General features: G+C 65.8%; 53 protein-coding genes, 1 tRNA gene, 1 other RNA gene, 1 pseudogene and 1 riboswitch (1 of these 57 running past the window's edge). Of the genes and pseudogenes, 21 read left to right on the forward strand and 35 right to left on the reverse strand.

What is annotated here, in order from left to right; translation table 11 throughout:
* Positions 1–239 carry the 5' end (the start) of a DeoR/GlpR family DNA-binding transcription regulator gene (locus L1965_RS07355; protein ID WP_235755781.1) on the reverse strand. 541 nt of this gene lie to the left of the window's left edge, so 239 of the gene's 780 nt are visible here — the first part of the coding sequence; its start codon is at positions 237–239; its stop codon lies beyond the left edge, outside the window.
* Between the two features lie 122 nt (positions 240–361).
* Between L1965_RS07355 and L1965_RS16235 the strand changes: the two are divergent.
* Positions 362–792 (forward strand): annotated as a pseudogene (locus tag L1965_RS16235) (thiamine pyrophosphate-binding protein); the annotation flags it as partial.
* Positions 793–1,246: 454 nt separating this feature from the next.
* On the opposite strand, the gene L1965_RS07370 reads toward L1965_RS16235, so the two are convergent.
* The 5 genes from L1965_RS07370 to L1965_RS07390 are packed head-to-tail and all read right to left on the reverse strand — an operon-like array spanning position 1,247 to position 7,401.
* Positions 1,247–2,197 carry a sugar-binding transcriptional regulator gene (locus L1965_RS07370; RefSeq protein WP_235755784.1) on the reverse strand — a complete coding sequence of 317 codons (951 nt, stop codon included), beginning with the start codon at positions 2,195–2,197 and terminating at the stop codon, positions 1,247–1,249.
* Entirely contained in the window at positions 2,197–3,339 is a 1,143-nt protein-coding gene (locus L1965_RS07375; protein ID WP_235755785.1) for an iron-containing alcohol dehydrogenase, read from the reverse strand. The genes L1965_RS07370 and L1965_RS07375 overlap by 1 nt, the downstream gene beginning before the upstream one ends.
* Positions 3,340–3,366: 27 nt before the next feature.
* The gene (locus L1965_RS07380; RefSeq protein WP_235755786.1) at positions 3,367–4,299 is read right to left on the reverse strand and encodes a sugar phosphate isomerase/epimerase family protein; all 933 of its coding nucleotides are present in this window, start codon (positions 4,297–4,299) and stop codon (positions 3,367–3,369) included.
* A 10-nt stretch (positions 4,300–4,309) separates the two neighbouring features.
* The gene (locus tag L1965_RS07385; protein WP_235755787.1) at positions 4,310–5,827 is read right to left on the reverse strand and encodes a glycerol-3-phosphate dehydrogenase; all 1,518 of its coding nucleotides are present in this window, start codon (positions 5,825–5,827) and stop codon (positions 4,310–4,312) included.
* Positions 5,828–5,829: 2 nt separating this feature from the next.
* A complete protein-coding gene (locus L1965_RS07390; protein WP_235755788.1) occupies positions 5,830–7,401 on the reverse strand; it encodes an FGGY-family carbohydrate kinase in 1,572 nt (523 codons plus the stop codon).
* Between the two features lie 649 nt (positions 7,402–8,050).
* On the opposite strand from L1965_RS07390, the gene L1965_RS07395 reads away from it, so the two are divergent.
* The 5 genes from L1965_RS07395 to L1965_RS07415 all read left to right on the forward strand — a co-directional run bounded on the left by L1965_RS07395 (position 8,051) and on the right by L1965_RS07415 (position 13,362).
* On the forward strand, positions 8,051–8,716 hold the full coding sequence (locus tag L1965_RS07395; protein ID WP_235755789.1) for a DUF2291 family protein: 666 nt from the start codon (positions 8,051–8,053) through the stop codon (positions 8,714–8,716).
* The gene (locus L1965_RS07400; RefSeq protein WP_235755790.1) at positions 8,713–10,269 is read left to right on the forward strand and encodes a sugar ABC transporter ATP-binding protein; all 1,557 of its coding nucleotides are present in this window, start codon (positions 8,713–8,715) and stop codon (positions 10,267–10,269) included. Before L1965_RS07395 ends, L1965_RS07400 begins: the two co-directional genes overlap by 4 nt.
* A 27-nt stretch (positions 10,270–10,296) precedes the next feature.
* Positions 10,297–11,337: an ABC transporter permease gene (locus tag L1965_RS07405; protein ID WP_235755791.1), complete on the forward strand. Its 1,041-nt coding sequence runs from the start codon at positions 10,297–10,299 to the stop codon at positions 11,335–11,337.
* A 99-nt stretch (positions 11,338–11,436) separates the two neighbouring features.
* A complete protein-coding gene (locus tag L1965_RS07410; RefSeq protein WP_235755792.1) occupies positions 11,437–12,384 on the forward strand; it encodes a D-ribose ABC transporter substrate-binding protein in 948 nt (315 codons plus the stop codon).
* A 102-nt stretch (positions 12,385–12,486) separates the two neighbouring features.
* The gene (locus L1965_RS07415; protein WP_235755793.1) at positions 12,487–13,362 is read left to right on the forward strand and encodes a DeoR/GlpR family DNA-binding transcription regulator; all 876 of its coding nucleotides are present in this window, start codon (positions 12,487–12,489) and stop codon (positions 13,360–13,362) included.
* 109 nt (positions 13,363–13,471) lie between these two features.
* On the opposite strand, the gene L1965_RS07420 is transcribed toward L1965_RS07415, so the two are convergent.
* The 11 genes from L1965_RS07420 to ehuR form a co-directional block, all read right to left on the reverse strand.
* Positions 13,472–13,945, reverse strand: a complete 474-nt coding sequence (locus L1965_RS07420; protein WP_235755794.1) for a 6,7-dimethyl-8-ribityllumazine synthase — start codon at positions 13,943–13,945, stop codon at positions 13,472–13,474.
* A 73-nt stretch (positions 13,946–14,018) separates the two neighbouring features.
* Positions 14,019–14,148: riboswitch (FMN riboswitch) on the reverse strand.
* A gap of 212 nt (positions 14,149–14,360) precedes the next feature.
* The gene (doeB, locus tag L1965_RS07425) at positions 14,361–15,350 is read right to left on the reverse strand and encodes a N(2)-acetyl-L-2,4-diaminobutanoate deacetylase DoeB (RefSeq protein ID WP_235755795.1); all 990 of its coding nucleotides are present in this window, start codon (positions 15,348–15,350) and stop codon (positions 14,361–14,363) included.
* Positions 15,347–16,546 (reverse strand): ectoine hydrolase DoeA, encoded by a 1,200-nt coding sequence (gene doeA, locus L1965_RS07430; RefSeq protein ID WP_235755796.1) that lies wholly within the window; start codon positions 16,544–16,546, stop codon positions 15,347–15,349. Before doeA ends, doeB begins: the two co-directional genes overlap by 4 nt.
* Complete coding sequence (gene eutC / locus L1965_RS07435; RefSeq protein WP_235755797.1) at positions 16,547–17,515, reverse strand: ectoine utilization protein EutC; 969 nt, start codon at positions 17,513–17,515, stop codon at positions 16,547–16,549.
* The gene (gene eutB / locus L1965_RS07440; protein ID WP_241865476.1) at positions 17,512–18,420 is read right to left on the reverse strand and encodes a hydroxyectoine utilization dehydratase EutB; all 909 of its coding nucleotides are present in this window, start codon (positions 18,418–18,420) and stop codon (positions 17,512–17,514) included. The genes eutC and eutB overlap by 4 nt, the downstream gene beginning before the upstream one ends.
* 41 nt (positions 18,421–18,461) lie before the next feature.
* Positions 18,462–19,166 (reverse strand): maleate cis-trans isomerase family protein, encoded by a 705-nt coding sequence (locus tag L1965_RS07445; protein ID WP_235755799.1) that lies wholly within the window; start codon positions 19,164–19,166, stop codon positions 18,462–18,464.
* Between the two features lie 19 nt (positions 19,167–19,185).
* Positions 19,186–19,629 carry a universal stress protein gene (locus tag L1965_RS07450; protein WP_235755800.1) on the reverse strand — a complete coding sequence of 148 codons (444 nt, stop codon included), beginning with the start codon at positions 19,627–19,629 and terminating at the stop codon, positions 19,186–19,188.
* A 9-nt stretch (positions 19,630–19,638) separates the two neighbouring features.
* Entirely contained in the window at positions 19,639–20,925 is a 1,287-nt protein-coding gene (locus L1965_RS07455; protein ID WP_235756128.1) for a TRAP transporter large permease, read from the reverse strand.
* A gap of 6 nt (positions 20,926–20,931) precedes the next feature.
* Entirely contained in the window at positions 20,932–21,582 is a 651-nt protein-coding gene (locus tag L1965_RS07460; protein ID WP_235755801.1) for a TRAP transporter small permease, read from the reverse strand.
* A 141-nt stretch (positions 21,583–21,723) separates the two neighbouring features.
* Positions 21,724–22,800 carry a TRAP transporter substrate-binding protein gene (locus tag L1965_RS07465; protein WP_235755802.1) on the reverse strand — a complete coding sequence of 359 codons (1,077 nt, stop codon included), beginning with the start codon at positions 22,798–22,800 and terminating at the stop codon, positions 21,724–21,726.
* Positions 22,801–22,994: 194 nt separating this feature from the next.
* A complete protein-coding gene (gene ehuR / locus L1965_RS07470; protein WP_235755803.1) occupies positions 22,995–24,389 on the reverse strand; it encodes a MocR-like ectoine utilization transcription factor EhuR in 1,395 nt (464 codons plus the stop codon).
* A 45-nt stretch (positions 24,390–24,434) separates the two neighbouring features.
* Here ehuR and L1965_RS07475 point away from each other — a divergent pair, with 45 nt between their 5' ends.
* From L1965_RS07475 to L1965_RS07485, 3 genes are all read left to right on the forward strand, one after another.
* Complete coding sequence (locus L1965_RS07475) at positions 24,435–24,914, forward strand: Lrp/AsnC family transcriptional regulator (RefSeq protein WP_235755804.1); 480 nt, start codon at positions 24,435–24,437, stop codon at positions 24,912–24,914.
* Positions 24,915–25,055: 141 nt separating this feature from the next.
* A complete protein-coding gene (locus L1965_RS07480; RefSeq protein WP_235755805.1) occupies positions 25,056–26,516 on the forward strand; it encodes an NAD-dependent succinate-semialdehyde dehydrogenase in 1,461 nt (486 codons plus the stop codon).
* Between the two features lie 11 nt (positions 26,517–26,527).
* Positions 26,528–27,898 carry an aspartate aminotransferase family protein gene (locus L1965_RS07485; protein WP_235755806.1) on the forward strand — a complete coding sequence of 457 codons (1,371 nt, stop codon included), beginning with the start codon at positions 26,528–26,530 and terminating at the stop codon, positions 27,896–27,898.
* A gap of 63 nt (positions 27,899–27,961) precedes the next feature.
* Here L1965_RS07485 and L1965_RS07490 read toward each other — a convergent pair whose 3' ends face one another.
* The 10 genes from L1965_RS07490 to gatC all read right to left on the reverse strand — a co-directional run bounded on the left by L1965_RS07490 (position 27,962) and on the right by gatC (position 36,294).
* Entirely contained in the window at positions 27,962–28,543 is a 582-nt protein-coding gene (locus L1965_RS07490; RefSeq protein WP_235755807.1) for a nucleotidyltransferase family protein, read from the reverse strand.
* Positions 28,540–29,364 (reverse strand): XdhC family protein, encoded by an 825-nt coding sequence (locus tag L1965_RS07495; RefSeq protein ID WP_235755808.1) that lies wholly within the window; start codon positions 29,362–29,364, stop codon positions 28,540–28,542. The genes L1965_RS07490 and L1965_RS07495 overlap by 4 nt, the downstream gene beginning before the upstream one ends.
* 250 nt (positions 29,365–29,614) lie before the next feature.
* Entirely contained in the window at positions 29,615–31,876 is a 2,262-nt protein-coding gene (locus L1965_RS07500) for a xanthine dehydrogenase family protein molybdopterin-binding subunit (protein WP_235755809.1), read from the reverse strand.
* Positions 31,876–32,334 (reverse strand): (2Fe-2S)-binding protein, encoded by a 459-nt coding sequence (locus tag L1965_RS07505; RefSeq protein ID WP_235755810.1) that lies wholly within the window; start codon positions 32,332–32,334, stop codon positions 31,876–31,878. The genes L1965_RS07500 and L1965_RS07505 overlap by 1 nt, the downstream gene beginning before the upstream one ends.
* Before the next feature lie 123 nt (positions 32,335–32,457).
* Positions 32,458–32,625 carry a 50S ribosomal protein L33 gene (gene rpmG / locus L1965_RS07510; RefSeq protein WP_072297912.1) on the reverse strand — a complete coding sequence of 56 codons (168 nt, stop codon included), beginning with the start codon at positions 32,623–32,625 and terminating at the stop codon, positions 32,458–32,460.
* A 151-nt stretch (positions 32,626–32,776) separates the two neighbouring features.
* Positions 32,777–33,155: RNase P RNA component class A (gene rnpB / locus L1965_RS07515), an RNA gene on the reverse strand.
* 80 nt (positions 33,156–33,235) lie between these two features.
* Positions 33,236–33,898: an N-acetylmuramoyl-L-alanine amidase gene (locus L1965_RS07520; RefSeq protein WP_277882947.1), complete on the reverse strand. Its 663-nt coding sequence runs from the start codon at positions 33,896–33,898 to the stop codon at positions 33,236–33,238.
* On the reverse strand, positions 33,895–34,491 hold the full coding sequence (locus L1965_RS07525; protein WP_235755811.1) for a hypothetical protein: 597 nt from the start codon (positions 34,489–34,491) through the stop codon (positions 33,895–33,897). Before L1965_RS07525 ends, L1965_RS07520 begins: the two co-directional genes overlap by 4 nt.
* Before the next feature lie 34 nt (positions 34,492–34,525).
* Positions 34,526–36,010 (reverse strand): Asp-tRNA(Asn)/Glu-tRNA(Gln) amidotransferase subunit GatA, encoded by a 1,485-nt coding sequence (gatA, locus tag L1965_RS07530; RefSeq protein WP_235755812.1) that lies wholly within the window; start codon positions 36,008–36,010, stop codon positions 34,526–34,528.
* Complete coding sequence (gatC, locus tag L1965_RS07535; protein ID WP_235755813.1) at positions 36,007–36,294, reverse strand: Asp-tRNA(Asn)/Glu-tRNA(Gln) amidotransferase subunit GatC; 288 nt, start codon at positions 36,292–36,294, stop codon at positions 36,007–36,009. Before gatC ends, gatA begins: the two co-directional genes overlap by 4 nt.
* Before the next feature lie 486 nt (positions 36,295–36,780).
* Between gatC and L1965_RS07540 the strand changes: the two genes are divergently transcribed.
* Together L1965_RS07540 and L1965_RS07545 are read left to right on the forward strand one after the other, a co-directional pair.
* Positions 36,781–36,855: transfer RNA gene (locus tag L1965_RS07540), tRNA-Glu, on the forward strand.
* A 258-nt stretch (positions 36,856–37,113) separates the two neighbouring features.
* Positions 37,114–37,821, forward strand: a complete 708-nt coding sequence (locus L1965_RS07545) for a Crp/Fnr family transcriptional regulator (RefSeq protein ID WP_235755814.1) — start codon at positions 37,114–37,116, stop codon at positions 37,819–37,821.
* 169 nt (positions 37,822–37,990) lie between these two features.
* Here the strand turns inward: L1965_RS07545 and L1965_RS07550 are convergent, their stop codons facing one another.
* The 8 genes from L1965_RS07550 to L1965_RS07585 all read right to left on the reverse strand — a co-directional run bounded on the left by L1965_RS07550 (position 37,991) and on the right by L1965_RS07585 (position 47,032).
* Positions 37,991–38,260: a nitric oxide reductase F protein gene (locus L1965_RS07550; protein ID WP_235755815.1), complete on the reverse strand. Its 270-nt coding sequence runs from the start codon at positions 38,258–38,260 to the stop codon at positions 37,991–37,993.
* Between the two features lie 5 nt (positions 38,261–38,265).
* Positions 38,266–38,814, reverse strand: a complete 549-nt coding sequence (locus L1965_RS07555; protein ID WP_235755816.1) for a cytochrome c oxidase subunit 3 — start codon at positions 38,812–38,814, stop codon at positions 38,266–38,268.
* A complete protein-coding gene (locus tag L1965_RS07560) occupies positions 38,811–40,748 on the reverse strand; it encodes a nitric oxide reductase activation protein NorD (RefSeq protein WP_235755817.1) in 1,938 nt (645 codons plus the stop codon). Before L1965_RS07560 ends, L1965_RS07555 begins: the two co-directional genes overlap by 4 nt.
* Positions 40,749–40,757: 9 nt before the next feature.
* Complete coding sequence (locus tag L1965_RS07565) at positions 40,758–41,570, reverse strand: CbbQ/NirQ/NorQ/GpvN family protein (protein WP_439332064.1); 813 nt, start codon at positions 41,568–41,570, stop codon at positions 40,758–40,760.
* 5 nt (positions 41,571–41,575) lie between these two features.
* Complete coding sequence (locus L1965_RS07570) at positions 41,576–42,940, reverse strand: cbb3-type cytochrome c oxidase subunit I (RefSeq protein WP_235755819.1); 1,365 nt, start codon at positions 42,938–42,940, stop codon at positions 41,576–41,578.
* 16 nt (positions 42,941–42,956) lie between these two features.
* Complete coding sequence (locus tag L1965_RS07575; protein WP_235755820.1) at positions 42,957–43,409, reverse strand: c-type cytochrome; 453 nt, start codon at positions 43,407–43,409, stop codon at positions 42,957–42,959.
* Positions 43,410–43,742: 333 nt separating this feature from the next.
* On the reverse strand, positions 43,743–44,936 hold the full coding sequence (locus tag L1965_RS07580) for an NnrS family protein (RefSeq protein WP_241865460.1): 1,194 nt from the start codon (positions 44,934–44,936) through the stop codon (positions 43,743–43,745).
* Entirely contained in the window at positions 44,933–47,032 is a 2,100-nt protein-coding gene (locus L1965_RS07585) for a 4Fe-4S binding protein (RefSeq protein WP_338421476.1), read from the reverse strand. The genes L1965_RS07580 and L1965_RS07585 overlap by 4 nt, the downstream gene beginning before the upstream one ends.
* Before the next feature lie 64 nt (positions 47,033–47,096).
* Here L1965_RS07585 and L1965_RS07590 point away from each other — a divergent pair, with 64 nt between their 5' ends.
* The 10 genes from L1965_RS07590 (at position 47,097) to L1965_RS07635 (ending at position 56,179) form a co-directional block, all read left to right on the forward strand.
* Positions 47,097–48,854 carry a nitrite reductase gene (locus tag L1965_RS07590; RefSeq protein ID WP_235755821.1) on the forward strand — a complete coding sequence of 586 codons (1,758 nt, stop codon included), beginning with the start codon at positions 47,097–47,099 and terminating at the stop codon, positions 48,852–48,854.
* Positions 48,855–48,942: 88 nt separating this feature from the next.
* Positions 48,943–49,716, forward strand: a complete 774-nt coding sequence (cobA, locus tag L1965_RS07595; protein WP_235755822.1) for a uroporphyrinogen-III C-methyltransferase — start codon at positions 48,943–48,945, stop codon at positions 49,714–49,716.
* Positions 49,709–50,008 carry a c-type cytochrome gene (locus L1965_RS07600; RefSeq protein WP_235755823.1) on the forward strand — a complete coding sequence of 100 codons (300 nt, stop codon included), beginning with the start codon at positions 49,709–49,711 and terminating at the stop codon, positions 50,006–50,008. The genes cobA and L1965_RS07600 overlap by 8 nt, the downstream gene beginning before the upstream one ends.
* Before the next feature lie 125 nt (positions 50,009–50,133).
* Positions 50,134–51,273 (forward strand): cytochrome D1 domain-containing protein, encoded by a 1,140-nt coding sequence (locus L1965_RS07605; RefSeq protein ID WP_235756132.1) that lies wholly within the window; start codon positions 50,134–50,136, stop codon positions 51,271–51,273.
* A 3-nt stretch (positions 51,274–51,276) separates the two neighbouring features.
* Positions 51,277–52,266: a siroheme decarboxylase subunit beta gene (gene ahbB, locus L1965_RS07610; RefSeq protein WP_235755824.1), complete on the forward strand. Its 990-nt coding sequence runs from the start codon at positions 51,277–51,279 to the stop codon at positions 52,264–52,266.
* Complete coding sequence (locus L1965_RS07615; protein ID WP_235755825.1) at positions 52,263–52,712, forward strand: Lrp/AsnC family transcriptional regulator; 450 nt, start codon at positions 52,263–52,265, stop codon at positions 52,710–52,712. Before ahbB (L1965_RS07610) ends, L1965_RS07615 begins: the two co-directional genes overlap by 4 nt.
* Positions 52,709–53,197: a siroheme decarboxylase subunit beta gene (ahbB, locus tag L1965_RS07620; protein WP_235755826.1), complete on the forward strand. Its 489-nt coding sequence runs from the start codon at positions 52,709–52,711 to the stop codon at positions 53,195–53,197. Before L1965_RS07615 ends, ahbB (L1965_RS07620) begins: the two co-directional genes overlap by 4 nt.
* Before the next feature lies 1 nt (position 53,198).
* Positions 53,199–54,416, forward strand: a complete 1,218-nt coding sequence (gene nirJ / locus L1965_RS07625; RefSeq protein WP_235755827.1) for a heme d1 biosynthesis radical SAM protein NirJ — start codon at positions 53,199–53,201, stop codon at positions 54,414–54,416.
* Positions 54,391–55,938 carry a cytochrome D1 domain-containing protein gene (locus L1965_RS07630; protein ID WP_235755828.1) on the forward strand — a complete coding sequence of 516 codons (1,548 nt, stop codon included), beginning with the start codon at positions 54,391–54,393 and terminating at the stop codon, positions 55,936–55,938. Before nirJ ends, L1965_RS07630 begins: the two co-directional genes overlap by 26 nt.
* A 13-nt stretch (positions 55,939–55,951) precedes the next feature.
* Positions 55,952–56,179, forward strand: a complete 228-nt coding sequence (locus L1965_RS07635; RefSeq protein ID WP_235755829.1) for a hypothetical protein — start codon at positions 55,952–55,954, stop codon at positions 56,177–56,179.
* Positions 56,180–56,478: the final 299 nt, after the last annotated feature.

Here is a 56,478-nt window from a genome sequence, read left to right on the forward strand (position 1 = left end):
GATTTCGAGCTGCTGTCCTGCAATTCGCGGATGCGGAAATCGCTTTCGAACTGGGTACCGGCCTCGATGGTCGCACCGCCGCGCACCTTGCGCAGCAGCCCCGCCTGCTCAAGATCATCCAGATCGCGATGAATGGTCATCTTCGACACGGCGAAACGGTCTGCAAGATCGTCAAGATCGACGGCGCGCTGCTCGACCAGAATGTCCATGATGGCCTGCCTGCGTTCCTCTCGTTTCATGCAACATCCTTCCTGGCCACCGGCTCGGACGCATTCCTAACAGAAATATTGTCATAATCAACATAGATTTTGTTACTTTGTGATTTATTACTGTGACTTTCTGTGGCCGCGCGCAACAGGGACTCGAACATGGCCACGCCTCGATGCTGCACCTGACAGGCTACCGGGACATGACGCTGGTTCAGATCAGGACTGTCCGGCAGTGGGGCACGATCACCGCGGGACACCCCGAACACGGCCATCCCAAAAGGATCGCGATGACCACAGGCCCGCTGGGTCAGGGTCTGGCGATGCCCGTTGGCATGGCGCTGAGAAGACCGTGACCGGCTACGGCTCACCCGACAAGGCGGGCACCTATGCGGCACATGGCTCGCCGCCCGGCGACGAAGAGGCGGCGCTGACCAGGACCGCGCCTGGCCGACCGGCCGCCCCCTTCGAGATCCCCGACGACCTTGCCGCTCGATGGCGCCGCATCGGCGCGCGCGGCGCCAGGTCGCGCGCCGCTCGGCATGACAGGCGGGCCGCCAGGTCGCCAGAGACACGCAACGAAGTCACCCGTCGGCGGATCGGCAGTCCTCACCGCAAGGGGCGCCTATGCGATCCGGCAATTCGGTTAAGGCCGCAACGTGACCCTGGTCGCGACCGGGACCGAGGCCGTGCTGGCCATCGAGGCGCCGGGGCCCTGCATGCGGATGGCATGAATGTCGCCGTCGTGTCGATCCCAACAGGGCGGCTGTTCGCGGCAAAGCCCAGTGAATGCCGCAGCGGGACTCTCGCCTCGGCGCCGATCGAACGTCTCTCTTGCCCATTCGGCATCACCAGCGATACGGTCATCACGCGCGCAAGCGCATCTTGCGGCCGGTGGCCAGGACGCCTTGCCCGCGCGCGCGAAAGGCCCAGCGGCAGCGAACGGGCCGGGCTCTGCCCGGACCGACCGCTTCCCGAGCGCCACAGACGACCGATCCCGGGGCGATCAGGCGATCGAAGACAACCACATTCGACGGCTTTCACCCGACAAGGGCCCTGGCGGTCCGTTCGTCGGTGATCAGGCCGTTCACCCTGCCGCTGTTCAAGACCGCCCGGATCGCCCGGGTCTTTTCGGTGCCACCGGCGATCACGACGATCCGGCTGTCGCGCGCCGCATCCAGATCGACGGACAGGGTCCGCATGCTCAGCGCGGTCTCCAGCACCCGGCCATCCGCGTCGAAGAAATGCCCCAGCATCTCGCCGACACCGCCGGCGGCATTGATCTCGGCGATCTCGCGCGGCTCGATCATGCCCGAGGCGACCAGCTGCGCGCCGGCATCCGCGGTGCCCGTCCCGGCGAACTTGAGAGGGGCGCGGTTCGACAGATCAAAGATTTCCCGCACCCCTGGCTGCGCCAGCAGGATGGCCCGGTCCCTTTCGGAATTGGCAAAGAAGGGCACCGGCAGGACAAAGGCCTGCGCCCCGGTCTTTTCCGCAAGCCTGTGCATGACATCATGCGGATTGGCCGCATAGTTTCGGGTCAGGCCGCCCAGCAGCGACACGAAACGCGCGCCATGCGCGTCGAAGCGTGGCAACTGGTGGACCGCGGCGGCAAGTGTCCTGCCATGGCCCAGCCCGATCACGCTGTGCTCTGCCCGCTCGATCTCGCGACGCAGAAACCCCGCCCCCGCCAGTCCCAGCGCCCGCAGGGGCATTCCATCCTCGCCAAGGTCCGGCGCCACCTCGCAGGACTGAAGCCCGTAACGCGCGCAAAGCCGGTCCTCCAGCATCGCGCATTCGACGATCTCACCATCGATCGAGACCTTCACGACACCGTCCGCGACCGCACGCGCGATCAGCCGATGGGTCTTGACCGACGACAGTCCCAGCCGCTTGGCGACCGCCGCCTGCGTCAGCCCGCCGGCGTAATGCAGCCATGCTGCGCGGATCGCGAGGCTTTGCTCCGGGTCGATCCCGGCGTGATGCGCCATCAGCCTGAAGCCTCCATCACCGCCCGCAGATCGGCCGCCGCAAGCGGCGCCGGATTGGCCTTCATCGACGATGACATGGCGGCCGCCTCGGCGGCCGCCTGTTGCGCGCCCCGATCGATCCCCAGTTCCGCCAGCGACGACAGGCCGCATCCGCGCGACCACTCCGCAAGCAGGGCGGCGGCCTGATCGACCGTGGCCTCGGGCCGGCAGAACGCCGCGCCGATCCATCGGCCGACCTGGTCCAGCCGCCCGCCGTCATGGACCTTGCGCCGGTTCGCCACAAGCACATGCGGCAACAGGACACCGCAGATTGCGCCATGCGCCGCGCCCGAAAGCCCGCCCAGAGGACCCGCGAGACCGTGCACCGCGCCCAGACCGGCATTCGCCAGCGCCAGGCCGCCGCACAGGCTGACCCAGGCCATCTCGTCGCGCGCCGCCGGGTCCTCGGCCTTCATCAGTCGCCGGATCGCGGCCAGGCCGCGAGGGATCGCGTCTCGGCACAGCGCGTCGGTCATCGGGTTCGCGCGCGTGCCGACATAGGGCTCGATCACCTGCGTGATGGCGTCCAGCCCCGAGGCCAGCGTGACGCCGCGAGGACAGCCATCCGTCAGAGCCGGATCGACGATCGCCAGTCGCGGCAGCATCCGCACGTCGCGCAGGCTGACCTTGCGGCGCTGGTCCGGAACAGCGATCACCGCGTTACGGGTCACCTCGGCGCCTGTTCCGGCCGTCGTCGGCATCGCGACGAACGGCAAGGGCGGATGGTCCAGCGGCAAGCCCTGACCGACCACCTCGAGATGGTCCAGCATCGGACGACGCGCGGGGACCATTGCGGCGATGGCCTTGCCCGCGTCGATCACCGCGCCGCCGCCCATGGCGACCACGATCTTGACCCCGGCATCGCGCGCGGCGGTCACACCGGCCTCGATCAGCGCCATGTCGGGCTCCCGAGCCACGGCGAAGCCGGTGACCGCGCAGCCCTCTGCCTCCAGCCTCGCGCGCAGCCCGGCGCTGCGTGCGGGGTTGCTGCCGTGCACCAGCAGCACGGTCCGCGCCAACCCCGACACTGCGGCGGGCGCGGCATCCGCAGATCCTCGTCCGAACATGATTTCGGTGGCGGTTGCGAAGGCGAATGACTGCATGCCCGGCTCCTGAATCGTGGGGTCGGCTCAGATATTCAGCTTATCGGCGCCGGTGTCGATATGCGGTGCCCAGAAAGCCACGCTTTCGGCAATCTGGGGGATCACCTCGCGGTCATTCGGATCACGCTCCTTGAAGCTGAGCTCCAGGCAGATCTCGTTGTCCTGCGCTCCGCCTTCGGCGAAGGCCGCCAGCAACGGCCTGGGCTGGATGCGTCCCCTGGCATTGAATTCCGCGATGAACGGCCGATGGCCGCCCTTGTCCATCAGCGACTGCTTGACATGGATGATCGGCGACAGCCTCGGCACCGCGCGGGCCCAGGCATAGGGGTCGAAATCGTCGGGGTCCGGGCTGGTAACGTCACCATGGTCGATATCGGCCATCATCCACATCGGAATCGCCATGTCCGCTGCGGTCAGACGCGCCTGCAGGGCCCGGCATTCCGCAATGGTTTCGCCGAATTCCCGGCCCACGCTCATGGGCTCCCAGAAGATCCATTCCAGACCCGCCGCCTTGGCGTGCTCGGCCAGTTCCGCCCAGCAATCGATGGCGATGCCGATCAGTTCTTCGCGTCGGGCGCGATCATCGTAGTCGCGATAGGTGAAGATCGCGAATTGCGTGCCGATGCTGGTTCCGCCGAGATCCGCGATGATGCCGGCGAAGGTTCGGAACCAATCCACGTAATACCGGCGCACGTCCCGGTCGGGATGGCCGAAATGGTTCAGCCTTCCGTAGGGCCCGGTCATGCCGCTGGTCACCCGCACCCCCGTCCGGGCCAGCGCGGCGCCCATCTGGCGCGTCAGCCGCCGGATCACCGGGGCAGGCCAGGACGGGTTGATGAACTCATGCGTCAACTGCAGATCACGGATGCGCAGGTCACGCGCCACGGTGTCGATCAGGTTATCGGGCTCGGCAAAGCGATTCACCAGCGGGTTGGTGTTCAGAGACAGCGTCAGGGGCATTGCATTCTCCTCAAGCCGCGTGCGCCTTTGCGGACTCGTTGAACCAGTCCGCAAAGGCGCGACGCTCGGCCTCGGTCAGGTGCAGATAGTGCTTGGTGCGGCGGAAGAGGATATCATCGGGCCGCAGCGCCCACTCCTTCGCCACCAGGTAGCGCACCTCGGCTTCGTAAAGCTGGCCACCGAAATGCCGGCCCAGATCGGCCATGCCGGTCGCGCCCGCGACCAGGTCCCCGGTCCGCGCGCCGTAAAGCCTGCCGTAGTGATGGACCAGCGCGCGCGGCATCCAGGGATGCAGTTCGCGCAGCAGATTGACGTAGCTTTCATAGTCCGAGTTCGCGATCTCGCCGCCCGGCAGGGGCGCATTTTCGGTCCAGTCGCCACCCATGTCGGGAAAGATCGGCCGCAGCTTGTGCATGCCGCGTTCGGCCAGTTCACGGAACGTGGTGATCTTGCCGCCGAACACGTTAAGCAGTGGCGCACCGCCGGTCTGGTCCAGATCGAACACATAGTCGCGCGTCACGGCCGAGGGGTTGCCCTGCCCGTCGTCGAAAAGCGGGCGCACGCCCGAAAACGTGTGCAGCACGTCCGACCGGCGCAGCTGTTCCTTGAAATAGCGATTCACCGCCGCCAGCAGATAGTCGATCTCGGCCTCGTCCGCCGACACGTCTTCGGCGCGTCCTTCATAGGCGATGTCGGTGGTCCCGATCAGCGCCTTGTCGCCCTCGTACGGGTTGATGAAGATCACCCGCTTGTCGTGGTTCTGAACCAGATAGGCGTTGTTGCCCGCCCAGAACTTCGGGACGATGATGTGGCTGCCCTTGACCAACCGCACATTGCGGGCCGAGTTCGCGCCGGCGACGCGGGTGATGAAGTCGCTGACCCACGGGCCCGCGCAGTTCACGAGGCATCGCGCGCGAAAGATCCGGGTTTCGCCCGTAAGCTGGCTTCTCGTCTGCACCGTCCAGGCGCCATCCTCGCGACGGGCCGAGACGCAGGGGCTGCGGGTCAGCACTTCGGCGCCCTTCTCGGCCGCGTCGACCGCGTTCAGGATCACCAGCCGGGCGTCGTCGACCCAACAGTCGCTGTATTCGAAACCCTTGCTGTACTTGTCCAGCAGCGGTGCGCCCTCCGGGTCGCGGCGCAGATCCAGGGTGCGCGTGCCCGGCAGCTTTCTGCGCCCGCCCAGATTGTCGTAGAGGAACAGGCCAAGCCGCACCAGCCAGGCCGGCCGGTCCTGCGGACTGTGCGGCAGGACAAAGCGCATCGGCCAGATGATATGCGGGGCGGCGTTCATCAGCACCTCGCGTTCGATCAACGCTTCGCGGACCAGCCGAAACTCGTAGTATTCCAGATAGCGCAGACCGCCATGAACCAGCTTGCCCGACCGGGAAGAGGTGCCCTCGGCCAGATCGTCCTTTTCGCACAGCACGACACTCAATCCACGGCCGGCAGCATCGCGCGCGACTCCGGCGCCGTTGATACCCCCGCCAATCACGAACAGGTCGATCACCTGGCTGTCATTGCTCATCTTCAATATCCTTCCGGGAAAGTCCTGCGGGCGGCGGCAAGCGCGCCCCATGTCGCGGCCAGGTCGCCGCGCGACGCCGAGAAAACGTGAAACAGGCGGTCATAGGCGCCGACCAGCTGCGCGTCGGGACGCTCGGCCTCGGCCAGAAGCGGCGTCACCCATTCGGCGATGCAGGCCTCCATGTCGGGATAGGCGCCGATGGCGACCGCGGCCATCATCGCGGCTCCTGCCGCACCGGCCTCGTCCCGATCCGAAACGCGCACCGGCGCATTCAGGCTGGCGGACAGGATGCCGCGCAATGCCCCGGATCGCGCCGCCCCGCCGGTCAGGCGCAATTCGCCGGGCAACGGGCCCATCGCGGCATAGCAGTCACGCATCGCCATACCCAGCCCCTCGGCCACGGCGCGGACAAGATCGGGAAAGCGATGGCCGGTCGACAAGCCCACGAAGCCCGCGCGCGCGTCGGCGTTGACAAAGGGGCCGCGTTCCCCCGCATCCGAGATATAGGGGTGATAGAGGATCTGGCCGGGCCGCGACCGGGCCAGCCAGCCATCGATATGGCCGACGAGGTCGCGATGGGTGACGGCATGCCCCATGTCCGACATAATCCCGGCTGCGATGCACAGTAACCAGTCGAGGTTCAGCGTCGCGGCCATGTTGGTCTGGACCTGTGTCACGATACCCGGGATCGGAAGACAGATCACATAGCCCGTGCCCTCGGCATTCAGATGCACATCGTCCGACCGGACGGCCCGCAGATGCACCCCGGTCGAACCGACGGTGGAACAGGCCACATCGCCCGCAGCCCCACCATAGACGCCCGCGCCCAGGGCGGTCATCACCATGTCGACATAGCCCAGGCTGACCGGCGTGCCGGCGCGCAGACCGGTCTGGCGCGCGGCATCAGCGGTCAGCTTGTGGGTGATCTGCGTTCCGTCGATGATCTCTGGCAGCAGCCCCCGGCGATGAGCCAGCCCGAGCGCGTCAAGCACGCCGTCATCATAGCGCCGGTTGCGGAAATTCCCGAAGGTGAAGCTGGCCTCGGACGGGTCGGTCGCGCGGATCCCCGTCAGGTTGAGATAGAGCCAGTCCTTGCAGTGCAACGCCACTTCGGCCTGGTCCAGCAGGCCGGGCGCATGGGTATCCATATGGGCCATCTGACAGCCCTGCTGGCAGGTGTTCAGCCCGGTGCCCGTCGCCTCGAATCGGGCGCGGTTCGCCGGATCCGCCGACAGCTTCGCGACCGTCGGCGCGGCGCGGGCATCAAGCCACAACCACGCGTCGCCCACGGGACCGTCGCGTCCGACAAGCCAGGTGCCGTCGCCCTGAGCGGTGACCGACAGCGCCGCAGCACGATCGGCGAGGCCGTCGATCTTCTGTCCAAGGGCGCGCAACGCGGTCGCGCAATCGTCCCAGGTCTGGCTCAACGCTTGCGTGGCGCTGCCGTCCACGCCCGAGCGATAGCGATTGGGAACCGAGGACACGCCAAGTTGCCGGCCCGCCAGGTCGAATGCGACCGCCTTGATGACCGAGGTGCCCGCATCGATCCCGATCAGGATCTCAGAACCCGACATGGACCGCCTCGGGCGCCACAGCAGCACGACAAGCTGTTCTCATACTGACTTCCTCCCCGGCCGTCGCTCGACGCGCGACCTGCGGTCATGCCTTGCAGGCCGTCTCTTGAGGGCTCCGCTCCGCAAACATATACCATAGCGCTACCACATAAAACGTATTTTTTTACGGACAAAGGAATAAATTTCAGATACCCTGTTCCGTAAAGGGCCTGACCAGATCGGCGACAGGATGTGGACGCGGTCGCATTGCGGCACCGCCACAACATGGGATGGCCAGCCGGTGCACGCGACTGAGAACAGTCCAGGCAGCAAAGAAATGCCGCTTTTCCCCCGCGCGGCATCGGGGCTGAGCCCTTCCGCCAGCGATCAGGACAGCCGCCGCGGCCGTCCGCAAGCCGGTACGTTCGGTCGGCACCGACAGCTGATTTGCCAGGATTTCATGTTATGTTATTGACTAGTTTTTATCATTATCATATCACAAATGGGCTGATTCGGGCCGTCGACGCCGAGGAGGGCGTCAGGATCGGCCGATGGAGGAGGAATGGCTATCATGCACGACCCTGCACGACGACGCCTTCGCCTCGTCCGGAAACCGCAGCCGGCTGACTCGGCCGGGCGTTCCCCACATCACTCGGCCTGAGGCTGCATCATGACCCAGAGCACCGCGCCCACCTCACCTGCCCCGAAGGCGCCGGCACCGTCGCGACGCGGACTCTTCGTCAGTGCCGCCGTCGCGATCGCGGTTGTGGCCGGCATCGCGCTGGACACCGCGGTCGTCCATGTCGGCTCAGAGTCCGACATCCGCGTCCAGGCGTTTTCACCCGACAGCTATGGACAGTCGGAATTCCCCCGCATCCTGGAATTCGTCCAGCAGAAGGCTGTCGATGCCGCGACGCTGGTGCCGGCAGTCCTTGCCGACAAGAACGCAGCAATCGAGCAATACGGCATGGCCGCCTCGACCGGCGCGATCATGTTCGTGACTCTCACCGGCGTTGCGGGCGAGGCGAAGTCCGGCGTGCATGCGCTGGAGGCGGCCGGCGTGCCCGAGGGCGTCGCCATCCGCGTCCAGACCGGCCCGGCCATCAACGGAACCGATCTGCGCGATGCGCCTGGCGACATCGCATTCGGCCAGTTCAAGAACCAGATCGAATACCAGGACGCGGGCTCGGGCATCAATCGTGCCATGAAGGCCGCGGTGCTTGACGGCATCGACACGACGAACCTGACCGGCCGCACCGTTTCCGTGACCGGCGTCTTCCGGCTGATAAACCCGAAGAACTGGTTGATCACGCCTGTCGAGATGAGCGTCGAATGAGCCGCACCGTCAACATCGCGGGCGAGATGCCCGAGGGCGGCCCCGATGCGCGCCAGGTTGTCCTGGCCGCCCGCCATGTCTCCAAGTCCTATGGCAATGTCCACGCGCTGAAAGGCGTCGACTTCGACATCCATCGCGGCCAGGTCACGACTCTTTTCGGCGAGAATGGCGCAGGCAAGTCGACCCTGATGAAGATCCTGTCCGGCGTCATCCAGCCGACCGGCGGCGAGATCATCCTCGACGGCCGGCCGGTCAGCTTCGGCAGCGCCACCGAGGCGCGCGATCGCGGCATCTCGATCATCCACCAGGAGCTGAGCCTCGCCCCCAACCTGTCCGTGCGCGACAACATCTTCATGGGCCGCGAGATCAGCGGTGCGACCGGTGTCGATTTCGCCGAAGAGGAACGCCAGACCCGCAAGCTGATGCAGGATCTGGAAGAGGACATCGACCCGCTGACCCCGGTCGAGGAGCTGCGCCTTGGCCAGCAGCAGATCGTCGAGATCGCCCGCGCCCTGTCGGTCAACAGCCGCATCCTGATCATGGACGAACCCACCAGCGCGCTGTCTGCCAGCGAAGTCGAGGTGCTGTTCAAGGTCGTGCGCGACCTGACCGCAAAGGGCGTTTCGATCGTCTACATCTCGCACCACCTGGAAGAAGCGCTGACCATAACCGATCACGCGGTCGTCCTGCGCGACGGCACCATGACTGCCTATGGACCCCGTGCCGACATCGATCTCGAATGGATCGTGCGCAACATGGTCGGTGACAACTACGATCTGGGCAGTCCACCCCGGACCCGCCTGGGCCATCCCGCCCTGTCGATCCGCAACCTGACGCTGCCGGACCCGGCCGGCGGGTTTCATCTGGTCGACGGGTTGTCGCTGGACGTCCGCGCGGGCGAGATCGTCTGCATCTATGGGCTGATGGGCGCCGGACGCACCGAGCTGCTGGAAACCTGTGCGGGCAAGCTGCGGGCAAGCGCGGGCGAAATCGTGCTGGAGGGCAAGGAAATCTCGCATCTGTCGATCGCCGAGCGCATTGCACGCGGGCTTGCGCTGGTCCCCGAGGATCGTCAGCGCGACGGCCTGGTCCAGACAATGAGCGTGGGCGAAAATCTTTCACTGGCCTCGATCGCCAGCTTCACCAAGGGCCTGTTCACCCGGAAAGCGGCCGAACGAACGCTGATCGACGCCAGCATCCGCGAAGTCACGGTCAAGACATCCGGTCCCGACGCGCCCATCGGCTCGCTGTCCGGCGGCAACCAGCAGAAGGTCGTGATCGGCAAGATGCTGGCGACAAGGCCACGCGTCATCATGCTGGACGAACCCTCGCGAGGCATCGACATCGGTGCCAAGGCCGAGGTGTTCAGACTGCTGGCGGAAGAGGCAAGGCAGGGGCTGGCCGTCATCTATTCGACGTCCGAGGTCAGCGAGTGCCTTTCGATCGCGCATCGGATCATCGTCATGCACAAGGGCCGCATCTCGGCCGAATTCGATTCCACCGTCACCAAGGAAAGAATCATGGCCGCCTCGGGCGAGTCCGTGGCCGCCTGAGGGACGAGAGTGAGGGAAACCAAGGACATGTCGGATACCATCGTTGCCCGTCCCGATGGCAGAAAGCGCGATTTCAACATCGGGCGCCTGCTTCTGGAAGGCCGCGCATTCTTTGCGCTGATCGCGATCATCGTGGTCTTCTCGATCCTGTCGCCAAACTACCTGACCATCGGCAACCTGCTGATCATGGCAAGCCACGTGGCCATCTACGGCATCCTGGCGATCGGCATGCTGCTGGTGATCCTGAATGGCGGCATCGACCTGTCGGTTGGTTCGATCCTGGCGCTGGCCGGCGTCGCCGCCGGCGCGATGATGCAGGGGATCGAACTGCAGGCGATGGGCGTGATCCTGTATCCCCCGGTCTGGGCGGTGGTGGTGCTGACCTGCGTGCTGGGCGCGCTGGTCGGGGCGGTCAACGGCGTGCTGGTGTCGATCTTCAAGGTGCCGGCCTTCGTCGCCACGCTTGGCGTCATGTATGTGGCGCGCGGCGTCGCGCTGCTGATGACCAACGGATTGACCTACAACAACCTGTCGGGACGTCCTGAACTGGGCAATACGGGCTTTGACTGGATCGGCTTCAACCGCATCGCGGGCGTACCGATCTCGGTCATCGTGCTGGCGGTGCTGGCCATTCTCGGCGGGCTGATGCTGTCGCGGTCGTCCTTCGGTCGCTGGCTGTACGCGTCAGGCGGAAACGAGCGCGCGGCCGAACTGTCGGGGGTGCCGACCCGCCGCGTCAAGATCACCGTCTACACATTGTCGGGGATGCTGTCGGCCATTGCCGGGCTGGTGCTGGCGTCGCAGCTGACCTCGGCCGGCCCGACGGCGGGCATGACCTATGAACTGACAGCCATCGCTGCGGTCGTGATCGGCGGCGCGGCGCTGACCGGCGGGCGCGGCACCATGCGCGGCACCATGCTGGGCGCCTTCGTGATCGGCTTTCTGTCCGACGGCCTCGTCATCATCGGCGTGTCGTCCTACTGGCAGACGGTATTTACCGGCGCCGTGATCGTGCTGGCCGTGCTGATGAACTCGCTTCAATACGGACGCGGCGGCCGCAAGAGCTGACGTCTCCGCGAAACTTCCCGGTCCGGCGCCCATCCAGGAAAGCCGGGCGGAAAGCCTGTCGCATGCGACAGTTCCACCAACCCAAGGGAGAGAAGACCAATGCTGAACATGACGCGCCGCCTGCTTCTGGCCGCTGTCGCCGCCGCGCCGCTGATGGCCGGGGCGGTCCAGGCCGAAGGACTGATGACGATCATCGTCAATGACCCTGCAAACCCGTACTGGTTCACCGAGGGCGAGGTTGCCAAGGCCACCGCCGAAGAGCTGGGCTACACCGCCAACGTTGCCGCCCACAAGGGCGACACCAACGCCGAGAGCACGCTGATCGACACGGCCATCACGAACAAGTCGGTCGCGATCATCCTTGATCCGGCCAATGCCGATGGATCGGTCGGCGCGGTCAAGAAGGCCGTGGACGCCGGTATCCCGGTGTTCCTGGTCAATGCCGAGATCAATCAGGAAGGCCTGGCCAAGGCACAGCTTGTGTCCAACAACGCGCAGGGTGCCGCGCTTGGCGCACAGGCCTGGGTCGAAGCCGTGGGGGACAGCGGAAAATATGTGGAACTGTTCGGAAACCCGGCAGACAACAACGCCTTGACCCGTTCCAACGGCTTCGAGACCGTGCTGACGCAATATCCCGACCTCGAGAAGGTCGGTCGCGAGGTCGCCAACTGGGACCGGACGCAGGGCTATCAGAAGGCACAGTCGCTGCTGCAGGCCAATCCGGACGTGATCGGCGTCATCTCGGGCAATGACGAGATGGCGCTTGGTGCGATCGCCGCGCTGAAAGAGGCCGGCAAGCTCGATCAGGTCAAGGTGGGCGGCTTCGACGGCTCGCCCGATGCCGTCGAGGCCGTGAAGGCCGGAGAGATGCAGTACACCGTCCTGCAGCCGGTCGCGATCTTCTCGGCCGAGGCGGTCCGGCAGGCCGACAGCTTCATCAAGACCGGCGAAACCGGCGTCGACACCGAGAAGCAACTGTTCGACTGCCTGCTGATCACCAAGGACAACGCCGACAACTACACGGCCGCGTTCGTTCTCGGAGAATGATCCCGCAAGGGGCGCGGTTTTTCGCGCCCCTCCTGCATCCGGGTGCATCGCGGCCATGCATTTCGCTACCACGGTCGCAGCCGGATCTGTAAAGAACAGGCCATGACCGAACCCAAGACGCCCAATCGCGACAGCCCGCCCGCCCGGATCGAGCGGCCGTTGAATGACGAACTGCCCAGCGACAGCCGGCAGGCCCGCCAGATCGCGCGCCGCCAACTCATCGCCGCCGCGGTGATGGCCGAGGGGACGATGCGCATCGAGGACCTGACCGAGCGCTTCGGCATCAGCCTGATGACCGCCCATCGCGACCTTGACGATCTGGCCGCCCGCGGGCTGCTGCGCAAGACGCGCGGCATCGTTTCGGCCGCGCCGACCAGCCTGATCGAGGCCAGCGACGTCTATCGCGAGGCGCGGCAGGCGACCGAGAAATCCGCGATCGCCGCTGCCGCTGCCGCCTGCATCGAGCCCGGCCAGGCGGTGTTCTTCGACGACAGCACGACGGTGTTTCGGATGGCACCGCATCTCGCCGCCCGGGTGCCCCTGACCGCAATCACCAACTCGATCACGCTGATGAATGCGCTCAAGGAGATCCGCGACCTGACGCTGCTGGGCCTTGGCGGCCAGTTTCACCATTGGTGCAACGCATTCATGGGCGCCGCGACAACCCAGCAGATCCGGCATCTACGTGCCGATCTGGCGTTCCTCTCCATGTCCGCGATCACCGACAACATGGTCTTTCATCAGTCGCCCGACATGGTCGAGACCAAGCGCGCCATGTGGGCCAGCGCGGCGCGGCGCATCCTGCTGGCAGATCATACGAAATTCGGTCGCCGCGCGCTGCACGCGATGTGCCCGCTGGACGATTTCGACCTGGTGATCGTGGATGATCGCACGCCGCCGCGCCTTGTCGAGACGTTGCGCGACCGCGGGATCCGCGTCGAGGTGGCCCGCACAGGGCGGGACGACAGCACAGCCTAGGCCGTGGACCACCCCGGCCGCGCCGGAACTGCGCCCGACGGCCCCGTCCTGAAAGGGCCCTGTGCCCGTGGCCCTTCAGCCAGGCACGCCAGATTTCCGGGTTCGCTTATCAGGCCGCCTCATCGCGCTGCTCGGCCTTCAGGCGCGCATCCAGGGCCAGAACCTGATGGACGGCCACGGCGGCTTCGGCGCCCTTCGCAAGGAAATGCTCGCGGTAGAAGGCGCTGATCGTCGGAGTTTCCTGATAGTTGTGCGGGGTCAGCGAGACCGAGAAACAGGGCACACCGGTGTCCAGCCCGACCGCCATCAACCCGTTGACCACGGCGCCAGCCACGAAATCATGGCGATAGATCCCGCCATCGACCACCAGCGCCGCCGCAACCACCGCGTCATAGCGCCCGGTTTGTGCAAGCTTCTTCGCCAGCAGCGGCATTTCAAACGCCCCGGGCACGTCGAACGGATCAATCCGGACACCCGGGATCAGCCGTGCGGCCTCGGTCGCGAAACCTGCATGCGCTCGGTCCACGATATCTGCGTGCCAGGATGCCTTCACGAAGGCGATGCGCGGATTGTTGGCGGTCATTCAGGAGCACTCCGTTGAAACAGCGTCAGGTCCCAGAGCACGAACCTTGACCGTCCCGCGCGACTGGGCCGGCCTCGGCTCTCTTCCATCCGGACCATACCGTCGGCCCCGGAATTTCACCGGATCTGCGGACCCTTCCAGCGGTAAGGCGCTCGCGGGCTGTCACCGCCGGTGGGGACTTTCACCCCGCCCTGAGAACATGGATCCGATATCATGGCCTTTCGCGACCGCCAATATCACCGTTGCGGCAGAAATGCTGGAGATACGCGGCAGCAGGCTGACCGCGCGCGAAGTGGTCGACGGAGTGCCGCAACCGCGCGCGAAGCGCGCGCCTTGCCCAGCGGCAGCGACCGGGGCGGGCCTGGCCCGCCCCGCCCCCGGCCTTTGGGCTGTCCGGCGCTGCGTCGCGCCCCGTTCAGCGCAGGGCGATGACCGCGACACAGTCTCCGGTCTGGATCAGACCGGGGAAATGACGGGCAGCGATCACCCCGTCGCGATTGGCCAGCACATCAACAGGCTCCACGCCGGTCCGGTCCGGGGGCCAGATCCGCGCGATCGGCTGGTCCTTTCTGACCGCGTCGCCCAGATCGGCCAGCGGGTGCATCAGCCCATCCCGTGTGGCGAAATGGAAGCAATCATCCCCCGGCATGTCCAGCATCACGCTGTCTTCGGGCAACTCGACCGCTCCGGAAAGGATTCCTGCGTGCCGCAGCACGTTCCTTGCCCCGCGGACGGCGATTTCGGACGATCGCGCGGTCGCGGTCCCACCGCCTCCCAGTTCGGTCGTCACGAAGACCTTGCCCTGCGCCTCGACCGTGGTGTCGAACATCCCGACCGCATCGATTTCCAGCATCATCATCGTGTAGGGCGCACCGAAAGCCTTGACCGCCTCGACGCATTTCGCCTGCTGCGCCTTGTCCTCGAGATAATGTGCCGCAGCATAGGGCAGGAAATCCAGAGTCTTGCCGCCAGAATGATAGTCCAGAACGATATCGGCCATCGGCACCAGCACATGCGCGAAATAATGCGCGATCTTGTGGCTGGGCGATCCATCCGGCCGGCCCGGAAAGATGCGGTTCAGGTTCTTGTGGTCGATCGGGCTGACCCTGGCCGCGGCCCGGAAGGCAGGATAGTTCATGTAGGGCACGATGATGACCCGACCGGTGATGTCGGAAGGCTCGATCTCCCACGCCAGTTGCTGCAGCGCGATCGGTCCCTCGTATTCGTCGCCATGGTTGCCGCCCGTCAGCAGCGCCGTCGGACCCTCGCCGTTGGCAATGACGGTGATCGGTATCATGACGCTGCCCCAGGCGCTGTCATTGCGCGAATAGGGCAGCCGCAGGAATCCATGCGTCTTGCCCTGCCCGTCCAGCGGGATCGTCGGGCTTATCGGGTTCGCGTTCATTCCTTCACCAGCATCTTGCGGGGCAGGCTGCAGAACAATTCCGGATCGCCTTCCTCGGTGATGATGATCGACTCGGTCGTCTCATAGCCCCAGTCCTCCATCCACAGGCCGGTCATGAAGTGGAACGTCATGCCTGGCTTCAGCTCGGACCGGTCGCCCCGGCGCAGCGACATGGTGCGCTCGCCCCAGTCGGGCGGATAGCTGAGACCGATCGGATAACCGGTGCGGTTGTCCTTGACGATGCCATAGCGGTCCAGCACGGTGAAGAAGGCAGCCGCAACATCCTCGCAGGTGTTGCCGGCGCGGGCGGCCGACAACCCGGCATCCATGCCCTCCAGCACGGCCTTTTCAGCGTCCAGCATCTTCTGCGGCGGACGGCCCAGGAAGATCGTTCGGGACAATGGCACATGGTAGCGCTGGAAACAGCCGGCGATCTCGAAGAAGGTGCCCTCGTTCACCTTCATCGGCTGGTCGTCCCAGGTCAGGTGGGGCGCCGATGCGTCCGGCCCCGAGGGCAGCAGCGGCACGATCGCGGGATAGTCCCCGCCATGACCCGACCATTCGTCATAGCGCAGCCCGGCGTCATAGATCTCGGCCACCAGATCGCATTTGCGCATCCCGACCTCGACCTTGTCGGCGATGCGGCGATGCATGCGCTCCACGATCCGCGCGGCCTTGCGCATGTATTCCAGTTCCTTGGGAGTCTTGACCGCGCGCTGCCAGTTCACCAGTCCGGTGGCATCCAGGATCTGCGCCTCGGGCAGGCCATGGACCAGCCGCTCATGCGCCTTGGCGGAATACCAGTAATTGTCCATCTCGACGCCGATGAAGCCGCGATGCCAGTCGCGGTCGGCCAGTTGGGCCCAAAGGTAATCCATCGGATGACGTTCGACCGACTGCACATAGTAATCGGGATAGCCGATGATGTATTCGTCCGGCATCCACACGGTTCGCAACGCGCCCTGGCCATCCTGCCCGCGTCCGAACCAGATCGGCGGCCCCTCGGGCCCGACGATGACGCATTGATGGACATAGAACGACCATCCGTCATAGCCGGTCAGCCAGGCCATGTTCGAGGGATCCGATACGATCAGCAGGTCGAGGCCAAGCTTGGCCATGCTGGAGCGGGTCTTGCGCAGGCGTTCCTCGTATTCGGCGGTCGAGAAGCGCTCGGGCGTTCTTTGCAGTTCTGGCATTCAAGTCTCTTCTGAAAACGCGGCAAGCGCGTGGGTGGCAATGGCAGTGTCCTGCACACCCGTGCCCGTCAGATCGGCAATCGTGATCTGATCGGGCCCGGTGCGTCCGGGATGCCGGCCGATGATGATATCGCCCAGCTCCGGGATGATTTCGTTTTGTCCGAGCAGCCCCGCGTCGATCGCGGCGCGCAGTTCGCCCATCAGCATGGTCTGGCTGACGCGGTCGGCCACATACAGGTCGGCGCGGTCCAGGCACTGCGGATCCAGCTCGTTCTTGCCGGGCTGATCGCTGCCCATGGCGGTCACATGCTGGCCGGGCCGCAGCCATTCGGCGCGCAGGATCGGCTGGCTGGCAGGCGTCGTGGTCACGATGACGTCGCCGAAGCTCGCAGCAGCGGCCGGGTCTTGCTCGGCCCGGACGGTCAGCCCGTCGCCGCACATGTCCGCCGCCAGAGCCTCGGCTTTCGCCGGGTCGCGCGCCCAGATCACCGCTTCGGCAATCGGGCGGACCAGCCTGAGCGCCTGCAACTGCATCCGCGCCTGAAGCCCGGCGCCAAAGATCGACGCGCGGGAGGAGTCCTTGCGCGACAGATGCCGGGCCGCGACGCCGCCCGCCGCGGCGGTCCGCACATCGGTCAGATATCCATTGTCCAGCAGCACCGCCTGGACCCGTCCCGTCGCGGATGAAAGCACCACCATCAGCCCCGAGGTCGAAGGCAGACCCTTGGCGGGATTGTCGAAGAATCCGGGCGACAACTTGACCGCGAACCCTGCGAGCCCGGGCACATAGGCTGTCTTCACGTCCAGTTCGCCATTCACGTCGGGCATGTGCATCGACAGGATCGGCGGCATGACGACGCCGCCCCTCGCCAGCGCGGCGAAGGCGTCCTCGATCACGCGGATCGCGGCCTCGTCCAGTTGAACCCGGTCGCGCAGCTGGTCTTCGGTCAGGATCCGGATATCGCTCATCTTTCGCCCCTCACGATCGCGGCGTGGCGGGCGGGGTCGATATTCTGGCCGGACAGGATCAGAACCAGCGGGCCTTGCTCGGCCCGCAGCTTGCCGGCGATCACGGCTGCGGCGCCGACGGCGGCCGCACCCTCGACGGTTTCGCCATCCTCAAGCGCCAGATGACGGATGCCGGCGGCGATCTCATCCTCGGTCAGCAGGATCAGATCGTCCATCAGATCGCGCACCATGGCGAAGGTCAGGCGGTTCTGCATCCCGATCCCTCCCCCGAGGGAATCGGCGAGTGTCTCAAGCTCTTCGACCTGGACAGGCCTGCCTGCCTCAAGGCTGGCGGCCATCGCAGCGCCGCGTTCCATGCTGATGCCGACAATCCGGATATCGGGACGCAGCGACTTCACCGCCAGCGCCACGCCGGCCAGCAGGCCGCCACCCGACAGCGGGACGGCGATCGTCGCGGCGTCCGGGATCTGCTCGATGATCTCCAGTCCCAGCGTTCCCTGCCCGGCGATCACATCCGGGTGGTCAAAGGGCGGGATCAGCGCAAAGCCCTCATCGCGTTTCAGGCGACGCGCTTCCTCGAAAGCCTCGTCCTGACTGGCGCCGATGACGCGCGCCTCGGCGCCCAGCGCCTCGATCGCCGCCAGCTTGTTTCCCGGCACCAGCCGTGACACGCAGATCACCGCCGGCATCCCCAGTTGGCGCGCGGCATGGGCCAGGGCGCGGCCATGATTGCCGGTCGAAGCGGTCGTGACGCCGGCCACGTCGCTCAGTCGTGCCGCAGCATTCGACGCGCCGCGCAGCTTGAATGCGCCGGTTTCCTGACGGTGTTCGCATTTCAGCCAGACCGGACCGCCCGCCAACCGGGAAAGCCCCGGCGAAGCCTTGATCGGCGTCACCCGGATCATGTCGCCGATACGCTCGGCCGCGGCGGTCACATCGTCGAGCGTCACCACGTGCGGACCTCGAACAGCCTGCCCGGCCCCGTCGCAGGGATTCTTGCAAGGTCCAGCATCGACCAGAACAGCGCCAGATTCGAACTGACCACGGGCTTGCCCAGGCGTTCCTCGATCCGGTCGATCACCGAAACCGCAGGCAGCGCCGTGCAGGACATGAACAGCGCCTGTGCATCCGGGTGGTCGGATTCCAGCGCGAAATCCAGGATCTCGTCGCCAGGCAGCAGCGCCATGTCGCGATCATCGGCATGCCCCATCGACTGGCGCGACACGACCTTGAGCCCATTCGCCTCGAAATGGTCGCCCACCAGATCGGTGGTCTCGGGCAGATAGGGGGTCATGAGGGCGATCCGATGAACCCCCAGCGCCTCGAAGCCGCGCAGCGCGGCGGCGACAGGCGTGCTGATCGGGGCGCGGCCGCCGATGGCCTGCTGCACGCCATCACCCAGCACGGCCGAGGCGGACGTGCAGCCGAACCCGATGCCCTTCAATTCGACCCCGGGCACAAGCAGATCGGCCGCAGCTTTCAGATGCGGGCCGGTCCGGCGGAGGTTCTCGGCGGTGGTGGGATTCTCGAAGGCGATCCGGGTGACATGCAGCCGGCAATCGGGCGGAAACAACCGCGCGGCATCGCCCTCGATCGTCAGATCGGTGGCCAGGGCGATCAGCCCGAAACGGTTCAGATTGTCGCGCCACATCGGGAAATGCCACCTCTCCTCAGACGACCAGAACCGGGCAGTCCGCAAGGCCTGTGACCTTGTGACTGACCGACCCCAGAAGATAGCCTTCGGTCGAACCAAGCCCGCGCGACCCCAACACGATCAGATCGCATTCCTTGTCCTTGGCCATCGCGACAATGGTGCGCGCGGGCTGACCTGCCTTGATGAAGGCGCTGACCTTTTCGACGCCGGCGTCGCGCGCGTGGCTCTTGGCGAAATCGGCGACATCGCGGGCAGCCTGGCGCATCGTCTCGTCCAGATTGCCGCCAGGGTCGATGCTGCCCCTGACCATCGACAGCGAGGCCTCGAGCATCGAATGATGGCGATAGACAGTCAGGATGATCATGCTCGACCCGCACAGCCTCGCCAGTTCGGTCGCCTTGATCAGCGCCCGCTCGGCACCGCTGGAGCCGTCATACGGCACAAGAATCCTTTCGAACATCGCGGCCTCTTACTTGTTGAACGCCAGGTCGCGCAGGAACAGCGCGATCTGCGGGAAGAAGATCAGCAGCACCGCAACCGTCAGCAGCATGAAGATGAAGGGCGGCGTTCCCCTGACCACCTCGACATAGGGCCGCTTGAAGACCGCGATGGCTGTGAAGATATCGCAGCCGAACGGTGGCGTGGCACTGCCGATCGCGACTTGCAGTGTGATGATCGTGCCGACCAGCACCGGGTCCAGCCCGACCGAATTCACGACAGGGGCGAAGATCGGCACGAAGATCAGGATCACCACGATCGGATCGACGAACATGCAGCCGACGAAGAACGCGATCGATATGGTGAACAGCACGCCATACTGGCCCATCTCGTCGATGCCGATGCTGCCAAGGATGTGCTGGGGGATCTGCGCGAAGCTGATGACATAGCTGAACGCCGCGCCGGCCCCGACCAGTATGAACACGACCGCGGTAATCAGGCCGGTCGACTTGGCGGTCGAATACAGCTGCTTCAGCCCCATCTCGCGGAACACGATCATTTCCAGGAACAGCGCATAAAGCACGCAGGCGGCCGCCGCCTCGGTGGGCGAGAAGATGCCGCCATAGATGCCGCCGATGATGATGGCCGGAAAACCCAGCGGCCAAAGCGCCCGCAGGACCGCCTTACCCCGTTCGGGCCATGTCGATTTCTCCAGCGTCGGCACGTTGTGCCGCACGGCATAGATATAGCTGTAGATCGAGAACAGCAGCAGGATCAGCAACCCCGGCCCGATACCCGCGATGAACAGTTCGGAAATCGACGTGCCCGACACGACGCCATAGATGATCATGCCGATCGAGGGCGGGATCAGGAACGCGATGTCGGACGAGTTGACGATCAGCGCCAGGATGAAGCTGTCCTTGTAGCCCGCCTTCAGCATGCGCGGCCGCAACGGTCCCCCGACCGCGACCACTGTGGCCTGGGTGGATCCCGACACCGCGCCGAACATCGTGCAGGCTCCGGCGGTCGAAATGGCCAGCCCGCCCTTGACGTGACCCACGAACGCCATCACCAGGTCGATCAGCCGCGATGCGGATTGTCCGCGCGTCATGATGTCGGCGGCGAAGATGAACATCGGCACCGCGATCAGGCTGGCCGGACGTATCCCGCCCAGGATCTGCTGGATCATCGTGTCAAGCTGTCCAAAGCCGCCGAACAGCGCCACGAACCCGATCAGCGACCCGGCGATCAGCGGGATCATCATCGGAAAGCCCAGCAGAAGCAGAACGATCATCGTGCCGAATATGGCCCAGGTCATCATGGCTCAGACCTCCTCTTCCGCGCTGTCGTCATAGCCTTCCAGCGTGCTTGTCGACAGCCAGATGTCCTTGTCGATGATGTTCTTGATGGCGGTCAGCCCGTATTGCAGCCCGGTCATGAAGAACCCCAGTGGCACCCACAGGATGATCCACCATTGCGGGATCTGCAGCGCCGGCAGCAACCGGCCTCGCGACATCTGGACCACCAGGTAATCGACCGAATACCACGTCAGCAGGAACATCGCGGCCGAGGTCACGGTGGCGATGATGATCATCATCGCCTTGCGCATCCGGAACGGCATGGCGTCGAAGAACGCCGACATGCGGATATGACGGCCATGCCGCGCCGCGTAGGAAATGCCGGCGAAGGTGATGAGGATGATCAGCGCCCGATTGAGCTCTTCCGAGAAATAGATGCTCTTTCCCAGCACGAACCGCCCGACCACATTGGCCATCGTGTTCAGCGCCATCAGCAGGACGCCGATCGCCAGCAGGACCGCCTCGATCCGGGCGATGGCCACATCCGCGACACCAAGCACGCCCGGCAGTCCCGAGACATATCTGGAATCGTCGATGTCGTCGTCAGGCACCGCGATCTCGGCTGCGGCGATGACATCGGGATCGGGATCGGGGGCATGCTTGTCGTCAAGCTTCATGGCCGCTGTCCGTTATGTTGTCGAGGGGATCGGCTGTCGTGCAACCGGCCGCTGCCGCGCGGCCGGCCGAGAAGGCATGCGATGCGCCCGGCGACGGGCGCATCGCGGGGCTGGACCGACCCGACCGGGTCAGCCGCTGTCCTAGCCCTGGTCTTCGTCGCCCTCGGCAGCCTCGTCCGCAGAGCCGTCTTCCGCATCGGACTCGCTGCTGCCCGCAGCGGCCGCGGCCAGATCGGCCTTCATCTGGTCAAGGATTTCCTGCGCCTTCGGCCCGCCAATCTTCAGGAATTCCTGCTCGACGGCGTCGGCGGTCTCCATGAAGGGCTGGCGCTGCTCATCGGTCAGCGTCGTGATCGTGATCGAAGGCTTCGCTTCCTTGATCTTCTCAAGCGATTCCTCGGTCAGGCCGGTCTGGTAGTCGACGATATAGTCGAAGGCCACCGAGATCGCTTCGTTCACGACCTGCTTGTCCTCATCCGACAGCCCGTCATAGAAATCCTTGTTGGCCATGACGGCTGTGGTGAAGTTGTTGTGGCCGGCGCGGGTGATGTAGTCGGTCACCTCGTACATCTTCGTCGACTCGATGAAGAAGGCGGGGTTCTCCTGACCCTGGATGATGCCGGTCTGCAGCGCGCCATAAACCTCGCCCCAGGGCAGCGGCGTCGGCGTTGCGCCGAATGCCTGATAGCTGCTGACAAGCAGCGGGTTGGTCATCACCCGGAACTTCACCTCGTTCAGATCCGCGGGCGACGTGACCTCGTTGGTCGTGGTCATCATGACCTCGCCCTCGGGGAACATGGTCAGCAACTCAAGTCCCTGCTCGGCGTAAAGCGGCGGGAACAGCTCGTTGATGGCCTTCGAGTTGCGGAAGAAATCGACCAGCGTGTCCTGATCGGCGGGCAGCAGATAGGGCACGAAGAAGACTTGCGCCTCGGGGATCAGCGCGCCGGTGAAGCCGGGCGACTGGTCGACGAACTGCAGGATGCCGGACTGTGCCTGCTCCATGATGTCGGCCGATTCACCCAGTGTTCCGAACGGGAACAGCTGTACCTCATGCTCCGAGTTCGCCTCGACTTCTTCCTTGAATTTCTGGGCAAATTTGCCCTGCACCTCTTCCATCGCCTCTTCGAAGGCGTAGCGCCAGGTTTCAGCCAGCGCGCCACCCGTGCCCAGGATGAGGGCCGCAAGGCTGGCAGCGGTGAGCGTTTTGTAGGTCATGTTACCTCCTGTGAATGGGCCTCGTGACGCCTCGCGTCCTTGGCCTCGGGGTTGCAGGATTCGGGTCGTTCTACCCGATCTGGCTGATCCGACAGATCGGACCAACCGCATTGCAAGTCAATTTATATATTAAATCATGACAATTCTGACTCCGAGTGTCAAACCCGCGGCTTTCAGGCTGCCGAAAACAAGTTTCAGACGCGCGGCAGAATCGTCTCGACGACGGTCATTGCCTCCTCCAGTTCGCGCAGCGGAACGCCGCCAAGGCACAACCGCAGGGCGGGCCCCCGGTCGGTGACCGAAAATCCCGATCCGGGCGCCAGGGCGATCCCCCGATCCAGTGCGGCACCCAGCAGCGCGGCCTCGTCCGCGCCCTGCGGCAAGGGCAGCCACCGATGCAGGCCATGCGCAAACCCGGTGCTGCGGTCGCCCAGCACGCGTTGCGCCAGCCGGTTCCGGGTCGCAAGCTCGGCCCGCTGCGCGGCCAGCAGGCCATCAGCCAGGCCGCTGTCAATCATCTCGGCGGCGATTTCGGCGATCATCGGCGTGGCCATCCATGCAACCGAAAGATGACGATTCAGCGCACGCTCTGCCAGGGAGTCTGGCATGACCAGAAAACCCAGCCGCAGTCCCGGAGACAGGCATTTCGTCAGGCCGGTCAGATAGAAGCTGCGTTCCGGCGCGAAGCTTGCGACCGGCGGAGGGCGCCGCGGCGCAAGCGCCCCCAGAACATCGCTTTCGATGACGATCAGCCCGGATTCGGCGGCGGCCGCAGCCAGTTCCTCGCGCCGCTCGCGGTCGACGATTCGCGCCTGCGGCCCGCCCCCCGAAGGCAGCAGGAAGACCGCGCGCAACTTGCCGCCCGACGCCCGCGCGGCGGCGGCCAGCGCCTCGGGCAGCATCCCCCGGGCGTCGCAGGCGATCCCGCGCATCCGCAGATGCAGGTGACGAATGGCCGGCTTCAGCGTGTGGCAGGTATAGCTTTCGGTCGCGATCTCGTCGCCCGGCTGTGCCGTGCTCATCAAGGCGACCATCAGTGCCGACGTGCAGCCATTGGTGATCAGAATCCGCTGCGCGGGCACCACCATGCCGCAGCGCGCCAGCCAGGCCGTGGCCAATCCACCGTAGTGGGCCATCGTCCGGCGCGGGCGAAATGAATACATGGCCTCGTCCGGGGGACGTTGGGCGATGCGCCCCAGGGCGGCCTGCCAGGCCTCGGCGATCTGCGGCAGCCGGACGGGGGTCATCATCGACAGGTCGATCGGCTGTCGGTCGGCGGCCGCACGAAACCACGGCAGTTCGACCAGCTCGCGCGGGCCGGACTTCACGAAGCTGCCGCGACCAACCTCGCCCGAGATCAGATCGGCGCGGATCAGCTCCTCGTAGGCGCGGCTTACGGTCTGCACCGAGACCCCCAGCCGCCACGCCAGATCGCGATGTGGCGGCAACCGATCACCCGGCCGCAGGCTGCCCGCATCGATGGCGGCGGCGATCCCCTGCGCGACGCTGCGATAGGCGGGGCGCGCGATATCCTGTCTGGTCAGCGGCCAATGCGTCATGGCGGTCATGATCCGCCAGGCGACAGGCATTTGTCCACATTGACATTTTCCAAGACGGCGGAAAGAAGCGAAGGCATGAACCCGCTGCGCCTTGACGATCGTGACATTGCCATTCTCGCGACCCTGTCGCGCGAGGGTCGAATCTCGAAGACCGAACTGGCCGCGCGGGTGAACCTGTCGCCCACCCCATGCTGGGAACGGATGAAGCGGCTGGAAAAGGCCGGGCTGATCCGCGGATACCGCGCCGAGATCGATCTGACCGGCCTTGGCCCGCATGTGCAGGTCTTTGTCACCGTCGAGCTGGAAAGCCACCGTGCCGAAAGCTTCCAGCTGTTCGAGCGCACCGTCGCAAGGATGGATGACATCACCGGGTGCTGGGCGATCGGCGGCGGCTATGACTATCTGATGCAGGTCGTGTCGGCCGATGTGGAGGCGTTCCAGACGCTGATGGACGGCCTGCTGGAAAGCCGCGCCGGGGTGCGCCGGTATTTCAGCTATATCGTGACCAAGCCGGTCAAGGACCTGCCGCCCGCCATGGCCCTCTTGCGGCCCTAGCAGCGGCGCGGCAGGTTCTCGCCAGAGGAATTCCGTCCGGATCAGGTCCAGAACAGAGGATTCGCCTGCCCCTACCCGGTCCCTATGGTGAAATCCTCTGCCACGTCTCCTGCATTTTCCTCATCGACATGGAGGTGCGCGATGCTTGACGATATTTCTTCCCGACTGACGGACAAGATCACCGATTCCGGATTGCTGCCCGGGCGCGGCGATTTCGCCGGCGAGGGTCGGCTGGCCGTTCGCGATCCGGCAACCGGTGAACTGGTCGCGCAGGTCGCGATCAGCGACGCGACCGGAGCCCGCGACGCGGTCGATGCCGCGGACCGCGCATTCGGGGCCTGGGCGGGAATGCTGCCCCAGCACCGCGCCGCGATCCTGCATCGCTGGCATGCGATGATCCTGGACGCCAAGGAGGATCTGGCCCGCATCATGGTGGCCGAACAGGGCAAGCCGATCAGCGAGGCGCGCGGCGAAATCGACTACGCCGCCAGCTTCGTCGCGTTTTACGCCGAAGAGGCGCTGCGCCCCAATATCGAGGGCGTCACCAGCCATCTGCCGGATGCCGAGATGGAGTTGTGGCGCGAACCCGTGGGCGTCGCCGCGCTGATCACGCCGTGGAACTTTCCCTGCGCGATGATCACCCGCAAGGCCGCAGCCGCGCTGGGTGCCGGTTGCACCGTCGTCATTCACCCCTCTGCCGAGACGCCGCTGTCCGCGCTGGCGCTGTCCGAACTGGCGCGCCGGTCGGGCTTTCCCGAAGGCGTGGTGAACACCGTCATCGGCGACGCCGCAACGATCGTCGGCGAGTGGACCCGCGACGCCCGCGTCCGCGCGCTGTCCTTCACCGGATCGACCGAGATCGGGCGGCTCCTCTATCGCCAGTGCGCCGACACGGTAAAGCGCCTGGTCATGGAACTGGGCGGCCACGCACCCTTCATCGTCTTCAATGGCGCAGATATCGACCGCGCCGTGAGCGAGGCCGTCAAGGCCAAGTTCGCGACCTCGGGTCAGGATTGCCTGGGCGCCAACCGGTTCTATATCCATCGCCCGGTCTATGAGGAATTCTGCACCCGGTTCACGGCCGCCGTCGAAAAGCTGCGCCTGGGCACCGGCATGGACGACCCCGATATCGGCCCGCTGATCCATGACCGCCAGATCGACAAGCAGAACGCCCATGTCCAGGACGCGCTGACCAAGGGCGCGCGGCTTCTGACCGGCGGCGGCGTGGACGAGGCGCTGGGGCCGCTTTTCTTCAAGCCGACGGTTCTGGCCGACGTGCCCGACGAGGCCGCGATCATGTCCGAGGAAACCTTCGGCCCGGTCGCCGCGCTGTCGGTGTTCGACGACGAGGACGAGGTCATCGCCCGCGCCAACGCCACCGAATACGGGCTGGTCGCCTATGTCCACAGCATGGATCCACGCCGGATCTATCGCCTGACGCGGGCGTTGCAATACGGTATGGTCGCGGTCAACCGCACCAAGGTCACCGGCGCACCCATCCCCTTCGGGGGCATGAAACAGTCGGGGATCGGCCGCGAGGGCGCCCGGCAGGGCCTCGAGGCCTTCACCGAAATCAAGTATGTATGCCGCGACTGGGCTTGAAAGGAATGACGATGCTGACGAATGACGAACTGGCGAAATGGGACCGCGAGAGCTTTTTCCACCCTTCGACCCATCTGGGCCAATTCGCGCGCGGCGAGGCGCCGCAGCGGATCGTGACCGGCGGTGAAGGCGTCTTCATCACCGACCGCGACGGAAACCGCCTTCTGGACGGCTTTGCCGGGCTCTATTGCGTGAACGTGGGTTATGGCCGCACGGAAATCGCCGATGCGATCGCCAAGCAGGCGCATGAGCTGGCGTTCTACCACTCTTACGCGGGCCACGGGTCCGAGGCGAACATCACCCTGGCCAAGATGGTCATGGACCGCGCGCCGAAAGGCATGGCGCGGGTCTATTTCGGGCTTGGCGGATCGGATGCGAACGAGACGAACATCAAGCTGATCTGGTATTACAACAACATCCTGGGCCGGCCCGAGAAGAAGAAGATCATCTCGCGCTGGCGCGGCTATCACGGATCGGGGCTGATGACCGGGTCGCTGACCGGGCTGGAGCTGTTCCACAAGAAGTTCGACCTGCCGCTGTCGCAGGTGCTGCACACCGAGGCGCCGTATTACTATCGCCGCCCCGACCTGAACATGTCCGAGGCCGATTTCGTCGCGCATTGCGTGGCCAGGCTGGAGGACATGATCGCAGCCGAGGGCGCGGACACCATCGCGGCCTTCATCGGCGAACCGGTCCTGGGCACCGGCGGCATCGTGCCACCCCCCGAAGGGTACTGGCCCGCGATCCAGAAGGTTCTGGACAAGCATGACATCCTGCTGATCGCGGATGAGGTCGTGACCGGCTTTGGCCGTCTTGGCAGCATGTTCGGCAGCGATCACTACGGCATGAAACCGGACCTGATCACCAGCGCCAAGGGCCTGACCTCGGCCTATGCGCCGCTGTCCGCCAGCATTGTCGGCCAGCGCATGTGGGACGTCCTGACCCGCGGCACCGACGAATACGGCGTTCTGGGCCATGGCTGGACCTATTCGGCCCATCCGATCGGGGCGGCGGCGGGCATCGCCAACCTCAACCTGATCGACAGCCTGGGACTTGTTGAGAACGCAGGCGAGACCGGGAACTACTTCTGGCAGGCCATGCGCGACGAGTTGGCCGAGCATGCCAATGTCGGCGAAGTGCGCGGCGAAGGCATGCTGTGCGCGGTCGAACTGGTCGCGGACCGCGACAAGCGGCAGTTCTTCGACGCGTCGGAAGGCAAGGGTGGCAAGGTCGTTGCCGCGATGCTGAAGCGCGGGGTGATCGCGCGGGCCATGCCGCAAGGCGACATCCTGGGCTTTGCGCCACCGCTGTGCCTGACCCGCGACGAGGCCGACCAGATCATCTCGGTGACGAAGGACGCGATCGTCGAGGTGCTGGGCTAGGCCGCAGGCGTGTGATTGCGTCCCGCGGCGGCCGGGGGCGCGGCCCCCGGACCCCCGGACGAGCTACCATATCCGCGGGGGGCGGTCCGGACGGGCCGCCCCTTCGCTGTCCAGCAGGTCGGCGACGGTGTCGATATCGGCCAGCAGCCCGTCTGCGGGAACCAGCGCCTCTGCCGGAAGGGCGCGGATCAGGGCGCCGGCGCCGCGGTCGCCGGTCAGCGCGGCAAGCCGGGGCAGCCAGCAGGCGGGAAAACACGCCGGAGGCATGACCGTTTCGCCGGCGCAACTTGCAGCCGGGCGGTCGTCGCGACAGGCCGCACGCACATGGTCCAGATGGATCGCGGTGACGAAAGGCATGTCGGCCAGCGCGATCAGCAACCGGTCGGGCGTTCCCGCGGCCTCGATGCCGGCACGCAGGCTGTCGGACTGCGTGCCGGGATGGACCCGGACGATCAGGAAATCGTCCAGATGGGACACAAGCCGGGGATCGGTGATCACCGCAATGCGCCGGTCCAGCGATGCCAAGCGCATCGCCTGCGCCGCATGCGCGATCAGCGGCCGGCCACGCAGCATCGCCAGAAGCTTGTCGTCCACGCCGAAGCGCCGCGACGCCCCGGCGGCCAGCAGCAGCCCGGCGCGGATCATCCGAATTCGGTCTGGTAGGCGGCTAGGATCTCGGTCAGCACCGAGGCCGCCAGCAGCTTTGGCTCGCGGACAGGCGCGACCACGCCGATCGGGCCGTGAAGACGCACAATCTGCGCCTCGGTCAGTCCGGCCTCGCGCAGGGCAGCAAGCCGCGCCAGCTGCGCGCGGCGCGATCCCAGGGCACCGACATAGAACGCCGGCGACAGCAGCGCCGACCGAAGCGCGGGCAGTTCACGGTCATGGTCGTGAAACAGCGTGACAACTGCGGTCTGCGCGTCAGGCGGCGGCGTCTCGGGCCCGAGATGACAGGGCAGATCAAGCCCGCGCGCCATCGCGGCCAGCGCGGTCGCCTCGTCGCCCTCGCCGTGGACATGCAGTGCGCAAGGAGGCGGCAGGTCCAGCACGAACCCGTCATCCGACAACCCGGCGCGGCGCCGGTCGTCGCCGTGTGCATGGCCGGTTGCAAGATCAACCCGCCAGCCGCGCCGGGTGCGATCCCGCCTGGCCTGCGCGATGGCTTTCAGCCAATCGGCGTCAGGATGACGGATCAGCGCGATCTCGACCGTTCCGCCGCACGGCAGGGGCAGATCGACCGGCCCCCCGGCACCATAGATCAGGCGCGTGACCGGGCCGGAGTGTTCCAGATGGGCCGCGATATCCGCATCGATGCAGCCCGCGCCAAGGCGGCCGACGCGGGCGCCGTCGGGCCACAGCGCCATCACCGCGCCGGGGCGCCGCGGGAACCCTCCCTCGGCCCGGATCAGCAGCGCCAGCGCGCCGTCCGGGCGCGTCGCCAGGGCGGCGAACGGATCGGTCATCATTCCGGACATCGTTGACCTGCCGCACCCCATTCCAGCATCGCATCGATCCGGGGTCGCTGATCGTGCGGCGGCGGCTGTCGGTCCCCGGCCGACCGATGCCTGCCATGCGACAGCACCTCGCAGACCCGTTGCCCTGCGGCAAGCCGGTCCTGCCGGCTGGCCATGCCATGCGCAGGCGGTGTCACGGTCGCGGGCCTGACATCGGCGCTGACGGGCGAGCCCGAGGCGACAGCAAGAGGAACGGCATGGGTCATGCGAAGCGAACCCGCCCGGCCAGCGGCAGTTCCCGGATGCGTTGCCCGGTGGCTGCGAAGATCGCGTTCGAAAGCGCGGCGGCGGCGGGCGGCACGCCGGGCTCGCCCAGGCCACGCAGCGGACCGTTTTCCAGCAACCGGACCCTGATCTCGGGTGTCTGGTAGAGGCGCATCGCCTCGTAGGCGTGATAATTCGTCTGCAAGGGACGGTGATCGCGATAGGTCAGTTCGCAATTCATCGCATGGCCAAGGCCGAACAACATCCCACCCGACAGCTGCGCCTCGGCGTTCACCGGGTCCAGAACGGTGCCGATATCGGCGACCGCGAAGCCGCGGTCGATCCGGATGCCGTCGTCGGTGTCGGTCACGTCGACCACCTGCGCGCAAGGGACGCCGAAGGACAGACAGAACGCCACGCCCCGCCCTTTGCCCGGGCCGATTTCCCGGCCAGTCCAGCCGGACAGATCGCGCAGTTCCTCAAGCACCCGACGCGAAACGTCGTGCCGGCAAAGCCGGATCAGCCCCTGCATCGGGTCGATGCCGCCTGCCGCAAACAGCTCGTCCAGGAACGCGCCGTGGAAAAAGCCGTTGCCAGAGGCCCCGACCGACCGCCAGCTGCTGACCGGAAACGTCTCGCGCGCCCGGTGGCCGGTGACACGATAGGCCGGGATCGCAAGGGGCTGATCGCCCGCTCCGGCGGTGATGGTGGCGTCGGGCCCCGGCGGCGCCATCCAGATGCGTCCGAACCACGAGGCTGTCACCGAAGGCGATGCGATCGCCAGTTCCATCGCCTGAACGCCGTCGCTGGTGGCCCGGCCGCGGCCCCGCGCAATCTGCGCCGGGCGGGGCTGTTCCTGCGCGAAATCCTCCTCGCGCGACCAGATCATCTTGACCGGCCGCCCGGGAACAGCCTGCGCGATCTCGACGGCCTGAAGGATGAAGTCCAGTTCAAGCCGCCGTCCGAAGCTGCCGCCGATCATCTGGTTGTGCACGCGGATGCTGTCGCTGGACAGCCCGGTCAGGGCGGCGGCCTTAGAGACGACGAAATCCGGCACCTGCGTGCCCGCCCAGATATCGCAACCCGCCTCGGTCACGCGCACCGTGGCGTTCATCGGCTCCAGCGGCGCATGGGCCAGAAACGGTACGCGATACTCGGCCTCGATCACCTCTCCCTGGGCCAGGACCGCGCGGATATCGCCCTCGTCGCGCGGCCGGCTGTCGATGCGGCCTGTGTCCAGCGCCTCGGTCAGGCTGTCCCAGACCGTCTGCTGGTCGCCGGGTCCGTCTGGCAGGCGCCAGTCGATCCGCAGCGCATCCAGCGCCTGCATGGCGCGCCAGGTGTTGTCAGCGACGACCGCCATGCCGCCGCTGATCGGGATGACGGCATGGACCCCGCGCATCGCGCGCGCGTTCGTGGCATCGACCTTTGCGATACCGCCTCCGGCCGGCGCGGCCCGGACAGAGGCGTAAAGCATGCCCTCAAGCGTCAGATCGATGCCGTAAACCTGCGTGCCGGTGGACTTGGGCACGATGTCGGCGCGCAGCGTTTTCCTGCCCAGCAGCCGCCATTGCGAGGGCGCGCGCAGCACGACATCCTGCACCGGCGCGATGCCCGCTGCGGCGGCAGCCAGATCGGTGTAGGGAACGCGCCGCCCGTCAGGCAGGATCACGGCGCCGTCCTCGCTGTCGAGATCGGCGCGCGCAAGCCCTTCGCGGCGGGCAGCGGCCTCTTTCAGCGTCTCGCGCGCCACCGCTCCGGCCCGGCGCAGCTTGTCGAAGCCATCCGGGGCCGAGGACGATCCGCCGGTGATCTGCAAACCCAGCAATCGCGCCGGAATGTCCGCGGCGGCGCGCAGCGTCTCGGCCAGCCAGCCGTTGTCGGTCGGATCAAGCGGAAGGTTTTCCTGAAGCAGCGCGGTGTTGTAATAGGCCTTGCTGACCGGGCCCGGCACGATCCGGGCACGGGACGGGTCGATGTCCAGCTCTTCTGCGATCAGGGCAGCCTGCAACCAGCGTGTCCCCTGTCCCTTGTCGGCGCGCGGCGCCACCAGGGTGATGCCATCGCCATCAATCAGCACATAGGGGTTCAGTGCGGTCGTGCCCTCGGCCAGACGACGGTCCAGGCCACCGTCCAGACCCTCGGCGAAGGGATCGGGCAGCGGACGGGCATAGTGCCAGGCCCCGAAGGCCACGCCGCCCGCTATGGCGACCGACCCGATCAGAAAGCCGCGCCGCGCGATCCGCCCCGCCCGCGACATCAGCCGGGCGCCAGACGTTGCGCGGCGTCGTGGATGGCGGCGCGAATGCGCGGATAGGTGGCGCAGCGGCACAAATGGGCCGACATCACGCTGTCGACATGATCATCCGTGGGTGCCCCGTCCAGCGCCAGCAGCGCAGCCGCGGCCATGATCTGGCCGGACTGGCAATAGCCGCATTGGGCGACCTGATGATCGATCCACGCAGCCTGCACGGGATGGGGCGCGTCAGGCGTACCCAGCCCCTCGATCGTGGTGATCTCGCCCTCGACATCCTGCAACGCCAGCTGGCAGGATCGCACCGCCATGCCGTCCATCTGCACGGTGCAAGCCCCGCACAGCGCGATGCCGCAGCCGTATTTCGTTCCGGTCAGGCCAAGAATGTCGCGCAACACCCACAGAAGCGGCATGTCCGGCTCGGCATCGATATCGTGGCTTGCGCCGTTGACGATCAGTTGCATGACCGCAAGCTATGCAAGCCGCCGGCCCGCCGCAAGCGGCATGGACGGGCGGGCGGACCCGTATACGACGAAAAGGCCGCTGCCCGATGGCGCGGCCTTCGTATCCGTCAGGACAGGCAGATCCTACTTGATCTTGCCTTCCTTGTATTCGACATGCTGACGCAGGACCGGATCGTATTTGCGGACGGTCATCTTTTCAGTCATCGTGCGGGCGTTCTTCTTGGTCACGTAGAAATGACCGGTCCCGGCCGTCGAGTTCAGCCGGATCTTGATGGTCGTCGGCTTCGCCATGGTCTTCGCTCCTGCTTCGGGGAAAGTCGCGCGTTGCGAAGCCCCGTGGAATTCGTTTCGAGCCCGCCTTGTATCCGCGAGCCACATGGAGTCAACCGCGAATCGCGTAAAATCGCGGCGTTTTCCAATGCGCATGGCAGCCATGCAGATAGCGCGCGGAGGGCCTGTAAGCCGGATTCTGTCATCCGGGCCGAAGCCCGGACGGATGACCATTCCTCTTGCCCGGCCGTTACCGGCCGGGTCCAGCTGCCTACCCGGACCTGCTGGGGCAAGGCGGCCCCGCGGGTTTCCCCGCACGCGGTCCCTATTCGGCATTGCTCCCGGTGGGGCTTGCCATGCGGGGTCTGTTGCCAGCCCCCCGGTGGGCTCTTACCCCACCGTTTCACCCTTACCCGTGCGGACACGGGCGGTCTGTTCTCTGTGGCGCTTTCCCTGGGGTTGCCCCCGCCGGGCGTTACCCGGCACCGTCGCCTCATGGAGTCCGGACTTTCCTCGACGAATTCCTCCGCCGCGGCCATCCGGCCCTCCGCGCAATGCCGATATGGCCGGGATGGTCGGCGCGGTCAATGGGGGCGCGGCCGCGGGACTGATTTCGCCAGAGCCGGCGAGGTCAGGCGGGAAGCCGGGCGGGACGCCGGGCGGTGGCGGCCAGTGCCGCCGCACGGCGGCGGTCCTCGGCCTCTTCGGGACCGCGGCCCCAAGGGCGGAATCTGAGGCGAAAGGCGGACAGGCGGGCTTGGGGATCGGCCGGCGGATAGCCGATCGCGTCGAGGCTTTCGGCCAGCGGCAGGTCCGGACCCGCGACGGGCCAAGACGCAAGACCCTGCCGGGCAAGACGTTCCCAATCAAAGCGCGGTCCCGGGTCGAACTTGCGGCCCGGCGCCATGTCGGAATGGCCGATCACCCCGTCCGCTCCGATCCGCCAACGGGCCATGATCCCGGCCAGCAGAGCGACCAGCGCATCCATCTGCGCGGCGGTGAAGGGCCGGTCGCCAGGATTCACGATCTCGATGCCGATGCTGCGGGAATTCACGTCATCGCGGCCCCGCCATGCGCCCGCGCCGGCATGCCAGGCCCGTCGGTCCTCGGGGACCAGCGGCTCCGTCCGGCCGTCTTCGCCCACCAGCCAGTGGGCGCTGACCTCGGCCTGCGGATCGCATAGCCGGGCCCGGGCCGAGGCGGCGTCTTCCATGCCGGTATAGTGGAGGACAATCAGTTCGGGACGCTGACCGCGCCGGTCGCCGTGGTTCGGGCTGGCGTAGCTGCCGCTCAAGGCAGGGACTGGCGGAACGGCGCTGGGTCCCAGCCACAGACGAAACCATCGCCGTCGGGATCCATGCCGCGCGGGTCCCGGCGCGGGCCGCCAGCCGCCAGGAATGCCGTCTGAGCGGCATCGGCACTGGCATACCCCGCGCAGATGCGGCTGACCTGCCCGGCCGGAACGCGTGCGCGGCTGTAAACCGCCGTGCCGGGTGCGTGCTCAACGGTGAAGGCATAGCGCACCAGCACCGGGGTCGATCCCGGATAAGGCCCGACCCCGGCCCTCGGCAGCGTGTCGTCAGCAACGCTGCTGCCTGAAGAGGGCGAGGTGGTGGTCGGGGTCCTGGTCGTCCGGACGCGCCGCACACCCATCGTCGCAGGCACCGGCACCGGGCTGGCGCCGGCGATCTGTTCGGGGGTGGGCGCCTGCGCGGGCAGCACGATCGGGATGATTTGCGAGGTCGCGCCGCCGGTTGTCAGCGCCGCTTCGCGCGCGACCAGATATTCGCCATAGCGCGTCCCACCGAACTGGTAGTTCGGGTTCAAGCCCTGATGTTCGCCGCAGCCAGCCAGCGCCAGCATCGAAATCAACAACCAGCCGCGCATCCTGCCCCCGTCGCGTTGTCCATCTGGCGGCAGCCTACCACCAGCGTTCAGGCTTGGCCACAAATCCCGCCGCGCGTTCCAGGACCATCGCCTGGTTCATCAGATCGCCCTCTTCGAAGGGTCGGCCGATCAGTTGCAGCCCCAGCGGCAGTCCCTGCCGATCCTGCCCGACCGGCACCGAAATCCCCGGCAGGCCGGCAAGGTTCAGCGTGACGGTGAACACGTCCTGCAGATACATCTGAACCGGATCGGCGTTGTCCATTGCCCCCAGCGGGAATGCCGCCGAAGGGGTCGTCGGGGCGAGGATCGCATCGACGCCATCCGCATAGGCGTTGTCGAAATCGCGCTTGATCAGCGCGCGGACCTTGCGGGCGCGATTGTAATAGGCGTCATAGAAGCCGGCAGACAGCACATAGGTGCCGATCATGATGCGACGCTGCACCTCGGGGCCAAAGCCCTCGGCGCGGGTCTTTTCGTACATCTCGACGATGCCGTCGCCCTGTCCCAGTCGCGCGCGACGGCCATAGCGCACCCCGTCGTACCGGGCCAGATTCGACGATGCCTCGGCCGGCGCGATCACATAATAGGCGGGCAGCGCGTATTTCGTGTGCGGCAGGCTGATATCCACGATCTCGGCCCCGGCGTCCCGCAGCATGTCGGCGCCCATTTGCCACAGCGATGCGATGTCGTCGGGCATCCCCTCGATGCGGTATTCGCGTGGAATCCCGATCTTCTTGCCGCGAATGTCACCGGTCAGCAGCGCTTCGTAATCCGGCACGGGAAAATCGGCGCTGGTCGAGTCCTGCGGATCGACGGACGCCATCGCGCCCAGCATGATGGCCGCATCGCGCACCGTCTTGGTCATCGGACCCGCCTGATCCAGCGAGCTGGCATAGGCGATCACCCCCCAGCGGCTGACCCGGCCATAGGTCGGCCGCAAGCCGACCGTGCCGGTGAAGGCCGCAGGCTGACGGATCGAGCCGCCGGTATCGGTGCCGGTCGCCGCCAGACACAGATCGGCGGCCACAGCCGCCGCCGATCCGCCCGAGGACCCGCCCGGCGTCAATTCCTGACCGTCCGCACCCTTCCACGGGTTGACCACCCGGCCATAGCAGCTGGCCTCGTTGGTAGAGCCCATCGCGAACTCATCCTGGTTCAGCTTGCCCAGCATCACGGCGCCAGCATCCCAGAGGTTCCGTGTGACGGTCGATTCGTATTCGGGCGTGAAGCCTTCAAGGATCCTGCTGGCGGCCTGCGCCGGTACGCCCTTCACGCAGAAGACGTCCTTGATGCCGACCGGAATGCCGGTCATCGGTGCGGCCTCGCCGGTCCTGAGCCGCCGATCGGCGGCCTCGGCCATCTGACGCGCCATCTGGGGGGTATGGTGCACGAAAGCGTTCAGCGCGCCCGCCGCGTCGATCGCCGACAGACAGGCCTCGGTCAGGTCCACCGAAGTCAGGTCGCCGCTGGCCAGCGCGTCGCGCGCCTCGGCAATGGTCAGTCTGTTCAGTTCGCTCATTCCACCACCTTCGGCACCGCAAAGAAGCCTTCGCGCGCGTCGGGCGCGTTCGAGAGGATCTTGTCCTGCATCCCGCCGCTGGTCACGACATCCTCGCGCCGCTTCAGTCGCATGGGCGTCACGCCGGTCATCGGCTCGATGCCGTCGACATCGACCTCGTTCAACTGCTCCATGAAATGCAGGATTCCGCTCAGTTCGCGGGCAAGCGCGGGAAGCTGCGCGTCAACGACCGCGATGCGCGCCAGATGGGCGACCTTGCGGGCCTCGTCCTCGGTGATCGACATGACATTTCCTTTCATTCGCGCGCGGTCTACAACCCCGCGCGCGACGCTGCAAGAAGCCCGCCGCCCGCAACGAGTGCGCGCGCCGCCGGCGCTGTCGTTCCTGCCGCCGGCGCGGGCGTGACAGTCGCGGCTCCGGCACGCCGTCGGCAGCTCATCGCAGCCCATATCCGGCGCGGGATCGAGCGGCTGAACCATCATGCCCTGTTTTCCGCGATGCTGCCGGCAACCTGTCCCCGGTCGGTTGCGTCCTGACGCAGGAGATGGGCCGAGGCGCGAAACGCGATGCAGGCCGGGTGCGGCTGGCGGACCGTGCGAACGCCCCTCAACCTGCCTCTCCGGCTTGCTGCGCAAGGGCGGCCGGGGCATTGAAAACAGGGCCGCGCCCGCATCGAAAAAATTGCGCCGATGCCCAAAAATTTCCCTTGCGCCCATGAGACGCTTTGCCTAAACACCGCCCCACGCCGCCGGCCAGACGGGCTGCGCCGTGGCCCGTTCGTCTATCGGTTAGGACGCCAGGTTTTCAACCTGGAAAGAGGGGTTCGATTCCCCTACGGGCTGCCAATTCTCCCCAGAAATGTGTTCCACGCCATTTCAGAGGGGAGAAAGTTGTTTAAAATCAATCTCTCCAAAATCCATGCGTCCAGATGCGTCCCTATGCATCCACGCGATGTTGGTATCAAATGACTGCAGCGCCTTCCTGACCGAACCGCCATGACCCTGACCCCTTCACGTCTTGCACGTCCCTGACAATGGACCGGCCGCGGTCGATCGGTTAACACTTGTCCGGCAGCGTTCACTCAAATCGGCGGATCGACCCTCATGAACAAGTATGAAGGACTTGATATTGCAAGGAAATCCTTGCTGATGACGCCCTTGCCAAACGAAACTGCAGAGGCATTGCTGACCGATGCGTCGACGCGCGAGTTTGCGCGGGGAGAAACCGTTTTCCTGCAAGACGAAAAGGCTACACTGGTCCATGTGGTGCTGGAGGGCTGGGTCAAGCTTTACCGTATTTCGCCCAACGGCAACGAGACGATCGTCAACGTCTTCACCAAAGGCCACAGCTTCGGCGAAGCTGTGGCCTTTCGACTGAAGCCCTACCCCGTGTCGGCAGAGGCGGTAACCGATTGTACTCTTTTGCAGATTTCAGCGCGGCGCTTCATCTCGATGCTGCAGCGCGAGCCGGAGTTGGCAATCGCGGTGGTCGCCTCGACGTTCCAGCACCTGCATGACCTCGTAGCCCAGGTCGAGCAGATGAAATCGCAGACCGGTGCGCAGCGGGTGGCGGATTTTCTGCTGCGTCTTTGTACATGCGAAACCGGGAGCTGTGTGGTGACATTGCCATACGACAAGCTGCTGATCGCGGGTCGGCTTGGGATGAAACCCGAAAGCCTGTCGCGAGCATTTGCGAAGCTGAAGCCTGTCGGGGTCCATGTTTCACGCCATCACGCTACCATCAATGATATCGCGGCGCTAAAGGTATATTCCGAGGCAGCCCCGGCGAATTCATTCAGCAACGCATTGTGAAAGAGGTGGAAGCTTTTCGTTCCGCGATTGATGCGGCGAACACGCATGATCCCGGCAGGATCGGGCGACAGCCAGCCGCGCAGTCTTGCGGGCAGCGGATGCGCGCGCGGGTGCATATCGCGTTCGACCGGGCAGATGACTTCACCGCGCATGTTCGCGCCTGAGCGCGCTAGAATGCCGAGGCGAGCAGGTAGAGACCGAGCAACAGCAGACAGAACATCGCGAGCGCCAGTTCGAATCCGCGCCGCCAGAACGGGGCGGCGGCAAGGCCGAGATAGCGCGACAGGATCACCCGCGCCTTGAGCCATCCCAGTGTCAGGATGAGCGCCCCGGCCAGCGCGGCGAATTTCGGCGGCCAGTGCCAGAGTGTCAGCGTGGTCGAGCCGAGGCTGAGGCCGATGAGCGCCACCCAGGCGCGCAAGAGGGGATCGCGGGGCATGACCATCACCGCAGCAGGTAAATCACCGGAAAGAGCAGCACCCAGACCAGATCGACCATGTGCCAGAAGGCAGCCCCCGCCTCGATATTCCGGGGCGTATCCTGCCACGCAACCAGCAGAAGCAGCACCACCCCCGCCAGCACATGCGCGGCGTGAAAGCCTGTGAGCAGGTAGTAGAAGGTAAAGAACGGGTGCGTATCCCATGCGATGCCCTCGCCCGCCTTCCCCGCATATTCGATGGATTTCACGATCAGAAACACCAGCCCCAGCAAGGCCGCGCCCACCAGTGCGAGACGCGCCAGGCCACGCTGCGCGTCCTCGCGCAGGCGCAGGGCCCAGGCGGCCAGCGCCCCGGATGTGATCAGCACCACCGTGTTGAGCCCCGCCCCGGTGCGATAGAGCGCATCCTGCGCGGCGGCGAAGCCCGCCGGGTCGGTGATGCGCACGGACAGAAAGGCGGCCAGTCCCGCGCCGAAAACCAACAGCTCGCTGACGATCAGAACCCAGATCATCAGGTCGCCGGGCAACTCGTCGAAGACGGAGCTGTCGCTCATGCGCCGACCAGCTCGCGATAGATCATCGGCAGCGCCTCGGTCAGGCGTTCGGGGTGCGGGATGACGTGGAAGCCGCCCTGCCCGAACATCCGCGCGAACCAGGCCTTGGCCTGTTTGTCGACGGTGATCCCAAAGACCGACTGCCCGGCGCGGCGCGCCTCGCGCACCGCCATCGCGGTATCCTCGATGCCGTGGCGGCCCTCGTAGTGATCCAGGTCGTTGGGCTTGCCATCGGTGATGACCAGAAGCAGGCGCCGCTTGCGGCCCTGCCGCGCCAGATCGGCGGAGGCGTGGCGGACGGCGGCGCCAAGGCGGGTGTAGAAGCCGGGGCGCAGGCCGGCGATGCGTTGCTCGATCATGCCGGTCATCGGCTCGGCAAAGCTCTTGCAGGTCTGGAGATAGACGCGGTCGCGCTTGAGCGAGGAAAAGGCGTGGATGGCGAAGCTGTCGCCGCATGCATCGAGCCCCCAGGCCAGCGCCGCCAGAGCCTCGCGCTCGATGTCGATCACGGCGCGGTCGCCCACGGCGCTCTCGGTCGAGCGGCTGACATCCAGCAGGATCGACACTGCGAGGTCCCGCGCAATGGGGCGGGTCTGCCGCCAGATGCGGTTGGAGCCAGCGCCGTTTGCCATGATATCGACCCGCGCACGCACCGCCGCTTCCATGTCAAGTTCGTCCCCGTCCAACTGGCCCGGGATGGAAATGCGGCCGGGGCGCAGGGCCTCGAACTGGCGTTTGACATGGGTGATGCGGCGCGCCGCGCGCGGGTCCTGACGAAAGGCGGGAACGCAATCCTGCGGCTCTGCCAGGCTGTCGAGGACGCGCACGTGATCGGGCAGGTAGGCGCCGCTGCGCGTATCCCATTCCGGGTAGAGCGTGACGCCGGAAAGTCGCTCGCGGTCAACGTCCTCCGGGGCGAGGTCGAGGTGAAGCTTGAGTCGTGTGGCGGGTGCCTTGGAGATCTGCCCCAGCCCGATTTCATCCTGGTCGTCGGCGGCCTTCTTGGCGCTGTCGGGATCGTCGTCGTCGACCCGGCGATTGAGGTTGAGAAACTCGGCCCAGCTCAGGATCGCCTCGAATTTGTGCAGGATGAGGCTATCGCCGCGCTCGGCCTGATCGGCCTTGCGGCGGCGAGCGCGGTGGGTCTTGTCGCTGCCCTCTTCGGGCGGGCCGTCAGTGTCGCGGCTTTCGACCTCGTCACGCGCCGAGAGTTCCAGTTCGCGCAGGTCCGGCCAGAGGGCGACGGGCCGGTAGGGGCGATAGCCGCGCGGGGCTGTGATGGTGGTCAGATTGCCGGACTCAAGCGCGATCCTCATGGCGTGGGCGCGGTCGGATAGCGGCGCCGGATCACCCAACAGGTGACGGATCAGCGCCTCGGTGTCCGCCTCAGAGCGTGGCAGGGAATTGGAGGGCCTGTACTGCAGCGTGGCCGCGCAGAGGCTCTTGTAGAGGTCGCGCAGCCCCGGTGCGGCGGCCAGCGCGGCGCGGGTCATGCGCTGTGCGGCGCGCAAAGACAGCAGATCGGCGCGCAGCTGGTCGGCTTCGGCGATATGCGCCGTGGCATGGGCCGCCGCCGCCGCGAGCCAGAGGTAGAGCGCCCCGTTTGCCTCACGCGCGGGAAAAAGCGCCAGGGTTTCGGGCAGGCGCAATACCTCGCCGTCGAAACTGGCGCGCGGGGTCAACTCTGCCTCGGTGCCCAGACGGCGCAAGAAGCGCAGGCGGTGGCGCGACACCTCCGGCGAGACCGGCCTGATCTCGACCGAATGGGCGCCGCCGAGCCCGCGAAAAAAGACTGCCAGCCGCCCGCTGACCTCTGAAAGGTCAACCGCGGCTCCGTGATGCACCTGAGGCGCATCGAGGCGACTGGCAAATGCGTGCCACAGTTTCCCGATGGTTTCTTCGGGTTCCCATGGCTCGATTTCGATCCCGGTCATGGCCATGCCTCACCCAAAGACGGCCGTCACAAGATCGAGGAGCCCGCGTTTGATATCCGCATCATCGGTCAAGGGCTGAATCATCGCGGCCTCGATCGCCCGCTCGATGGGCATTCCCGTGGCGATGAGGGTCGCCGCGTATATGACGAGGCGGGTCGAGACGCCCTCCTCCAGATCCTGGCCCTTGAGCGAACGCAGTTTTCCGGCAAGACGGACAAGGGCCTTGGCGCGGTCCTGCGACACGCCGGATTCCTGCACCACGATCCGGGTCTCCAGATCGGGGGGCGGAAAGTCGAACTCCATCGCGACGAAGCGCTGCCTTGTGGAGGGTTTCAGCGTCTTGAGGATGTTCTGATAGCCCGGGTTATAGGAGGCCACGAGCATGAAGCCGGGGGCCGCCTCAAGCACTTCGCCCGTGCGGTCGATGGGCAGGATGCGGCGGTCATCGGTCAGCGGGTGCAGCACCACGGTGACGTCCTTGCGCGCCTCCACCACCTCGTCGAGATAGCAGATCGCGCCCTCACGCACCGCGCGGGTCAAAGGCCCGTCGACCCAGACGGTTTCGCCGCCCTTCAGAAGGTATCGCCCGATCAGGTCCGCCGCCGAAAGGTCGTCATGGCAGGCCACGGTATACAGCGGGCGTCCAAGCTTTGCGGCCATGTGTGTGACGAACCGGGTCTTGCCGCAGCCTGTCGGTCCTTTCAACAGCACCGGCAGGTCGTTTTCGCTGGCGGCCAGGAAGAGCGCGCATTCGTCGCCCTGAGCGAGGTAGAAGGGGGCGCCAGACGCCCCCTTCGTTTGCAGGGTCATGTTTCCGTCCATGTCACTCACTCCGCCGCGACCGTGGGTCGGTCCGAGATGATCTCGCGGCGCGGCACGGCGAGCGCATAGATCAGCACCAGCACGCCGATGAACACCACCACGCCCGAGCCGAAGCGCATCCAGTAGAAGATCGCGATCTGGTCCTGCACGTCCATGTAATACTCGCCCATCACCCGCTGCAGATGGGTCTGGATCGTGCCGGCGAAGGTCAGCGTGAAGGTCATGAAGACCATGCCGCCCGACATCAGCCAGAACGCCGCCATGTTGAGCACCTGGTTATAGGGGTCGCGGTTGCGCAGAATGGGCAGCGCATAGGTGAAGATCGCGATATTGAGGCAGACATAGGCACCGTAGAACGCGAGGTGCCCGTGAGCGGCGGTGATCTGCGTGCCGTGGGTATAGTAGTTGACCCCGTGCAGCGTATGCAGAAAGCCCCATACACCGGCGCCGAAGAAGGCCAGCGTCGCGCAGCCCAGGGACCACAGCAGCGCGGCCTTGTTCGGGTGGTCGCGCCGCCCCTTCCAGACCATGACGAAGGCAAAGGCCATCATCGCGAAGAACGGGATCACCTCGAGACTGGAGAAGATCGAGCCGATCCACTGCCAGTAGCCCGGCGTGCCGATCCAGTAATAATGGTGCCCGGTGCCGAGGATGCCCGAGAAGAGGGCTGCGGCGACGATCACATAGAGCCATTTCTCCACCACCTCGCGGTCAACGCCGGTCAGCTTGAGCATCAGGTAGGCCAGGATCGACGCCATCACCAGTTCCCAGGTGCCCTCCACCCAGAGATGGACCACATACCACCAGTACATCTTGTCGAGCGCGAGGTTCGCGGGGTTGTAGAAGGCAAACAGGAACAGCAGCGCGAGCAGCCACAATCCCAGAAGCAGGATGTTGGTGATCGCGGTCTTGCGGCCCTGCAGAACGGTCATCGAGACGTTGTAGAGAAAGATCAGTGCCGCCACGACGATACCGGCCTTGACCCATTTCGGCTGTTCCAGGAATTCGCGGCCCTCCTTGCCCAGAAGCCAGTGCCCCTCGAACAGGTTGAACAGATAGGTCACCACCACGCCCAGCGTGCCGAGAACGAGGATCGCCAGTTGCAGATAGGCGAGTTTCGGCGAGTGGATCTCGCGCTCGGCTTCCTCGGGAATGAGGAAATAGGCGGCCCCGAAAAAGCCCAGCAGCAGCCAGACGATCAGCGAATTGGTATGTAGCATCCGCAGGATGTTGAACGGCACGAGATCGCTGAGGAAATTGGGGGCGACATAGACGAAGCCCACCAGCAGCCCGCCAATGATCTGGATCACGAAAAGACCCAGCGCGACGGCAAAATAGGCCATCGCGATTTTTTGCGTTTTGTATTTCATCGGGTGTCTCCTTCCCTCAGCCCGCGTCATTGGGCGGCCAGCCCTGCGCATCGATCTGATCGACCCAGAGCAGGAAATCGGCGAGGTTGCGCGTCTCCTCCTCGGTCAGCTCGAAATAGGGCATCTGACGACGCCCCTCGACGCCCGAGGGCTGCGACTTCATCCAGCCATCGAGGACTTCATAGCCGCCCTCGGCATCGCCGCTCATCCCCCAACGGGTCATCACGTTCATCAGTTCGGGCGCGAAATAGGCCCCCTCGCCCATGATCGAGTGGCAGTTTATGCAGGCGTGCTTTTCCCAGACATGCTTACCCTTGGCCACGCTTTCGCTCAGTTGGTCGTTATTGCTCGACGTGTTGAGGATGTAGAGATGGGAGTGAGCGGTGAGGCCAACGAAGATGATGATGAAGAACAGTGAGCCCCCGTAGAAGATGTTTCGGGCCATGTTCTTGGTCATGACTTCGCGCATGATGATCTCCTTTGCGCGTGGATTCATGTGGGGGACTGTGCGCCGGGGGCGCGGCGCGCTCCTTGACTATTGTCAACGGTGACGCCGGTTTTCACATCTGGTCATCCCGGGGTTGACTGGCCTGGACTGACCTTGGGCGACTGCCAGACGGTGCTGCGCGGCCGCAGGGCGGGGGCTGGCGACACAACAGTTCTGGCGGGTGCTTCATGCCAGCCAGGTCGTTCGAAATTCGACATGTCGCGCGCCGGTCCAGATCGCCAGGCCGCGGGACGGCCCGATGATCGCGCGGTACGGGCTTGCGTCCGCGTCGGGCCAGTCTCTGCTGATCCACCCCTATCCCGCACCGCCCGCACGCGGACCCGTGAAGGCGGGCCACAGGCACACGACATAAAGCGTGAAGGCCGCGATCCAAAGCGCGCCAGTCATCAGCATCAGCGGGAAATAGAGATCACCCGACAGCGAGGACGCCAGCCAGCGCAGCCCGGCGGCCAGCGCGACCAGCCCATAGGACAGCGCCACCATGCCAGGCGCCACCAGCGCGCGCCCGGTATGTCCCAGCACCGCGCGGCTCATCACCGCAAGTGTCATGCCGCCCACCGCCCCGATGCCCAGCAGATGCAGCGCCGCCACCTCGCTGCCCAGCCCGAAGGCGCTCAGCCCCCAGAACAGCAGCCCCGCGCCCAGCATGACCATGCCAAGATGCAGGGCCCAGAGGATCGGCTGGCGCCAGATCAGAAGCGGCCCCCAGAACGCGACGCGCACGATCTGCATCGTGCCCGAGGTGACCGCCAGCACCGCCGGAACCAGCGGCGGCACCTGCATCAGAAGCGCGAGCGGCACCAGCGCGATCAGCGCGGTCGTCGCGAGATCGAGCGGTTTGGAGGTGCGGGGCAAGGTGGCTTCCGGGTGGCCTGCGCGTTTGAGCGCGTTGCGGGTAAAGCCCGGCGTGACCCGCCCGCCCAGCACCGCGATCATCAGGCAAAGCGCGAACAGCCCGACGCGCAGCCCGGTATCGAGCGTGTCGGCCACCCCCAGCCACTCAAGATGCACCATCAGGTTACCCGCCCAGATCAAGGCCAGAAAGCCAAGAAACGCCACGTTTTGCGGCTTGGGTCGCTTGACAAGCATCAGCGCGATCTTCGCACCCAGAAGCGGCAGGAACGCGAGATCGAGCGCGGCCACCAGCGCGGGCGGCAGGGCACCGGAGAACCAGATCGCCAGCCGCCCGGCGATCCAGATACCGGCGGCGAGGGCCACGAAGGCGCGGGCGGCCTCCTTGCTGTCGGTCCAGTTCGGCACGGCGGTCAGGAAAAATCCGCCCAGGGCCGCGCTGGCGTAGCCGAAAATCATCTCATGCGCGTGCCACAGATGCGGCGCGGCGGCGAAAGGCATCGCACTGACCATTCCACCGGCGAAATGGATGCCCAGCCAAAGCTCCCACACCAGAAGCGCGAAGATGGCATAAAGCCCGGCAGCCAGAAAGAAGATCCGGTAGGGTTCGGTCAGGACGCGTTTCAGGTCGGTCATGATGGTTTCGCCTCGGGTTGGCGCTGGCGGCGCTTGAGCACCGGACAGGTGCCAGGATCGGTCATCACCACCTGGCAGCGCAGGCAAAGCACACATTCATTGGGGTTGATGCGACCCAGCGGATCGATCGCACCGACAGTGCATTTGGTTTCGCACAGGCGGCATTCGCGGCCGCATTGCGGGCGGCGGTGCAGCCAGTCGAAGATTTTCAGCTTGGCCGGGATCGCCAGTGCCGCGCCGAGGGGGCACAGATAGCGGCAATAGAAGCGTTCGATGAAAAGCCCCGCCAGCAGCAGCACCACCACGAAGGCGACAAACGGCCATGCGCGCATCATGCGCATGGAAATGGCGGTCTTGAACGGTTCGGCCTCGGCCAGCCGCAAGGCCATATCCATCGAATAGAAGCTGAGCGCGAGGATCGCGACGAAGAGCGTGTATTTGATGATCCAAAGCCGCTCGTGGATCGCATGGGGCACGGCGATTTGCGGCACTCCAAGGCGGCGGGCGGCGAGATTGCTCAACTCCTGCAAGGCCCCGAACGGGCAGAGCCAGCCGCAGAACACCCCCCGCCCCCAGAACAGCAGGCCAAGGGCAACACCCGCCCAGAGCGTGAAGATCACCGGTTCGATCAGGAACGTCTCCCAGTGAAAGCCTGAGAGCAGCGATTGCACGAAGGCCACCACCTGCACCACGGAAAGCTGGCCATTGAGAACCCAGCCGAGCCACACGAGGGTAAGCGTGAGATAGCCCAACCGCAGCCCCAGCCACAGCCGCTTGCGCCGCACGATCCACTCCTGCGCCAGCAGGATCATGGTCAGCGCCGCCATCATGACCATGACCGAGGCAACCGGAAGCCGCTTTTCCTGCCAGCGTGATTGCCAGAGCGGTGCGGGTGCTGCCGGCGGCTCGGTGATATGGGCCGCGGGCAGGACATAGCCGAGATCGGTGGTGAAGCTGACCTCGCCCGTCTCGGCGGCGCGGCTGGCGGTCAGTTCCAGCGTGAAGGGCCTTGTCGGGTCGAACCCGTCACCGGGGAGGTGGAAAATGCTGCGCTCCTTGAGCTCGGGCGCGCCTGTGATGGCCAGATCATCGATGCGGGTGTAGCCGGATTTCACCAGCGCGATGCGCGCATCGCCCTGCGTCACGACCAACCGGTCGAACACGCCGTCACGCCGCCATGCGGTGCCGCGGTACGAGTACAGCCCGCGCGAGGCGACGAAGAGCGCGGTCTCACCCGGGCCAAGCGCGCCGACCGCGCGGGTGTATTGCTGTTGGCCGAGAATGTTGCGGCCGATGGTGGGCGGATCGATAACGGCGGCGTAGAGGTCGATGAAAGGCGCGTCGCCCGTCGGCAACGGCATCTTGGCCCCCGCGAGGGCCTGCGCCGCCTCGGTCAGGGTGACGGTGCGGCGGGTGATCGCCCCCTGCTCGATCAGCGCATCCCAGTCGCGCGGCGCGTATGACACCCGGTCGATCCCACCCCCCGGCAGCAGCCCGCGCGCGATGGCAAGCGTCCGCGCCGTGCGCAGGATCGAATCGCGGATCACCCCGGTGGAAACCGTGGCGCGCGAGATGATGTCGGGCATGTCCGGGCCCTGCCCCGCGCCGTCCGGGTCGGTCAGGTCGATCCCCGCGAAGCCATCGACGAAACGGGCAATGTCCTCGTCCGACAAGCCCAATGTCAGGATCGGCTCGGAATGGCGCATGAGCCGCGCCCCGGTGATGCGAGCCTGCATGTCCACGGCCACGAGCATCTCCAGAGGACGGCCCGAATAGCCCACCGATCGAGTCACCTCCCATGTCGAGGCGATAAAGCCCAATGGTTCCGATGGACCAAGGACCTTCCAACCCGGCACCGCGTCGTCCTGCCGTTGCAGGGCCATCGGGCCGGTGCGGCCGAACAGTCCGGCGGCGATCGCGCGGGTGGGCTTGGCCGTTTCGATCGCCCGTTCGGATCCGGGGCGCATCACGCCCTGCGCCTGCGCCTGCGCCAAGACTGGCGGCACGAGACAGGCGATCAGCCAGGCAAGAAGGACGGCGCGCATCATGCCCGGACTGTGATGCGAGGACGCGGCCAAGGCGTTGACTTTGGTCAAGGAGCCTTCGGTCCATCTGCCACAAAGTCGACCCTGCCTCACCAGCGGAATTGGAGAAACCCAGATGATACCCAGGAAAGCCAAATGGCGCGCCACGCTTTTGTCGGGCGCCGCCGTCGCCCTCGGGCTGGCTGTCTCAGGCGCAAGCGCGCAGGAGGACAAGCCCAAGGACCATACCGATGGTCCCGCAGCCGCCTATGAGCCTTCGATGACCACGCTTGGCCAGCTTCAGGTCGAGCTTCCGGGCCGCAAGCCCGGCGATCCGGTCATGACGGCCGACGAGTACCAGAAGGCCAACACGATCTATTTCGAGCGTTGCGCCGGCTGCCACGGCGTGTTGCGCAAGGGCGCGACGGGCAAGGCGCTGACAACCGACATCACCCGCGAGCAGGGATATGAATACCTGCGCGACTTCATCACCTACGGCTCGCCCGCGGGGATGCCGAACTGGGGCACTTCGGGCGATCTGACCGAGGAAGAGGTCGACATGATGGCCCGCTACATCCTGCTCGACCCGGCCGTACCGCCGGAATTCGGGATGCCCGAGATGAAGGCAAGCTGGAAAGTTCATGTGGCGCCCGAAGACCGGCCCACCGAGAAGATGAACGATATAGATATCGACAATCTTTTCTCGGTCACGTTGCGCGATGCCGGACAGATCGCCCTGATCGACGGCGCCAGCTACGAGATCGTATCGGTGATCGAGACCGGCTATGCGGTGCATATCAGTCGCATCTCGGCCTCGGGCCGGTATCTGCTGGTCATTGGCCGCGACGCCAAGATCAACATGATCGACCTCTGGATGAAGGAACCCGCAACCGTCGCCGAAATCAAGGTCGGCAGCGAGGCCCGCTCGGTCGAGACATCCAAGATGAAAGGCTGGGAAGACAAATACGCAATCGCCGGGAGCTACTGGCCGCCGCAATACGTGATCATGGATGGCGACACGCTGGAGCCGCTCAAGATCAAATCCACCCGGGGCATGATCTACGACGAACAGACCTACCACCCCGAACCGCGGGTGGCGGCAATCCTGTCGTCGCATTACAATCCCGAATTCATCGTCAACATCAAGGAAACCGGCAAGATCCACCTGGTGGACTACTCCAACATCAAGAGCCTCAAGATCACCGAGGTGGAGGCCGAACGCTTCCTGCACGATGGCGGGCTGGACAGCACCAAGCGCTATTTCCTGACGGCGGCCAACGCGCGCAACGCGGTGGTGGTGCTGGATACCAAGGAAGGCGATGTCGAGGCGGTGATCGACACCCAGGGTCTGACCCCACACCCGGGGCGCGGTGCCAATATCGACCACCCGACCTATGGGCCGGTCTGGGTCACTTCGCATCTGGGCGATGAGACGGTGGCGATGATCGGCACCGACCCCGAGGGCCATCCCGAGCACGCCTGGAAGATGGTGCAGCAGGTCTACGCGATGGGGGGCGGCTCGCTCTTCGTCAAGACACATCCGGAATCGGAAAACCTCTACGTTGACGCGCCACTCAACCCCGATGCCGAGGTCTCGGGCTCGGTCGTGGTCTTCAAGGTGGCCGATCTGGCGCAGGAAGAACCCGAATACACTGTTCTGCCTCTGGTGGAGTGGGCCGGGATCACGGATGGCCAGCCCCGCGTGGTGCAGGGCGAGTTCAACAAGGCCGGGAACGAGATCTGGTTCTCGCTGTGGAACGCGGCGGACAAGGAATCGGCCCTCGTGGTGATCGACGACAAGACGCTGCAGCTCAAGACCGTGATCAAGGACAAGCGCCTGATCACGCCCACGGGCAAGTTCAACGTCTACAACACCCGTGCCGACGTCTACTGACGCAGCCCGCGTGCGCCGGGGGCCCGTGAGGGCGGGCCCCCGGTTCTTTCCTACCGATTCCGAACAACATGGCCGGGGAGCCAGAACAATGACAGGGACAGGCAAGGTATATCTGATCGGCGCTGGCCCCGGCGCGGTCGATCTGATGACGCTGCGCGCGGTCAAGATGCTGAAATCCGCCGATGCGGTGGTCTATGACCGGCTGGTCAGCCCCGAAATCCTGGCACTTGCCCCGGCGAAGGCCCGGATGGTCCCGGTTGGCAAGGCCCCGAAATCGCACACCGTCCCACAGGAACGGATCAACGAAATCCTGCACGAACTGGCCTGCGAAGGGCTGACCGTCGCGCGGCTCAAGGGGGGCGACCCGCTGATCTTCGGGCGCGGCTCGGAGGAGGCGGCCTATCTCGCGGAGCGCGGTGTCGCAGTGGACTATGCCCCGGGCATCACTGCCGCTCAGGGCATGGCGGCGGCCACCGGCGTGCCGCTTACCCATCGGGGCCTTGCCACCGGCGTGCGCTATGTCACCGGCCACCGGGCGCGCGATGCGCGGCTCGATCTCGACTGGCAGAGCCTGGCCTGCGAGGACACCACGCTGGTGATCTACATGGGGGCCGCCAATATCGCCGAGATCGCGCTCAACCTGATGCGCGCGGGCCTGCCCGGCAGCCTGCCGGTGCTGGCGGTGGCGCATGTGACCACGCCGCGCGAAACCCGTCACATCTCGCGGCTCGACCAGATCGGCACCGACATGGCCGCGCGCCCGATGCCCGCCCCTGTGCTCATTGTTCTGGGACATGTCGTGTCACTCTATCACAGCGCAGCGCTGCCGCTTGACCTGCCGCAGGTGATGGCCGGTGAATAAGGCGGCGCTGATACTGGCGCTGGTCGCTGCCCCCGCCCTGGCCGAGCCGGACGCACACGCGCTGGAGCGGCTTGTGAAACAGGATTGCGGCTCGTGTCACGGGCTCACGCTGAAGGGCGGGCTGGGGCCGGATATCCGCGCGCAGGCGCTTGCGCATTACGAGGCGGCGGCGCTGCAAGCGGTGATCCTTGACGGTGTGCCGGGCACGCCGATGCCCCCCTGGCGCCCCCTTCTGACCGACGAGGAGGCCGCGTGGATTGCCGAATATCTGCTCGACGGAGACCGCGAATGAGCCTGACCCCACGTTTTCTTGCGGGCGCTGCCCCCGCCGCCATCAGGGCAAATGCACCGGGGCGTCTGGATCAGGAAGGAACACCGTCCTTGTGCCTTCCTGGCGGAAGCCCCCATTTGCGACGCCTGCTGACCGCGGCAGCACTGGTTCTGTGCGGCGCGCTTGCCACGGGCGCGCAGGCGCAGGCGACCGGCGATCTTGGGCTGGTCGTGGAGCGTGCCAGCGGGTCCTTGCTGGTCGTCGATCAATCCGAGCGCGCCCGGCTGGGGCGGATCGAGGGATTGGGCGATCTGAGCCACGCGAGCCTCGTCTATTCCCCCGACGCGCGCTTCGCCTATGTCTTCGGCCGTGATGGCGGGTTGACCCAGGTCGATATCCTGGAGCGCCGCATCGTGGCGCGCGTCATGCAGGCGGGCAACTCCATCGGCGGGGCGATCTCGGACGATGGGCGCTATGTGGCGGTCTCGAATTACGAGCCAGGCGGCGTGCGGGTGTTCGATGCGGCCACGCTGGAGATGGTGGCGGATATCCCCACGGGGGGCAAAACCATCGGGCTGGTGGATATTCCCGGCACGCGCTTCGTGTTTTCGCTTTGGGACGCGGGCGAGACATGGATCGCCGATCTGTCCGGCGCCACGCCGCAGATCACCAAGATCACCGGAATGGGCAGGAACCCCTATGATGCGCTGGTGACTGGTGACGGGCGGACCTATATTGCAGGTCTCTTCGGCGAAGACCACCTGACCGCGCTGGACCTGTGGCAGGACAGCCCTGAACCGCAGCCGATCCTGCCCGGCTATGCCCACGGGCGCGAAGGCTTGCCGGTCTACAAGATGCCGCATCTGGAGGGCTGGGCGCTGGCGGGTACGGATTTCGTGCTGCCTGCCATGGGCCAGCACGAGGTGCTCTGGGTCGATGCGCGCAGCCTTGAAGAGAGCGGGCGCACCAGCGTCCACGGCCAGCCGGTTTTCGCCATGGCGCGGCCCGATGGCCGCCATGTCTGGGTGAATTTCGCCCACCCGCGCAACGACACGATCCAGGTGATCGACACGCTGACCAAGAAGGTCATCCATCAGTTCAAACCCGGCCCCGGCGTTCTGCACATGGAATTCACCCCGCGCGGGCATGAGGTATGGCTGTCGGTCCGCGATGCCGGCAAGGTCATGATCTACGACACGGAAACCTTCGAGAAACTCCGCGAGATCGAGGCCGAGAGCCCCTCGGGCATCTTCTTCACCGCGCGCGCGCACAAGACGGGGCTTTGAGAGATGCATCGCTTTGCCGACCCCCTTGACCGCGCACTTCTCGATGACTGGCAGCGGAATTTCCCGATTTCGGCGCGTCCCTTTATGGCGCTGGCGCAGCATCTGGGCACATCAGAGACGGATGTGATCGCGCGACTGCGTGCCAAGCAGGCGGCGGGCCAGATCACCCGGGTGGGGGCCACTGTGGCCCCCAATACCATCGCCGCAAGCACGCTCGCCGCCGTGGCCGCGCCCGAGGCGAGGATCGAGGAGGTGGCCGCGATCATCGGTAGCGAGCCGGGGGTGAACCACTCCTACCTGCGCGAGAATGTCTGGAACCTGTGGTTCGTCGCCACCGGGCCGGACCGGGCGCATGTCGACGCAGCGCTTGCGCGGATCGGGCGGCGCAGCGGGCTGCGGGTGCTGGATCTGCCGCTGGTGCGTCCCTTCAACCTTGATCTGGGATTCTCGCTGCGCGGCGAGACTGGCGCGCGCCCCGCGCCGATGCCGCCGGATATCACGGTGCTGCGCCCCGGCGACCGCGCGATCGTGCAGGCGCTGATGCACGGCCTGCCATTGGTCGAGCGTCCCTATGCCGAAATCGGCGCGGCGCTCGGGCTGGACATGGATATGGTGATCGCACGGATCAGGGCGCTGGTGCGGGCGCGGATCATCGCGCGTCTCGGCGTGATCGTGCGGCACCGGGCATTGGGCTGGCGCGCCAATGCGATGGTGGTCTGGGATCTGCCGCATGACGCGATCACCGCCGCCGGGCCGGCGCTGGCGGCGCAGCCCGGTGTCACGCTGTGCTACGAGCGTAGCCCGGTCGAGGGGGTCTGGCCCTACCGGCTCTACTCGATGATCCACGCGCGCAGCCGGGCCGAGGCGCTCGCGCATCTCGACCAGGCGACGACGCGGCCCGAACTGCAGGGCGTGCCGCATCGGGCCCTGTTTTCCAGCCATTGTTTCAAGCAGACCGGCGCCCTGGTTGCGCGGGAAAGGGCCATGACATGACTCTTGATGCAACCGACCGGACGATCCTGAACCATTTGCAGGACGGGTTTCCCGTCTCGCCCGACCCGTTTGCCGAAGCGGCAAAGGAGATGGGCCTGACCGAAGACGACCTGCTGGCGCGGCTGACGCGGATGAAGGAGGCACGGATCATCACCCGCTTCGGCCCCTTCTTCGACGCCGAGGCCATGGGGGGTGCGTTTTGCCTCTGTGCCATGGCGGTGCCCGACGCCGAATTCGAGCAGGTCCTGACAAAAGTCAATGCCCGCCCCGAGGTGGCGCATAATTATGAACGCACTCACCGGCTCAACATGTGGTTCGTCCTGGCCACGGAAACGACGCAGGAGATCGAGGCGGTGGCCAGGTCCCTTGAGCGGGAAACCGGGCTGCGCGTGCTGTGTTTCCCCAAGCTCAGGGAATTCTTTATCGGATTCAGGGTAGCCGCATGACTATCGACGCCACAGACCGCCGCATCATCGCCGCCACGCAGTCCGGATTGCCCCTGGTGCCGCAGCCCTACCGGGCCGTGGCCCTGGAACTGGGACTGACGGAAGCTGATCTCTGCGCCCGGCTGCGCGCGATGCAGGAACGCGGGGTGGTCCGCCGGGTGGCGGTGGCGCCCAATCACTATGCGCTTGGAATGGTCGCCAATGGCATGTCGGTCTGGGACGTGGAGGATGCGGCGGTGGCCGATCTGGGCGCGAAGGTCGGCGCGCTGGACTATGTGAGCCACTGTTACGAACGCCCGCGCGCCCTGCCCGACTGGCCCTATAATCTGTTTGCCATGGTCCATGGCCAAAGCCGCCACGAGGTCGAGGAAAAGCGCGCGCGGATCGCCGCGCTGTTGGGCGTGGCCTGTCGCGGGAATGACATTCTCTACTCGACGCGAATTCTGAAAAAGACGGGGCTGCGGCTGCGTCAAAAGGAGGCCTGAGATGTTTCGGCTGACCGAATACATGCACCAATTGGTGAACCCCACCCCCGTGCGCACAAGGCGCGGCGCGGGCCCGGTCAAGCCGGTGGTGATCTGGAATCTCACCCGGCGCTGCAACCTGAAATGCCGGCATTGCTACACGGTCTCGGCGGATGTCGATTTCCCCGGCGAGTTGAGCCACGAGCAGGCGATGGCGACGCTGGACGACCTTGGCCAGTTCGGCATTCCCGCACTGATCCTGTCGGGGGGCGAGCCGATGGGCCGGTTCGATTTCTTTGAACTGGCCGAGGCGGCACGCAAGAGGGTGCGGTTTCTGGCGCTCAGCACCAACGGCACCCGGATCCACGGAGAGGCGGCCGACCGGGTGGCCGAGGTCGGGTTCCAGTATGTCGGCATTTCCATCGACGGAATCGGCCGCACCAATGACTGGTTTCGGGGCGTGGATGGCGCGTTTGACGACGCGCTGCGCGGGGTGCGCGAATGCAAGGCGCGCGGTATCAAGGTGGGGCTGCGCTTTACCCTGACGCGGGACAATGCCGCGCAACTCCACGATTTGCTTCAGCTTTGCGATGACGAGGGGGTGGACAAGTTTTACCTCAGCCACCTTGTCTATGCCGGGCGCGGCGACAAGAACCGGGGCGAGGATGCGGTGCACGCCCATACCCGCAGGGCGCTCGACGATTTGATCGACCGCGCCTGGGCGGGGGTGGCCGAGAATGCGCCGCTGGACATCGTGACCGGAAATAATGACGCTGACGCCGTCTATATGCTTCGATGGGCCGAGCGCCATTTCGACGAGGCGCGCGTGGCGCATCTGCGCGATCACCTTGAAGCCTGGGGCGGAAACTCATCCGGGCTTGGCGTGGGCAATATCGATACGCTGGGGCGGGTGCATCCCGACACCTACTGGTCGGATTACACCGTGGGGAACGTGAAGACCACGAAGTTCTCGGAGCTGTGGACAGGCGACGACCCGATGCTTGCACAACTGCGCCGTCGCCCCCGCCCGCTGAAGGGGCGCTGCGGGGCCTGCGCATTCAAGGCCGTTTGCGGAGGCAATACCCGGATCCGGGCGTTGCAACTGACCGGCGACCCCTGGGCCGAAGACCCCGCCTGCTACCTCGATGACGCCGAGATCGGCGTCGCCGATGCCGGCGAGCGTCTGGCCGTCACCCCGTTCCGAGGCAAGAGACATGATCCGATCCATCGGTTTTATTAGCGCGCTGGCCCTGCTTGGCGGCCCGGCCATGGCGGAGCCGGCGCAGGTCTACGCGGATCATTGCGCCGCGTGCCACGGGGCCGGGCGACTGGGCGGAGAGGGTCCGGCGCTGATCGCGGAAACGTTGCAGCGGATGCGCGGGCCGAAGGTGGCCGAGGTCATCGCCCATGGCCGCGCCGCCACGCAGATGCCTGCCTATGGCGAGACGTTGAGCGAGGCGCAGATCACCGAACTGGCGGCCTGGCTGAAAACGCCGCTGGCTCATGTGCCGGAGTGGGGACCTGAGCAGATTGCCGGGACACGCTGGTTCGATCCCGACTACATCCCTGCCGAGGCCCCCGCCTTCGATGCCGACCCGATGAATGTCACGCTGGTGGTGGAGACGGGCGATCACCATGTGAGCGTGCTGGATGGCGACAGCCTCAAGGTGATGGACCGGTTCGAGACGCCCTTTGCCGTGCATGGCGGCCCGAAATTCAGCCCCGACGGGCGCTATGTGTTCATCATGTCACGCGATGGCTGGGTGCAGAAATACGATATCTGGTCGCTGCATCAGGTGGGCCGGGTACGCGCCGGGCTCAACAGCCGCAACATCGCGATGAGCGCCGACGGCAAGTGGCTGGCGGTGGCGAATTACCTGCCCATGACCTTGACGATCCTCGACACGAGCGACCTGAGCGTTGAGACGGTCATGCCGGTCGCGGGCAAGGATGGCACCAGCAGCCGGGTTTCGGCGGTTTATCAGGCCCCGCAGCGCAACAGTTTCATCCTCGCGCTGAAGGACGTGCCGGAAATCTGGGAGGTCGCGACCGACCCCGAGGCAGAGCCCGTTTATGAGGGGTTCGTGCATAGCCGCCGCAAGGACATGATCGAGGCGCTGCCCTCGTCCCAGGGCCTGTTCGCGCGGCGGCGGATCATGCTGAGCGCGCCACTCGACGATTTCTTCTTCACCGACGATTACCGGCACCTGATCGGGGCCGCGCGTGACACCGGGCAGGGGGTTGTGGTCAATCTCAATGTCGGCCGTGAGATCGCCGAGCTGCCGTTACCGGGCATGCCGCATCTCGGATCCGGCATTTCATGGGAACGCAACGGCAGGCGGGTGATGGCCACGCCCCATCTCGAGGAGGGCGTGCTCTCGATCATCGACACCGAAAGCTGGACTGTGACGGATACGATCAAGACCGAAGGCCCGGGATTCTTCCTGCGCAGCCACGAGGAAACGCCGTATTTCTGGGCCGATGTCTTCTTTGGCCCCAACCGCGACGCGATGCATGTGATCGACAAGCAGAGTCTGAAGATCGTGCGCACGCTGCGCCCGGTGCCCGGGGCGACGGTCGCGCATGTGGAATTTACCCGCGACGGCAGCCTTGCCCTGGTCTCGGTCTGGGAGGACGAAGGCGCGGTGATCGTCTATGACGCGACCACGCTGGAGGAGGTCACCCGCCTGCCGATGCGCAAACCCTCGGGCAAATACAATGTCTTCAACAAGATCACCTTCTCCGAAGGCACCAGCCACTAGTCGGCCCATGTTCATGCGAAACCGTCCCCCCCTGCGGCTTTTCCTGCTGCTCTACCCCTTCACCGCACTGGCCGTGGCGATCAATCTCTTCATGCTGGCGCTGCTGTGGCAGGCTGTGGGCTGGACCGCCCTCTCTCCGGTCGCCTCACTCTGGCTGTGCCTGCCGCTGGGCCTGCCCGCCAACTGGTGGGTGACGTTGTGGGTGAAGGGCCTGATCGACGAGGCCGAAGGGCGAAAATGAAACGGGATGCCCCGCGCCTGGCGGAACGGCCCTGATCCCGGCCGGAACCTGGCCATTCGAAACGCGCAAGATCGGCGATCGCGTCGGCAATCTGCTCATCCTTGCCCGCGACCGGCAAAGGTCATCCTGGTGTCCCTGGCATATTTGCGGGGGTGGCGAGGAAGGCGGCACGCTTCTCTGCACGTCGGATCGCGGCGACGATCCCGTCACCTACGGGACCCACGCGGTGCCTGGACCTGCGCGGAGCAGGTGGCAGGTCTTGCGTGTGCGGAACAGTTCCTCGCCCGCCGCCGGGTCGC

It is taken from the genome of Paracoccus salsus (genome assembly GCF_021556615.1).
In the GTDB taxonomy this organism is placed as follows: domain Bacteria; phylum Pseudomonadota; class Alphaproteobacteria; order Rhodobacterales; family Rhodobacteraceae; genus Paracoccus; species Paracoccus salsus.

Bases quoted from the DNA above. Each gene is read 5' to 3' on its own strand.
- L1965_RS07415 (WP_235755793.1), top strand. From the start codon at position 12,487: ATGACCGAACCCAAGACGCCCAATCGCGACAGCCCGCCCGCCCGGATC.
- ehuR (WP_235755803.1), bottom strand. From the start codon at position 24,389: ATGCCTGTCGCCTGGCGGATCATGACCGCCATGACGCATTGGCCGCTG.
- rpmG (WP_072297912.1), bottom strand. From the start codon at position 32,625: ATGGCGAAGCCGACGACCATCAAGATCCGGCTGAACTCGACGGCCGGG.
- L1965_RS07560 (WP_235755817.1), bottom strand. From the start codon at position 40,748: ATGACCGGGATCGAAATCGAGCCATGGGAACCCGAAGAAACCATCGGG.
- L1965_RS07420 (WP_235755794.1), bottom strand. From the start codon at position 13,945: ATGACCGCCAACAATCCGCGCATCGCCTTCGTGAAGGCATCCTGGCAC.
- gatA (WP_235755812.1), bottom strand. From the start codon at position 36,010: ATGAGCGAACTGAACAGACTGACCATTGCCGAGGCGCGCGACGCGCTG.
- L1965_RS07575 (WP_235755820.1), bottom strand. From the start codon at position 43,409: ATGCGCGAAGTCATGACCAAGAACATGGCCCGAAACATCTTCTACGGG.
- L1965_RS07400 (WP_235755790.1), top strand. From the start codon at position 8,713: ATGAGCCGCACCGTCAACATCGCGGGCGAGATGCCCGAGGGCGGCCCC.
- L1965_RS07545 (WP_235755814.1), top strand. From the start codon at position 37,114: ATGAACAAGTATGAAGGACTTGATATTGCAAGGAAATCCTTGCTGATG.
- L1965_RS07630 (WP_235755828.1), top strand. From the start codon at position 54,391: ATGATCCGATCCATCGGTTTTATTAGCGCGCTGGCCCTGCTTGGCGGC.
- L1965_RS07445 (WP_235755799.1), bottom strand. From the start codon at position 19,166: ATGTGGCGCGACAATCTGAACCGTTTCGGGCTGATCGCCCTGGCCACC.
- L1965_RS07480 (WP_235755805.1), top strand. From the start codon at position 25,056: ATGCTTGACGATATTTCTTCCCGACTGACGGACAAGATCACCGATTCC.
- eutC (WP_235755797.1), bottom strand. From the start codon at position 17,515: ATGAGCGATATCCGGATCCTGACCGAAGACCAGCTGCGCGACCGGGTT.
- L1965_RS07450 (WP_235755800.1), bottom strand. From the start codon at position 19,629: ATGTTCGAAAGGATTCTTGTGCCGTATGACGGCTCCAGCGGTGCCGAG.
- L1965_RS07570 (WP_235755819.1), bottom strand. From the start codon at position 42,940: ATGAAATACAAAACGCAAAAAATCGCGATGGCCTATTTTGCCGTCGCG.
- ahbB (WP_235755826.1), top strand. From the start codon at position 52,709: ATGACTATCGACGCCACAGACCGCCGCATCATCGCCGCCACGCAGTCC.
- L1965_RS07525 (WP_235755811.1), bottom strand. From the start codon at position 34,491: ATGCGCGGCTGGTTGTTGATTTCGATGCTGGCGCTGGCTGGCTGCGGC.
- L1965_RS07475 (WP_235755804.1), top strand. From the start codon at position 24,435: ATGAACCCGCTGCGCCTTGACGATCGTGACATTGCCATTCTCGCGACC.
- L1965_RS07500 (WP_235755809.1), bottom strand. From the start codon at position 31,876: ATGTCGCGGGCGGGGCGGATCGCGCGGCGCGGCTTTCTGATCGGGTCG.
- L1965_RS07565 (WP_439332064.1), bottom strand. From the start codon at position 41,570: ATGGACGGAAACATGACCCTGCAAACGAAGGGGGCGTCTGGCGCCCCC.
- L1965_RS07490 (WP_235755807.1), bottom strand. From the start codon at position 28,543: ATGATCCGCGCCGGGCTGCTGCTGGCCGCCGGGGCGTCGCGGCGCTTC.
- L1965_RS07460 (WP_235755801.1), bottom strand. From the start codon at position 21,582: ATGAAGCTTGACGACAAGCATGCCCCCGATCCCGATCCCGATGTCATC.
- L1965_RS07370 (WP_235755784.1), bottom strand. From the start codon at position 2,197: ATGGCGCATCACGCCGGGATCGACCCGGAGCAAAGCCTCGCGATCCGC.
- doeA (WP_235755796.1), bottom strand. From the start codon at position 16,546: ATGCCAGAACTGCAAAGAACGCCCGAGCGCTTCTCGACCGCCGAATAC.
- L1965_RS07385 (WP_235755787.1), bottom strand. From the start codon at position 5,827: ATGAGCAATGACAGCCAGGTGATCGACCTGTTCGTGATTGGCGGGGGT.
- L1965_RS07505 (WP_235755810.1), bottom strand. From the start codon at position 32,334: ATGCAACTGATCGTCAACGGCGCAAGCCACGATATCGATGCCGAGCCG.
- L1965_RS07580 (WP_241865460.1), bottom strand. From the start codon at position 44,936: ATGACCGACCTGAAACGCGTCCTGACCGAACCCTACCGGATCTTCTTT.
- L1965_RS07395 (WP_235755789.1), top strand. From the start codon at position 8,051: ATGACCCAGAGCACCGCGCCCACCTCACCTGCCCCGAAGGCGCCGGCA.
- L1965_RS07380 (WP_235755786.1), bottom strand. From the start codon at position 4,299: ATGCCCCTGACGCTGTCTCTGAACACCAACCCGCTGGTGAATCGCTTT.
- L1965_RS07550 (WP_235755815.1), bottom strand. From the start codon at position 38,260: ATGCCCCGCGATCCCCTCTTGCGCGCCTGGGTGGCGCTCATCGGCCTC.
- L1965_RS07485 (WP_235755806.1), top strand. From the start codon at position 26,528: ATGCTGACGAATGACGAACTGGCGAAATGGGACCGCGAGAGCTTTTTC.
- L1965_RS07635 (WP_235755829.1), top strand. From the start codon at position 55,952: ATGCGAAACCGTCCCCCCCTGCGGCTTTTCCTGCTGCTCTACCCCTTC.
- L1965_RS07465 (WP_235755802.1), bottom strand. From the start codon at position 22,800: ATGACCTACAAAACGCTCACCGCTGCCAGCCTTGCGGCCCTCATCCTG.
- doeB (WP_235755795.1), bottom strand. From the start codon at position 15,350: ATGAACGCGAACCCGATAAGCCCGACGATCCCGCTGGACGGGCAGGGC.
- cobA (WP_235755822.1), top strand. From the start codon at position 48,943: ATGACAGGGACAGGCAAGGTATATCTGATCGGCGCTGGCCCCGGCGCG.
- L1965_RS07410 (WP_235755792.1), top strand. From the start codon at position 11,437: ATGCTGAACATGACGCGCCGCCTGCTTCTGGCCGCTGTCGCCGCCGCG.
- eutB (WP_241865476.1), bottom strand. From the start codon at position 18,420: ATGATCCGGGTGACGCCGATCAAGGCTTCGCCGGGGCTTTCCCGGTTG.
- L1965_RS07495 (WP_235755808.1), bottom strand. From the start codon at position 29,364: ATGATGACCGATCCGTTCGCCGCCCTGGCGACGCGCCCGGACGGCGCG.
- L1965_RS07615 (WP_235755825.1), top strand. From the start codon at position 52,263: ATGACTCTTGATGCAACCGACCGGACGATCCTGAACCATTTGCAGGAC.
- L1965_RS07555 (WP_235755816.1), bottom strand. From the start codon at position 38,814: ATGAGCGACAGCTCCGTCTTCGACGAGTTGCCCGGCGACCTGATGATC.
- L1965_RS07390 (WP_235755788.1), bottom strand. From the start codon at position 7,401: ATGTCGGGTTCTGAGATCCTGATCGGGATCGATGCGGGCACCTCGGTC.
- L1965_RS07455 (WP_235756128.1), bottom strand. From the start codon at position 20,925: ATGACCTGGGCCATATTCGGCACGATGATCGTTCTGCTTCTGCTGGGC.
- L1965_RS07590 (WP_235755821.1), top strand. From the start codon at position 47,097: ATGATACCCAGGAAAGCCAAATGGCGCGCCACGCTTTTGTCGGGCGCC.
- L1965_RS07375 (WP_235755785.1), bottom strand. From the start codon at position 3,339: ATGCAGTCATTCGCCTTCGCAACCGCCACCGAAATCATGTTCGGACGA.
- nirJ (WP_235755827.1), top strand. From the start codon at position 53,199: ATGTTTCGGCTGACCGAATACATGCACCAATTGGTGAACCCCACCCCC.
- gatC (WP_235755813.1), bottom strand. From the start codon at position 36,294: ATGTCGATCACCGAGGACGAGGCCCGCAAGGTCGCCCATCTGGCGCGC.
- L1965_RS07405 (WP_235755791.1), top strand. From the start codon at position 10,297: ATGTCGGATACCATCGTTGCCCGTCCCGATGGCAGAAAGCGCGATTTC.
- ahbB (WP_235755824.1), top strand. From the start codon at position 51,277: ATGCATCGCTTTGCCGACCCCCTTGACCGCGCACTTCTCGATGACTGG.